Genomic DNA, 55,529 nt, shown 5'->3' on the forward strand with positions numbered 1-55,529 from the left:
ACGGGGAACAGGAACGGGGAGGGACCGGGCGGCGGGCGCCCGATCCCTCCCCGAGGCGGAGGCTAGGCCTCCTGGTCCTCGCGGCGACGGCTGCGGGCGATCAGGAGCGAGCCGAGGCCGAGGGCGACAGCACCTCCCGAGAGCAGCAGCCAGGAGCCGGTCTCCACTCCGGTGGAGGGGAGGCCGCCGGGGCCGGTCGGTGCGGTGATCGGCGCGGCCGTGGCGGTCGGTCCGGCCGTCGGCACGACGGTGGGCTCCGGGGTCGCCGTGGGCTCGGGGCTCGCGGTCGGCTCGGGCGTCACGGTCGGCTCAGGAGTCGCCGTCGGCTCGGGGGTCGCGGTCGGCTCCGGTGAGCCGGTCGGCTCAGGAGTCGCCGTGGGCTCGGGAGTCGCGGTCGGCTCCGGCGAGCCGGTCGGCTCCGGCGTCGGCGTGGGCTCCGGGGTCCCCGGCAGCTCGACGGCGGCGCCCTCCGGCGCCACGGCGAGCAGCGCCCGGGCGACGTCGCTGAACGCTCCGACCGGGTGGTTGCGGAACACCGGCGAGGTGCCGAAGAGGAAGCCCTCGGTGCCCGACTCCGTCGAGAACGAGACGGCCGAGGCCTGCCCGGCCGCGTCGCTCCGGGACTGCCCGTCGGAGTCGACCCAGTGCCCGGCGACGAACGTGCCGTCCTCCGAGTAGCTCTGCTCGACCGCGACCGACTCGTCGAAGCCGGCGAACCACAGTGCCGGCGAGACGAACGCGGTGTCCTGCGGGTAGTCGCCGAGGACTCCGCCGCCGGGCGTCTCGACCGAGACGATGCCGTTGGAGCCGCTCGTGCCGGTCTGCGCAGTCAGCTCGGCCAGGCCGAAGTCGGACACGAAGGCCGCTCCTGCGCCGCCGCGGCCGACGACGTCGCCGCCCGCCGCGAGGAACTCCTCGACCACGGTGCGGCCCACGGCCTGCTCCGCGGTGAAGGAGAGGGCGCGTCCCACGTAGAGCACGTCGGCGCCCTCGAGGGTCGCGGTGCCCGCGGTGAGCGCGGCGGCGTCGACGGCGACCGCGTCGGCGAAGCCGAGCTTGGCCAGCGCGTCGCGGTCCTCGTTCGTGCCGGAGTAGGCGACGCGGAGGGCGTCGAGCGCCTTCCCGTCCTCGGCGCGCACGCGGTCGGCGGTGGTCGCCGTGAAGTCGACGCCGAAGGCGGCGGCGGCTCCCTCGGCGGCCGCGAGCCCGGCGGCGTCTGCACGGAGGGCGATCGTGCCGTCCTCGAACTGCTCGAGGGCGACGCCGTCGGCCAGCAGCGCGTTGACGGCCTGGTACTCCAGGACGCCGCGCGGCTCGAAGGCGAGGTAGTCGGCGCCTGCCGGGACGGAGCCGACCGGAGCCACGGCGGTCACCGGCTCCAGGCCGACGGCCGGGAGGGCGTCGGTGGTGGAGCCGATCGCCTGCACGTCGGCGCCCCAGAGGAGCGAGAGGCTCCAGGCCGAGACGTCGTACATCTCGGGCACGCGGCTCGAGATGTCGCTGCCGTCGGCGAGGAGGACGTTGGCGAGGCCGCGGACCGACTGGTGCATATCGACCAGGTAGGTGCCCGCGGGGTAGGAGACTCCTCCGACGCTCGTGGCGGCCGTGGTCCGCGACACCTCGACGCCGTGGGCGAGCAGCTGCGCGACGAGGGTCTCGGCGTCCGAGACGGAGCGCTGCGTGCCCTCGACGGGGATGACGTAGGCGCGCGGGTACTCGGTCGTGTAGACGTCGGTCTCGTCCCAGATCTCGGTCCACTCGGTCGGCACGCCCGCGGGCAGGTCGGCCGCGGAGACGTCGGCGGGGATCTCGACGGCGGGGGCGCCGGTGACGCCGCGCTCGAAGATGGCGACCTGGTTACTCAGGAGCGCGTCGCGGTTGGCCTCGATGTAGTCGACGGAGGCGTCCATGACGATCCCGGCGACCTCGACGTCGATGTCCGCGTTGGCCTGGCCCTGGGCGATCTCCTCCGGAGTGCTGTTGGCCGTGCGGCCGAGCGGAAGCTCCACCGTGTTGGTGATCGCGCCCTGGAAGGCGACGTACTGCGGGGCGAAGATGGGGGGCCAGTCGTCCCAGCCCGCGCGGATGTCGCGGTAGGGGATGAGGATCTTCCCGGTGTTGTCCGTGGTGGCGCTGCCGTCCTCGGCGAGGTAGGTGTTGCCGGGCACGTCGGCCTCGACGACGCGGCGCTCGATCTCGAGCGCGGTCGCGTAGGCGTGCGGGAGGAAGAGGTCGTACTCGTAGTTCTCGCCGTGCGGCGGGCCGCAGGGCTCGACCTGGAGGATCCCGGTGTAGCCGTGGATGTCGATGAAGTACGTGGGCTGGAGCACGCTCGAGAGGTCGCGGATCACGGCCGCCTCGCTGGTGGCTCCGGTGATCATGTCGCGGTTCGGGTCGTAGCCCGCGGCGACGGCGCGCTGGCCGAGGGCGCGGCCGTCGGGGTTGTTGGTGACGGTGAAGTAGAGGCGGTTGCCCTCGAGCAGCGCCTCGGTCTCCGCGTCCTCGGCGGTGGCGACGCCCTCGATGTACTCGAGGATCGCGTCGCTGCCCTCCCACTCGTTGCCGTGGATGTTGCCGTTGAACCAGACCGGCACCTTGTAGCCGTCCATCAGCTCGGCGTCGGCGGCCGCGGCGGCGGGCTCATACTTGAGCCGGTCGCGCCACTCGGCCTGCTGCGCCGTCTCGGCCTCGGTCTCGGGGGCGGTGACGGTGACCAGGTAGATGTCGCGGCCGAGGCCGGACTTCCCGACCACCTGGGTCGAGACCCGGTCGGAGCGGGCGGCGAGCGCGTTCAGCTGCGGCGCGATGGCGTCGTAGGGGGTGACTCCGCGCAGGAGCGAGGCGTCGGTCGGGTCGACGGGCACCTCGGTCAGCGGGGTCTGCTGCGGGTAGCTGGTCGGCACCGCGATCGGAGCGGACGGCGGACGCACGATGTCCACGCGGGTGTAGTCGGCGGGTGCTGCGGTCGTGGCGGTCGCCGGCGGGGCGACCAGGAGGCCGCCGGCGGCGAGCGCGAGCGCGGCGCATCCGGAGGCGAGGGCGGTTCGAGATCTCAAGCGGAGTTCTTCCCTTGTCGAGGCGTGACGGAACGGATCGGGCCCCCGTCGGCGTCTGGATCTCCGAATCGGATGTGAACCCTCTCAGGAAGATAGAGGCTCCATGTTTCCGTCACGTGTCGGCCGGGTCAGCTGCGCGAGATGCCTCTTCGGTACGCCTCGCCCGGCGACTCGAGTGTCCGAGTGGCATCCGGCGAGAGGAGGAAGGAGGGCCCGGTCAGAGGAAGAGGGAGAGGACGAGCGTGGCGCCGAGCGCGAGGACGGAGGCGAGGGAGACGCCGACGGTCACGGACTTGAGGGCGCCGCGGACCGACTGGCCGAGGAAGCTCTGCAGCAGCCAGAAGGTGTTCGAGGTGACGTGGATGCAGAACAGCGCGCCGGAGCCCGCGGCGAGTGCGATCAGCAGCGGGTCGAGGCCGAGTGTCGCGGCGACCGGCGCGACGACTCCGGCCGCCGTGATCGCCGAGAGGGTGACCGAGCCGACCGCGATGTGCAGCACGGCCGCCATCACCCAGACGAGCAGCAGCGGCGCGGTCGCCGAGGTCGAGAAGTAGCCCTTCAGGATCTCGCCGAGGTCGCCCTGCGCGATCACCGCGGCGAGCGCCCCGCCGACGCCGGTGAGCAGGAAGATCTGCCCGCCGTCCTGGAAGCCCTTGGCGACCGCCTTCTCCATCCGCGCGGTTCCCACGGTGGACCGGCCGACCACTCCGGTGCCGATCACGGCGAGGAGGAGCGCGATGACGGGGTTCCCGAGGAACTGCAGCACCGGCAGCTCGATCCCGGAGACGGTGAGCACCGCCTGCGCGGCGATGAGCAGGAGGGCGAGGAGCATGGGCGCGAAGAGGAGCAGGAGCGGGCGCTCGCGGGCGGCGTGGGCGTCCTGCGCCTCAGCGGGACCCGCCGCGTCCTCGACGGACGAGCCGGACGAGCCGCCCGACACCGCTCCGGCTCCGCCCGAGGACGCCCCGCCGCGCCCCCGCGCGCCGAACGACGGCAGCCGTCCGCCGTCCGCATCGGGCGACGCTCCCACCTTCGCGAGCCCGGTCGTGTCGTCGCGCACGACCAGCTGCTCGTCGCGCGCCGGGTCCCAGAAGCCGAGGCGGAACGCGAGCGACATCAGCAGGATCGTGACCACGACCGTCGGCGCCACCACCGCGAATCCGCCGAGCATCATCACGCCCAGCGGCACTCCGAGCAGCCCCGCGAGCGCGACCGCGGCGAAGCCGGGCACCATCATCACGATGCCCGTCTCGAGCCCGACGGCGAAGGTCACGGCGACGATGCCGGTGCCCGCGCGCCCCAGCCGCGGCGCGATCCGGCGCGCGAGCGGGGCCGCGATCACGATCAGCGCGTCGACGAAGATCGTCTGCAGGTAGGTGGCGAAGGAGAGGCCCAGCGCGTAGGGGATCCCGCGGCGGCCGAAGACGCGCAGCAGGCCCTCGACGAGCCGGACGACGGCGCCCATCTCGTTGAGCATCGCGCCGATGAGCACGCCCCAGCCGATCAGGAGGCCCGCCTCCATCATCACCTCGCCGAAGCCGGTGGTCATCGTGGAGACGGTGTCGACGGGGCCGAGCCCGGTGAGCAGGCCGATCGCGGCGGCTCCGACGGCCAGCGCCAGCACCGGGTTGAATCGGAAGCGCACGATCGCGACGACCACCACGACGATCACGAGGGCGACGACGCCCAGGGTGTACCACTCGGGCATGACGTCCTCCTCCGCCCGCGACTGCGCGTGCCGTCACACCCTAGGGGACCGCCGCGCACCCCCTCGCCCCCGCCGGGCACGGGGCCCTAGCGTGGACGCATGGCACTGACGCTCCCCGAGCCCCGACTCCCCTCCCTCCTCGACTCCCCCGTCCTGCGCTGGGGGGTGATCGCGCCCGGCTCGATCGCCGGCTCGTTCGTCGAGGCGCTGCAGAAGCACACGCGGCAGCGCGTGGTCTCGGTGGGCTCCCGCTCGCTGGAGCGCGCGGAGCGGTTCGCGAGCCGGTTCGGGATCGAGCGGGCCTCGGCCGGCTACGAGGCCGTGGTCGAGGATCCGGAGGTCGACGTGGTCTACATCGCCTCCCCGCACTCGGAGCACGCCCGCCAGGCACTGCTCGCCATCGCCGCGGGCAAGCACATCCTGGTCGAGAAGCCGTTCGCGCCGACCCCGGGCGAGGCCGAGATGATGGTGCACGCCGCGCGCGACGCCGGAGTCTTCGCGATGGAGGCGATGTGGATGCGCTACCTGCCCCACATGGACGTCGTGCGGCAGCTGCTCGCCGACGGGGCGGTCGGCGCTCCCGCCGTCGTCTCGGCCGACTTCGGCGCCGCCTTCGACTTCGACCCCTCCAGCCGGATCTTCGACCCGGCGCTCGCGGGCGGCGGCCTGCTGGACGTCGGCGTCTACGCCTCCTCCTTCGTCTCGATGGTGGCGGGCACCCCGCAGAGCACCGTCGTCGCCGGCAGCATGACCTCGACGGGCGTCGACGCGACCGCGACGATCGTCGGCAGCCATGCGCACGGGGTGCAGTCGGTGGCCACCTCGACCGTGCTGGCCGACACCCGCCACGCGGCGAGCGTAGCGGGGCGGGCGGGGCGGATCGACGTGCACCCGTCGTTCTGGACGCCGGGCGGCGTGACGCTCACCCGCGGCTCCGAGAGCGGATCGTGGATCGACGAGACGCCGCTCCAGGGCGGCGAGGGCCTCGCCTGGGAGGCGCTGCACGTCGCGCAGTACGTGACGGAGGGGCGCACCGAGTCGCCGCTGCACCCGCTCGACGAGGTGGTCGCCGTGGTGCGGACCCTCGACGACGCGCGCCGCCGGCTGGGCGTCTCGGTGTAGGGCGGGCGGCGGGAGACCGCCGTCCCGGCCCTCAGCCCGCCGGCAGCTCGACGCGGAAGCTCGTCCGCCCCGGCTGGGACGCGACGAGGACGCGCCCGCCGTGGGCGTCGACGACCGCCGTCACGATCGCCAGGCCCAGCCCCGTCGATCCGGTCGTGCGCGCTCGGGAGGAGTCGCCGCGGGCGAAGCGCTCGAACAGCACCGGCACCAGCTCCGGCGCGATGCCCGGGCCGGAGTCGGTGACCGTGACGACCGCGATCGGCCGCCCCTCCGACACCTCCTCGGCGAGCGCCGCCACGACCCGGGTGCCGGGGGGCGTGTGCACGGTCGCGTTCCGCAGCAGATTGGCGACCACCTGGTGCAGCCGGAAGCCGTCGCCACGGATCTCGATCGGCTCCTCGGGGAGCTCGAGGTCCCACTCGTGGTCGGGGCCCGCGGCGTGCGCGTCCGAGAGCGCCTCGATCACGAGCAGCGTCAGGTCGACGGGCTCCTTCTCGAGGTCGCGGCCCTCGTCGAGGCGGGCGAGCAGGAGGAGGTCCTCGACCAGCGAGGTCATCCGGGTGGCGGCGGACTCGATCCGGTCGAGGGAGTAGGCCGCCGACTCCGGCAGCTCGGTCCCGCCGCGCCGGGGCAGCTCCGCGTAGCCGCGGATCGCCGCGAGGGGAGTGCGCAGCTCGTGCGAGGCGTCGGCGACGAACTGCCGCACCTTGTCCTCGCTCGCCTGCCGCGACTCCAGAGCACCGGTGACGTGGTCGAGCATGCGGTTGAAGGCGGCGCCGACGCGGCCGACCTCGGTGCGGGTGTCGGTGTCCTCCTCCGGGACCCGCTCGACCAGCTCGACGGCGCCGCGGTCCAGCGGCAGCTCGGCCACGCGGGTCGCCGTCGCCTCCACCCGCTCCAGGGGCCGCAGTGCCACGCGGATCATCGCGGTGGCGACGAGGGCGACCAGCAGCATCGCCAGCAGCACCACCACGACGACCACCCAGGTGAGGGAGGCGAGCGTCTCGGCGACCTCGCCCAGGGGGACGCCGACGACGACGACGGAACCCTCGACCGCCGCCGCGCGCACGCGGTAGGTCCCGAGGCTCCCGGGCAGCTCGATGGTCGCCTCCTCGCCCCCCGCGGCGACGGCCGCCGCGAGCACCGAGTCGGCCGGGTCCGAGAACTGCCGGCAGACCCCGTCGGCGTCGACGTAGGCGCCGATGAAGGAGCCGTCCGAGCCCTGGACGGCGGTGATGGTGCTGAGGTTCTGGCTCGGGCCGCCGCCGAAGGATCCGCTCGGGCAGGTCGTGGCCTGCTCGATCGCGCTCGACCCGCCGAAGCGGCTCGGCCCGTCGAAGTCCTGGAGGCGCGTGACCGACTGGCTGAGCGACGCGTCCGTGCTGCCGTAGAGGATCGAGCGGGCGGAGAGCACGCTGACCGCTCCCACGACGCCCGCCGTCACCGCGACGAGCGCGACCACGGCGACGACCATCCGCCGCCGCAGAGTCCACGGCGCGCGCCGGCCGCGGCGGGAGCTGCGGAGGGCGGAGCGGGTCGCGAAGTCGCCGAGCGACGGGCGGCCGGTGCGGCTCACTGGTCGGCGGGCTTCAGGAGGTAGCCGGCGCCGCGCACGGTGTGGATCATCGGCGAGCGGCCGGCGTCGATCTTCTTGCGCAGGTACGAGATGTAGATCTCGACCACGCTCGACTTGCCGCCGAAGTCGTACGACCAGACCCGGTCGAGGATCTGGGCCTTGCTGAGCACGCGGCGCGGATTGCGCATCAGGAAGCGCAGCAGCTCGAACTCGGTGGCGGTCAGCTCGATCTCGTCGCCGCCACGGCGGACCTCGTGGCTGTCCTCGTTCAGCACCAGGTCCCCCACGACGACCTCGGGGTCGTCCGCGTCGTTGGCGAGCAGGGTGCTGCGGCGGATGAGGCCGCGCATCCGGGCGACCAGCTCCTCGAGGGAGAAGGGCTTGGTGACGTAGTCGTCGCCGCCGGCGGTGAGCCCGGCGATCCGGTCGTCGAGCGCGTCCTTCGCGGTGAGGAAGAGGACCGGGGTCTCGCTGCCGTCCGCGCGGACCCGCTGCAGGACCTGGAGGCCGTCGATGTCGGGGAGCATCACGTCGAGCACGATCACGTCGGGCCGGAACTCGCGGGTGATCGTGATCGCGGCGCGGCCCTCGGCGGCGGTGCGCACCTCCCAGCCCTCGTAGCGCAGCGCCATCTGAAGCAGGTCGGTGAGGGTGCTCTCGTCGTCGACGACGAGGACGCGGATCGGCGTACCGTCGGCCCGCTTCAGGCGGGTGCGCTGCGCGGGGGCGAGGTGCTTCGAGGGGGCCGGGGTGCTCATGACTCCAGTATCGGGAGTTCCCTATGGATCGGCTATGAGCGGCCGATGCCTTCGCTGTGCGCTCCCGATGCGTCCTCCGCGGGATCGGCGTCGAGCTCCTCCGGAGCGATCGCCGCGGTGCGCGCATAGCCGCGGACCCGCCGGTCGATGAAAGTCGCCACCCAGAGCAGGACGCCGATCACGAGCAGCACCCCCGCGATGCCGTACTGGGCGGTGTCGCGTCCCGAGGTGATCGGCAGCACCAGGTAGACGCAGGCGATCGTGCCCAGCACCGGCAGCACGGTGGGGGTCCGGAAGTGACGGTGCTCGACCGGCTGCCGCCGCAGCACCAGCACGGAGACGTTGACGACGGCGAAGACCGCCAGCAGGAGGAGCGACGTGGTCCCGCCCAGGAGCACCGCGATGGGGTCGGAGGGGTCGCGCGACACGTAGGCGGTGAGGAGCAGGGCGATCACAGTCGTGAAGAGGATCGCGGCCCACGGCGTGCGCCGTCCGCGCAGCACGTTCTGCAGGAACGGCGGCAGCACGCCCTGGCGGCTCATCCCGTAGAGCAGGCGGCTGGCCATCATCATGTTGATCAGCGCGCTGTTGGCCACGGCGAAGAGCGAGATGAAGGGCAGGAGCGTCGAGATCGGGAAGTCGGGCGCCGCGGCCTCGACGACCGTGACGAGCGGAGTGTCGTTGCCGGCCAGCTCCCCCACGGGGACGATCGCGACGGCGAGCGTGGACACGAGCACGTAGACCACGGCGGTGATGCCGAGACCCGTGAGCATCACGCGCGGGAAGATGCGGCTGGGCTCCTTCGTCTCCTCCGCCATGTTCACGGAGTCCTCGAAGCCGACCATCGCGAAGAACGCCAGCGAGGTCGCGGTGCTCACCGCGAGCAGCAGCGACTTGTCCTCCGGCGCCTCGAACGCGACCACCCGCGAGAAGTCGGCCTGCCCGCCGAACACGGCGAAGAAGCACACGAAGATCACCAGCAGCAGGCCCGAGAGCTCGATCAGGGTGAGCACCACGTTCAGCCCGACGCTCTCGGCGACGCCCCGCAGGTTCACCAGGGCGATGCAGACCATGAACACCAGCGCGATGCTCAACCGCGTCCCCGCGCCGTCCCCGAGCCCGAAGCCGATCGCGAAGTTGCTCGCGAAGGCGCCCGAGGCGGCGGAGGCCGAGGTGATCCCGCTCGCCATCACGGTGAAGCAGACGAGGAACGTGACGAAGTGGATCCCGAACGCCTTGTGCGCGTAGAGCGCGGCGCCCGCCGCCTGCGGGTACTTCGTCACCAGCTCCAGGTACGAGCAGGCGGTGAGCGTGGCGACGACGAACGCGATCACGAAGGGGAGCCACGCGGCCCCGCCCACCTCGGCCGCGACCTGCCCGGTGAGCGCGTAGATCCCGGTGCCGAGGATGTCGCCGACCACGAACAGCAGCAGCAGCTTGGGGCCGAGCACGCGCTTGAGCTCGGGCGGGGCGGACGTCTCTCTCGTGGCGGTCATCGTCGGCCCCTCCCGTTGCGGATGAGCGCGAGCCTACGACCGCGGGCACCGCCCCGGGAAGAGCGGGCGCCCGGAGAGCAGGAGCCGACGACACCCACCACTCTGCCGTCGCGCCGTGCGCAGCGCAGCCTCCACCTCGCCGGCGGGAGGCTGCGCGAGGCCGGCTGACCGGATGCTGCCACGGCCGGAGCCTGCCCGGACGTCCCGTGGGCCCCCGACCCTCCGCCCCGCGCGGAGCCGGGGGTCCGCCGCATGTCCGGATGCTGCCGTGCCCGGATGCTGATCTGGTGCCGCCGACGGGCCTCCGCGAGGCTCGGAGGACCACGACGAGAGGACGCACCATGACCGCCACTGCACCCGCCGCCACCCCGCACCTCGGCCCCGTCGCCGCCGGAGGCGCCCTCGCCTGGGCCGCGCTGGCCGCGCTCCTCCTGCTCGGGGAGCCGCACCCCGCGGCGGTCCTCCTGCTCGTGCTCGCCGCCGCCGCCGCGACCTCGCTGAGCGTCGTCGCCGTCGCCCGCCGGCAGCCCCCCGCCCGCCGTACCGGAGTCGTGATCGGTCTCCTCGCCCCCCTCCTCGCGAACGCCGGTCTCACTCCGCTCGCCGCGCTGGTCGGCCCGGCCGTGTTCGGAGCGGTAGCGCTGGTCCTCGCCGGTGAGCTCGCCGTCGTCGCGGTTCTCGCGCGGCGGCGCTGAGTGCGCGCCTCCTACACTCGGGAGGGTCGGGAGAACGGGGGGCCGCCGGTGCTGAGCGAGAACGCGATCGCGCTGTACCTGCACGCGTCCGTGCGCGGAGACTGGTCGCTCGAGAGCGCGTCGGACGAGCTCGGCGTCACCGTCGACGGCCTCCGCGAGGCGCGCGACGAGCTGATCGGGCTCCGGCTGCTCGCTCCGCTGCACGCGGGCGCGGAGTCGCTCGCCACGGCCGCGCCGGACATCGCCCTGGCCGAGCTGATCGCCGACGACGAGCGGCGCCTCCTCGAGCTGCAGACCGGGATCACCCGCCGCCGCAGCGAGCTGATGGCCCTCGTCCCCGCCTACCGGAGCGCCCGCAGCGCCCTCGCCGCCGCGGAGCAGGTGGAGGTGATCGAGGACCCGGCGACCGTCCTCCGGCTGCTCCTCGACCTGCAGCGCGGAGCCTCGGAGGAGGTGCTGATCGCCGCTCCCGGCACCAGCAGCGTGGAGCGGCACGAGGCGAGCGACGCCGTCGACCGCGAGCTGCTCGGGCGCGGTATCGCGAGACGGACGCTGTACCACGACCGCCGCCGCGACAACGCGGCCCTCCGGCGCTCGGTCGCGGAGCTCGAGCCGCTGGGCGCGCGGTTCCGGACCCTCCCGGTGCTGCCCTTCCGGCTGGTGGTCTTCGACCGCTCCCTCGCGATCGTCGCCCGCTCCCGGGACGAGGACGACCGCGCCGCCCTGGTCGTCCGCTCCTCCGAGCTCGCGGCGACCCTGGCGCGCGTCTTCGACGCGGCGTGGGAGTTCGCAGCGCCCCTGCACGCGGCAGGTGCCGAGGAGGAGCCCTCCCTCTCCGCGGTACAGCGGTCGATCCTGCAGGGCCTCGCCGCCGGGCTCACCGACGAGGCGCTCGCGGCACGGCTGGACCTCAGCGTGCGCACCTGCCGTCGGCACATCGCCGGTCTCTTCGAGCTGCTCGGCGCCGAGAGCCGCTTCCAGGCGGGCGTGCTCGCGTCTCGGCGGGGCTGGCTGCCGGTCCGACCGCGCTGACGCCGGCCGTCGGCGAGCTCAGCGCCGCGGAGCCGCGGTGTTGGAACGGGGTGTCCGCTAGCGGACACGTCCTCTTCCGGCTCTTGTCCCGGCACTCTCCCAGGTCGAACATGGGGACCGCCGCCGACATCCCCGATGACGGGCGGCCTCCGCACCGCGACACCGTACCCGACGGGACCGCGGCCCCGACGCCCGCGCCGTACCCGACGGACCGCGGCGCATCAGCGACCTGAGCCGAACGCGCGCACAGGCGCTCCTCCGGCGCGCCGTCCGGCACCCCCGACCGACGACGCTCCGGGCCCCCGCTTCCACCTACCCGAAGAGCTCACCCGTGAACCCCAGCACCCCCGCCCGCCCTGTTCCTCCCTCTCCACCCGAGATCCGCCCGCTCCTGACGCGCCAGCAGCGCGTCGCCAGCCCCCGTGCCGTCACCAGCCGCGCCAAGCAGCAGTCGCCCTCGCTCATCATGATCGTGCTGCTCTCCGGCGCCGGCGCGCTGCTCTACGGCGCCTTCCTGCTCAACCCGCGCAACATCGGCGACCCCCTCCCGTTCGCCATCGTCATCATCTGCGAGCTCTACCTGATCGGCCAGGCCGCGCTCACGATGTGGACCGCCCTGTCGAGCACCTACGACCCGCGCGACTCCGCCTTCCACTCCGCTCGAGCGACGCTCTACGGGAGCCCGGTCGACGGCATCCCGATCGGCGAGGACCTCTACCTCGGCCGCCGCCGCATCACCGTCGACGTCTTCATCACGACCTACAGGGAGGACCCCGCGATCATCGAGGAGACGGCCCGTGCGGCCCGCGACATGCGCGGCACCCACGTGACGTGGCTCCTCGACGACGGGGACGACCCGCAGGTCGCCGCGATCGCCGAGCGCCTGGGCGTCCGCTACGTGGTGCGCGAGGACCGCGCGGGTGCCAAGGCCGGCAACGTGAACCACGCGCTCCGTCTGACCGACTCGGACTTCGCCGTGATGATCGACGCCGACTTCGTGACCGTGCCGGAGTTCCTGGAGGAGACTCTCCCCTTCTTCGCCCACGACGACGTCGCCTTCGTGCAGGCCCCGCAGGTCTACGGGAACGCGCACAACTTCATCTCGCGCGGCTCCGCCTACATGCAGATCGTCTTCTACGCCCTCACCCAGCCGGGCAAGAACAAGTACAACTCCGCCTTCTGCGTGGGCACCAACGCCGTCTTCCGCCGCAAGGCCCTCGACGACATCGGCGGGATGTACGAGGGCTCGCAGTCCGAGGACATCTGGACGTCGATCTTCGTGCACGAGCGCGGCTGGCGCTCGATCTTCGTGCCGATGACCCTCGCGGTCGGGCGCACGCCCGAGACGATCGAGGCCTTCGTCCGCCAGCAGGTCCGCTGGGCCGTCGGCGGGTTCGAGATCCTGCTCAAGCACAACCCGTTCTCGCCGAAGCGCCGGCTCACGACCGACCAGCGCGTGCAGTACTTCATGACCGTCACGTTCTACTTCACCGGGATCGTGCCGCTGGGCCTGATCGTGCTGCCCCCGCTGCAGATCTACCTGAACATCACGCCGGTCAGCCTCGAGGTGCCGCTCGTCGAGTGGATCCTCTTCTACTGCGGGTTCTACGTGCTGCAGATCGGGCTCGCGCTGTTCATCATCGGCTCGTTCCGGTGGGAGACGCTGCTGCTGTCGACCGTCACCTTCCCGATGTACACGAAGGCGTTCTTCCTCGCTCTCGCGGGCCGGAAGCCGGCCTGGACCTCGACGGGCGCGACCGGGCAGGCCGCCTCGCCCTTCAACTTCATCAAGGTGCAGATGGTCTTCCTGGTGTTCCTGGCCGCGACCTCCGTCATCGGCTTCCTCAAGGCGGAGTGGACCGCGGAGTACTCGGTGGCGCTCGCCTGGAACGTCCTGAACACCCTCACGCTCGGAGCGTTCGCGGTGATCGCGGCGCGCGAGCACGTCCTCCTGAAGCGCGCCGCCCGGGCCGAGGTGGTCGCTCCGAGCGGCCCCGCCGCCGCGGGACGCCACGGACTCGCCGTGGGTGCGGCATGACCGCGCTGCGCTGGCTCGGCTTCCTCGCCTCGTGCGCCCTCGCGCTCGGCGTCGCCGCCGCCGGCCTGGTCTACGCGAACAACTCCTCGCTCACCGTGCGGGCGGCGAGCGCTCAGCTCGTCACCGACGAGTACTCGCTGGGGACGCCCTACGCGGGCACGATCCAGGACCTCACGATCTCCCGCGGCGACGCGGTGGAGAAGGGCGACGTGCTCTTCAGCCTGCAGAGCACCGTCCTCGAGTCCGACATGCAGACGAAGACGTTCACCAGCGCCGATGTCGGCTACCGGATCGAGGAGGGCGGCCTGATGGTCTTCACGGCGGCGCTGGACGGCGTGGTCACGTCGGTCGACGCCGAGATCGGCTCCTTCGTCGAGGAGGACCAGATGATCGCGGTCGTCGCGATCTCGGACTCGATCCACCTCGAGAGCGAGTTCGTGCTCGGCGCCCGGGACTACTCGCGGGTCCCGATCGGCGGCACCGTCGCCGTGGCGATGCCGGACGGGACGACCGTCGACGCCGAGATCTACGACGTCGAGGTGGAGCGGTTCCACGAGGGGCGGGCGACGACCGTCATCCGCGCGCGCACCGACGAGATCACGACGCAGGACTACACCGTGGTCGGAGCTCCCGTCGCGGCGGAGGTGCGGCTCCGCGACGACGGCGACGGCTTCGGCGGCTGGCTGGTCGCCCAGCTCGGCAGGCTCTTCACGCCCGGCGGGTTCGCGCGGTGAGGCGCGGGGCGGGGGCGGCCCTCGCTCTCGCTCTCGCCCTCGCCCTCGCGCTCGCGGGCCTCACCGGATGCACGTCCGACCGCTCCGTGTCCGACTGGGCCGTGGCAGCGTCCGTGCACGCGCGGGAGCTGCCGCAGGTCCCCGGCCCCTACGCGGGGACGCCGCGGCTCGCCGAAGGGGTGCGGCCGCCGACGAACTCGTGGGTGTCCGGACCGGTGTTCGGGGAGGATCTCCCGCTCTACACGGGGATCCTCACCGTCACGCCGCGCGCCGACGGCTTCACCGTCGGCCTCCCGATCGTGGAGGCGGCTCCGCGGACCGTCTACGCCCTCGCCCGGGACGATCTCACCGTGACGGTCCCCTCGAGCGCGGTGGCGCTCTCCGCGTTCGACGACCTCGTCGCGCACTGGAGCCTCGCGGGTGCCGGTGAGCTCGTCGCAGCCGAGGGCTGGCCCTACGCCTCCTACCGGACCGAGAGCGCCCAGACGGTGCTGATCGGAGGCGCCACCGCTCCCGAGCGCGCGGCCGGCGGCCTGCTCCTGGTCACCGCGGGCGGACAGCGGTACGGGCTGGTGGCGCCCGCCGCCGCCCTCGATACGTTCCCCCGGATGACGCTGGACGGCACGCTGCTCCTCTTCGCGGTGCCTCCGGGAGCGAGCAGGGCGCGGATCGACGAGCTTCGGCGTCGCGCAGTGCCCCTCGAGGGCGCGAGCGTCTCCCACGACGTCACGGCGAGCACCACCACCACGACCTACGCGCTGCGGACCGAGGGCGGCGCCGAGACGTTCTTCGGCCTCGGGGCCGAGGGGGCGATCGGCTACGACACGCTCTACGGCCGGGTGGGGCTCCGTGCGGGAACGTCGTTCTCCCGCGCCGCCCCCACTATCGTCGAGTCGGGGGCGCTCGATCTCGGCTCCCTCACGGCCGAGGAGAAGACGACGCTCCGGACGCAGGTGCCGCTCGACGCCGCGGCCACCCGCTTCGCCGCGCCCGACACCTACGGAGCCGGCAAGGAGCTCTACCGCGCCGCTGCTCTGCACCGTCTCGCCGTCGACCTCGGCCTGGAGGAGGTGGCGGCCGACCTGCACGACCGGATCGCCGCAGAGCTCGACCAGTGGCTCGACCCGCGCGGCTGCGCACCGGGCGCCGTGAAGTGCGTCGTCTACGACCCGGTGCTCGGAGGCGTCGTCGGCTCCGCGCCGTCGTTCGGGTCCGACGCGTTCAACGACCACCATTTCCACTACGGCTACCTGCTCTCCGCCGTCGGGATGCTGGCCGCTGAGGACCCGTCCCTCCTCGAGCGGTACCGGACCGTCGCGGACCTGCTCGCCCTGGATCTCGCCTCTCCCGTCGACACCGCCGAGTTCCCGCGGCTGCGCGTGTTCGACGTATACCGCGGCCACTCCTGGGCCTCGGGGCTCGCTCCGGCCCGCGACGGCAACGACCAGGAGTCGGTGTCCGAGGCGGTCAACGCCTGGAACGGCCTCGCCCTCTGGGCCGCCGCCTCCGGGAACGCGCCGCTGCTCGAGGAGGCGCGCTGGCTGCTCTCCCTCGAGACGCAGGCGGCCGCAGACCTGTGGCTGAGCCCGGAGACGCCGGTCGGCTTCGAAGCGCCGTTCGTCGCGATCAACTGGGGCGGCAAGCGCGACTACGCCACCTTCTTCGACGCGACACCCTCGGCGCTGCTGGGGATCGAGCTGATCCCGATGCCGCCGTCGACCGCGTTCCTCCCCGACCCCTCGCGGGTCGACGAGCTCGTGGCCGGAGCCTCAGGCGCGCCGCTCGCCGACTACGTGCTGATGCTCCAGGCGACGAGCGACCCGGCCGCGGCTCTCGCGCGGGCGGAGCGCCTGCCGGACTCCTCGATCGACAGCGCCGACTCGCGCAGCTACCTGGTGGCGTGGATCCTCACCCGCTGATCCCGCACAGCCCGCTCAGCCCGCGTGCGCTCCGAGGAACGCGAGCGCCCGCGGCCAGGCGTCGGTCGCCGCCTCGGCCTGGTAGGTCTGCTCGTTCGCGTCGTTGAAGAAGGCGTGGCCCGCTCCCGGGTAGACGACGACCTCGACGTCCTTGCCCTCGGTCGCCTCGCGGAGGCGCGGCACCTGCTCGACGAGGGGAGCGTCCTGATCGCCCAGGAACGCCAGCACCGGCACCTGCAGCGCGCCGAGCTCCTCCGCGGACGCGGTGACGTGCCCGTAGAACGGCACGGCCGCCGCCAGCCGCGGCTCGGCCAGCGCGAGCGCCCACGAGAAGGTGCCGCCGTAGCAGAACCCGGTGACGGAGACGCTGGTCGCGCCCTCCTGGCGCAGGAGCCGCTCGACGAGGGCGCGGAGGATCGCGACGGTGCGCGTCGCGTGCTCCGGAGTGAAGACGGGGGCGAAGAAGGTGCGCAGCTCGACCTGGCGCGGCAGGCGCCGCACCGGGTGGTCGTAGTCGGCGCGCTGCTCCTCGTCGAGCTGCTCGAGCAGGCCGCTGTCAGCCAGGAGCTCGGGGGCGACGACGCTGTAGCCCTCGGCCGCGTAGCGGTCGGCGACCGAGCGGATGTGCCCGTCGACCCCCCAGACCTCGTGGATCAGGATCAGCGCGCGGCCGCCCTCACCGCTGCGGTACACCGGTACGTCGTGCTCGGCCAGGGTCCAGGTCTCATCGCTCGTGGGCATGCTCGCACCCTAGCCCCGGACCCCGGGAGCACGCGTCGTCAGAAGTCGTACTCGCAGTTGCGGAGGTTCGCCACGTCCTCGGTGAGCGTCGGCTCCCCGCCGAGCAGGAACGCGTAGTTCTTCGAGTTGGAGGCCAGGAAGCGCAGCGTCGAGTCGTGCACGCAGTCGCGCTCGGTCAGCAGCACGGACGAGCCCAGGGCCGCCGCCGTCGTCGCTCCCGAGAGGGCGTCGGCGAAGGAGGACCCCGCGGCGAGGAAGACGCTGTCCTGCAGCAGCGACTGGGGGTAGGCGCTGTTCAGCTCGACGCTGGTCTCGTAGCGGTCGCGGCCGGCGATCCTCGAGACCGAGGGGGCGAGGCCGCGACGCTCGAAGTCCGCCACGTACGCGTCCCGGATCGAGGGGTCGCCGCCGAGGAACTCCACGTGCTCCGGCGCCAGGGCGCGCACCGCGGTCGCGGTCGCGGAGTCGGCGCCCGAGGTCGCACCGTCGACCAGCAGCACGGGCTGCGCACGCCAGCCGGCGATCGGCGCGGCCGACAGGGCGTCAGGGAAGTTCGTGCCGGTCGCGACGAACATGTTCGAGTAGGGGCCGGTGCCGAAGGCGTCCGCGACGATCCGGCGGGAGGTGTCGTAGCGGTCCGTCCCGCCGATGCGCTCGGTGCCGCCGACGATCGAGCGGATCGCGGACAGGACCCCGGGGCTCACGCTCAGCTCGCTGCCGACGACCACGACCCGCTCCGGGCGGAGGCGGCGGATCTCGTCGGAGACGACCCGCGGCAGGCGGTCGGGATCGGTGAGCAGGAGCGCGCCTCCGAGTGCGGCGGCGGCCGGGCCCGCGCTCAGCGCGTCCGGCCAGTTCGCCCCGCTCGCCACGTAGAGCACCGGGATGCCCGGGGAGAAGTAGCCCGTCGCCTCCACCGAGGTCGCGTAGCGGTCCGATCCGGCGAGGCGGCCGGTGTACTGCTGGTAGTCGCTGCTCAGCGAGAGGTCGATCCCGGCGGCCGATCCGCCCACCGGGACGCGCACGTCGCCCGCGTCGCCCGAGCGGAGGACGTGGTCCCAGTAGCTGTCGTCGATCACGTCGTCGCGGCTCGACGCCCGGACGAGGTAGTCGCCGGGGACGACCTGCTGGAACGAGTACGGGTTGTCGCCGCCCGTGATCAGGTCGAGCTCGCCGGTGCGGAAGTAGCCGTCGGTTCCCGGGTCGCGGTACCAGATGTCGACGCGCTGGTCGCCCGCGACGCCGCTCAGGCGTCCCTCGAGCGACCCCAGCCGTGCGGTGCGCAGCTGCACGCCGGCCGCCGGGGCCTGAAGCGGCTCGGCGCTGCGGGCGACGGCGCTGCCGCCGGACCAGAGGTCGGCGTACAGGTCGGCGTTGTCCTTGATCAGCAGGTAGTAGGTCTGCCCGGCGGTGAGCCCGTCGATGCTGAAGGTGAGGTCGCCGGCGACGGAGTGGTTCCCGAGGAGCCCCGCCTCGCTCGACCAGACCTCGACGTTCAGGAGGGCGCCGCGGGGAGTGGTAGTCGCGATCGAGCCGTCGGCCTCCTCGACCACGACACGGCCGCTGATCGACGCCGCAGCGCTCGCACGGGCGGCGCTCGGCGCCTCGTCCGGCACGGCGGGCAGGGGGGACTCGGCGCTGGGCTGCCAGAGCGGCTGCCCCTCGGGGAGCACGATCGAGCGGGGCACGTCGGAGGCGTCTACGGGGGCGGCCGACGGCGCGGCCGCCGATGCGGCGGAGGCGAGCGGGCTGGAGGTGATCGCCAGGGCGGCGACGAGGACCGCGGAGGCGGCGGACCTCAGAACGAGCGGGGACACGGCGGAGTGCCTGCTTCCAGGAGGAGGTCGCCCTGCGGCCGACCCGGCGGAGGGGATCGCGCTCATGCTAGCGGCGGCCCGCGCCCCGTCGTCCTCCCCGATCAGGGGTCAGGAGACAGGCGGCGCGACCAGGATGTCGTCCCACTCCAGAGCGCGCTCGAACCGGAAGCCGTGCCGCTCGTAGAGGCGGCGGGCGTCGCTGCGCTTCAGCACGTCGAGCCGGAAGGGCAGACCCGGCCGCGCCTCCTCCGCCATCACCCGGCGCAGGACGGCGCCGCCGACTCCGCGTCCCTGTGCGTGCGGCGCCAGGTAGAAGTGCTCGATCCAGACCGCGTCCGGCTCGACCCGCGCGGCGATGCTCCCGGCGAAGGCGCCGTCGAGCTCGATCACCCGGGTGAGCTCGGGCCGGTAGCCGTCGAGGAAGCGGTGCCGCACGCGGTGCTCGTCGTAGCGGTCGAGCGTCTCGAGCGACGGGCGCATGACGACCGCGCGCAGCTCGGCGATCGCCGCGGCGTCCTCCGAGGTCGCGGGGCGGAGCGACCAGCCGGCGTCGTCGGCCACGGTCAGCGGCCGCGGGGCTTGCGGGTGCGCCGCACCGCCGGCGCGGACGCCTTGGCGCGGGCCGGCTTCTTCTTGCCGCCGCCGGCCCTCTCCGCCTTCTCGCGCGCCTCCCGCGCCTTCGCCTTGGCGGCCTTCGCCCGCGACTCGACCTTCGGCGTCGCGGCGGTTCCGCGCGTGGTGTTCGCGCTGCGGCCGCGGACGACTCCGATGAAGTCCTCGACGTCGTCGCCCTTGTCGTCCGTCACCCAGGCGAGGCGGACGGAGGAGGGAGAGACGCCGGTCACCGGCACCGCGGTGACGTCCTTGCGGCTGTGCACGCGCGCCACCGACTGCGGCACGATCAGCACGCCCACTCCGGCCGCGACCTGCTCGACCGCGTCGTCGAGGCCGGCCATGCGCGGCAGCGGGCGCCGCGAGCCGTCCGCGAGCTCCTCGGCGACCGCGGCCCACTCCGGCACGTCCTCCGGATCCTGGAGGAGGTGCTCGCCGGCCAGCTCGGCGACGTCGAGCTCGTCCGCGGCGGCCAGGGCGTGCTCGCGGCCGACGACGGCGACGGGCTGCTCGTCGTAGAGATGGATGGAGCTGAGGGCGGAGGAGGAGACGTCGCCGCGGACGAACGACAGCTGCGCGCGGCCGTCGAGCAGCGCCTGCTCCTGATCGCGCTCGGCGACGACGGTGATGCGCAGCGGGAGATCGGAGCGGCGCTGGCCCCAGACGCGGGTCCACTTGGTGGGGGTGACGCCGGGCACGAGGGCGACGGCGAGCACGGGGCCGGCGGGGACGGCGTCCCCGGCGTCGGAGTCGGCGGCGTCGGAGTCGCTGTCCTCGGCGTCGAGATCGTCGGAGTCGAGATCGTCGGAGTCGAGGTCGCCGGAGTCCGCGTCCTCGGAGTCGCCGTCGGTGTCGTCCGACTCGGTTCCGGCTCCGGCGCCGACCGCGCCCGATCCGGCCGACGCGTCGACAGCCGTCGCGTCCGCCCCGCCCTCCGGACGCCCCTCCGCCTCGGGAGCGGCCTGCGGGTCGACGGTCTCGGGCTGCTCGCTCATCCCCTCAGGGTAGGTGGTCCGCGCCGCGCCGGTAGGGTTGCCGCATGGCCAAGGCGACACAGACGATGAAGGCTGCGACCGCGGCGAAGAAGCTGCAGGTCTACCTGCCCGCGACCCCGGAGGAGTTCCAGGAGTCGGCGGTCACGCGCGAGCAGTACGACGAGCTCGCCGCGAACCCGCCCGCCTGGCTCGTGCAGCTGCGCGAGGAGGGGCCGCACCCCCGCTCCGTCATCGCCTCCCGGCTGAACGTCTCCATCTCGGGGCTCGCCCGCGGCGGCGTCACCGAGGCGCTGACCACTCCCGAGATCCAGGCCCTGCTCGACGAGGTCCCCGAGTGGCTGCGCGTCGAGCAGAACCGCTACGCGGAGGTCCGCCGCGAGCAGGCCCGCATCAAGTCCGAGCGCGCCGCCAAGGCCGCCGACTGACGCCACCCCCGCCTCCGGGACCCCGATCCGGCGCGCGCGACGTGCGCTGCGGGCCGGAGCGGGATCCCGCCGAGGGGAGCCGCGCGGCTACTGGTTCGAGAACGCGGCGTCGAACGACGCGGTCGGGGTCCTCCAGAGCAGCGAGCGGATGAAGCCGACGGCCTCCTTCGCGCCGTGGAGGCGGTCCATCCCGGCGTCCTCCCACTCGATGGAGATCGGGCCGGAGTAGCCGATCGACTCCAGCGCCCGGAACGCGTCCTCCCACGGGACGTCGCCGTGCCCCGTCGAGACGAAGTCCCAGCCGCGGCGCGGGTCGCCCCAGGGCAGGTGCGAGCCGAGCACGCCGGCGCGGCCGTTCTTCGGGCGCAGGCGGGTGTCCTTGCAGTCGACGTGGTAGATCCGGTCCTTGAAGTCGACGATGAAGCCGACCGGGTCGATGTCCTGCCACATCATGTGCGACGGATCCCAGTTGAAGCCGAAGGCCGGGCGGTGCCCGATCGCCTCGAGGGTGCGCACGCTCGACCAGTAGTCGTAGGCGATCTCGGACGGGTGCACCTCGTGCGCGTAGACCACGCCGTTCGCGTCGAACTCGTCGAGGATCGGGTTCCAGCGCGTCGCGAAGTCCTCGTACCCCTCGTCGATGACGGAGGCCGGCACCGGCGGGAACTGCGCCACGTAGGGCCAGATCTTCGAGCCGGTGAAGCCGACGACCACGTCCACGCCGAGCTTGCGGGCGACCCGCGCCGAGCGCTTCATGTCCTCGGCGGCGCGCTGCCGCACCCCCTCCGCGTCGCCGTCGCCCCAGGTGTAGTCGCGCACGAGTGCCTTGTGGCGGAAGTCGATCGGGTCGTCGCAGACGGCCTGGCCGGTGAGGTGGTTCGAGATGGCGAAGACCTCGAGGCCGTAGCGGTTGAGGATCTCCAGACGCGAGGCGGCGTAGGCGTCGTCCTCGTCCGCGCGCTTGAGGTCGAGGTGGTCGCCCGAGGCCGCGATCTCGAGTCCGTCGTAGCCCCACTCGGCGGCGAGTCGGGCGACCTCCTCGAAGGGCAGATCGGCCCACTGCCCGGTGAACAGCGTCACGGGGCGGGTGGCGGGGTAGGTCTTCTCGTCGCTCATGCGGCGATCTCCGTCCGGTCGTCGGCGGCGGGCACGGTCACCCAGGCGCCTGTCTCGGCCGCGTCGAGCACGGCCTCGGTGATGCGCGCCGCGCGGAGGCCGTCGGCGAAGGTCGGCAGACCCTCCACGTCGGCGCCCGCCACGGCGGCGTAGGTGTCGCGGGCGAACGCCGTGAAGGCGTCCTGGTAGCCCATCGGATGACCGCTCGGCACGATCGAGAGCCGGGCCGCATCGGGCGCGAGGATCGAGGCGTCGCGCGGCACCAGGAGGGCGCTGTCGCGCCGGCCGACCCACAGCGTCTCGGGGAGCTCCTGCTCGAAGCGCAGCGACTCCTCCAGCCCGGACACCTCGAGCACCAGCTCGTTGCGGTGGCCCGCGGTGACCTGCGAGACGAGGAGCGTGCCGACGGCGCCGCCCTCGAGCCGGACGATCAGGCCGGCCACGTCCTCGGTGGTCACCGGGCGGCCGCCGCGCTCGGCGTGGACGGTGCTCGTGATCGCGGCGAGCGAGTCGATCCGGTCGCCGGTGACGAACTCCAGCAGGTCGACCAGGTGCGAGCCGATGTCGCCGAAGGCGCGCGAGCGGCCGCCGGCGGCCGGGTCGACGCGCCAGTTGTCGTCGGAGGCGCCCAGCAGCCAGTCCTGGAGGTAGCTCCCGCGGACGGTGACCAGGCGGCCGGTCTCGCCGGAGGCGACGCGGGCACGGGCCTCGCGCACCATCGGGTGGAAGCGGTAGGCGAACGGGACGGTCGCCACCACGCCGGCGGAGGACGCGGCCGCAGCGAGCGACTCCGCCTCCCGCAGCGTCGCGGCGAGCGGCTTCTCGCACACCACGTGCTTGCCCGCCTCGATCGCCGCGAGCGCGAGTGCGGCGTGCGTGGCGTTCGGGGTGCAGACGTGCACGAGGTCGATGCTCTCGTCCTCGATCAGGGCCCGGGCGTCCGGGTAGGCGCGCTCGACGCCGAGCTCGGCCGCCGCCCGCTCGCCCTTCTCCGGGGTGGAGGAGGCGACTCCGGCGAGCACCGCTCCGGCGCTGCGGGCCGCGCGGCTGTGCACGGCCGCCATGAAGCCGCCGCCGAGCACGCCGACGCGCAGGGGCGCGGGCATCAGGAGAGGGTCGCTTCGGTCGGGTCCCAGCTCTCGGGCAGTGCGGGGCGGGGCGTCACGGAGCTCGTGACGAGGACCTTCTCGCCGGTCTCGGCGGCCTCGAGGAGCGAGAGCATCACGTCGGTGACGTGGTACGCGAGGTCTCCGGAGGCGGCCTCGGGGCGGTCGGCCCGGATCGCACGGGCGAGCTCGAGCACGCCGGTGCCGCGGGAGGCGGTCGAGCCGGTCGCCGCGATGACCTCCGGCTCGGCGGACCCGCGGCGGTGCAGGGTGATCTCTCCGTCGTGCTGGTTCGGGTCGGGGAGGACGAGGGTGCCCTCGGAGCCGTTGATCTCGACGAAGCCGGTGCGCGGCAGGCTCGACTCGAAGCTCCACACGCCCTGGGCCGAGGCCCCGGACTCGAAGCGGAGCAGCCCGCCGATGTGCGTCGGGATGGTCACCGGGAACTCGGTGCCCTCCTTCGGGCCGGAGCCCACGACGCGGGTGGCGCGGGCCTGGGACGAGACGGCGGTGACGCTCTCGACGGGGCCGAGGTTCTGCACGAGCGTGGTGATGTAGTACGGGCCCATGTCCAGCAGCGGTCCGCCGCCCTCGGCGAAGAAGAACTCCGGGTTCGGGTGCCACGACTCGGGGCCGGGGCCCTGGAAGAGGGTGAGGGCGGAGAGCGGCGTGCCGATGGCTCCGCTCTCGATCACGCGCTGCGCCGTCTGGAGGCCCGCGCCCAGGAAGGTGTCGGGAGCGGTCGCGACGCGCAGCCCCTTGTCCTTCGCCAGCGCGAGCAGCTCGATCCCGCTGTCGCGGTCGAGCGAGAAGGGCTTCTCGGTCCACACGTGCTTGCCCGCCTCGACCGCGCGGCGCGCGACCTCGACGTGCGCGGCCGGGATCGTGAGGTTCACGACGATCTCGATGCCCTCGTGCGCGAGGAGCTCCTCGACGGTGCCGGAGGCGGGGACGCCGAAGGCCTCGGCCTGGGTCCTCGCCCGCTCGAGGTCGATGTCGGCGACGAAGAGCACCTCGAGGTCGGGGAAGACGGTGAGGTTGGTCAGGTACTGGGTGCTGATGTTGCCGGCGCCGATGACGCCGACGCCCACGCGGCCGGTGCCGCTCATGCGCCGAGCCCCGAGACGTAGCGGTGGGCCGACTCCAGGCCCTCGAAGATGTCGCCGGCGTAGGCGTCGAACTCCAGCACGGGCAGGGCCTGCGGAGCGGCGGCGAGGATCGCCGGGACGTCCATCGCGCCCTCGCCCGCGGGCAGCTGCTCCTGGGTGTCGGCCGAGATCGGGCCGTCCTTCACGTGCAGGAAGCGCACCTGGTCGCCGAGGCGTCCGAGCACCTCGACCGGGTCGTCGCCGCCGACGGCCGCCCAGTAGGTGTCGAGCTCGAGGACCATGCGCGGGTCGAGCAGGCCCGCGAGGTGCTCGAAGGCGCTGCGGCCGTCGACGCGGTTCTCGAACTCGAAGGCGTGGTTGTGGTAGCCGAGCACCAGGCCGCGGGCGGCGGCGGAGTCGACCAGCGCGTTCAGATCGTCGGCGATGCGGGCGACGTCGTCCGCGGTGGTCCAGCGGGTCGGGTCGACGAAGGGGTCGATCACGGTCTCGACGCCGAGCGAGGCGGCCGTGTCGAGGATCTCGTCGACGGTGGCGTCGCCCTGCGGGCCGAGGAGGCGGGCGTGGGCGCTGGGAGCGCGCAGTCCGCTGGCCGGGAGCGCCGCGCGGTAGGCGTCGGCCAGGTCGACGAACCCGAAGAGCTCGACCGTGGTGAAGCCGATCGCCGCGAGGCGGTCGAGGGTGGCGGGCAGATCGGCCGCGAGCGGCTCGCGCACCGAGTACAGCTGGACAGAGAGGTCTGGGGGTGTGGCCACCGGTGGGGCTCCTGATCGCATCGGAAGGTGTGCCTCGAACCCTACGCGGACTTTTGCTCACGGACAAGCAAAACTAGCCCTGCGCGCCCGCCAAGTCGGGCACCCGCCGCACAGAAGCACGGGCGCTGTGGTTGACTCTGGCCATGTCCCCGCGCCGCCGCATCACCGTCAGCGCGGTCGGCGAGCTGCTGCTCCTGCTGGCCGACGGGGCGCCCCGGACGCGGGCCGACGTGGTCGCCGAGACGGGCCTGCCGCGTGCGGCCGTCTCCGCCCAGCTCGACGTCCTCACCGCCTCCGGCCTGGTCGCCCGGCAGGACGACGCCCCCTCCTCCGGCGGCCGTCCCGCCGCCCGCGTGGCCTTCGACCCCCGGGCGCGCAGCCTCCTCGCCGTCGACCTGGGCGCCGCGCACGCCGTCGTCGCCCTGACCGACCTCGACGGCACGGTCCTCGCCCGCCGCCGCGAGAGCATCGCCATCGCCGACGGCCCCCTCGCCGTCCTCGGCCACGCCCTCGACGTCGCCGCGGCCCTGCTCGGCCGGACTCCGGCGGCCGGCCCGCTCGCGGGAGTCGGCGTCGGCGTCCCCGGACCCGTCGAGCACGCGACGGGCCGCCCGGTGAAGCCGCCGATCATGCCCGGCTGGGACCGCTTCGACATCCCGGAGTTCGTCGGCCGCCGCCTCCCCGTGCCCGTCCTCGTCGACAACGACGTGAACCTGCTGGCGCTCGGCGAGCACGCCGACCACTACGCCGACGTCGACGACCTCCTCTACGTGAAGGTCTCCACCGGCATCGGAGCCGGGATCGTCAGCGGCGGGGCCCTGCAGCGCGGAGCCCTCGGAGCGGCGGGAGACCTGGGCCACGTGCAGGTCCCCGGCGACCGCGGCGAGGCCGACCTCGAGGCGATCGCGAGCGGCTCGGCGATCGCCCGCCGCCTGACCGAGTCCGGGATCGACGCCGCCAGCACCTCCGACGTCGTCACCCTGCTGACCGGCGGGGACCCCACCACCGTCGAGCTCACGCGCGCCGCGGGCCGCGACATCGGCGAGGTGCTCGCCACCTGCGTGAACCTCCTGAACCCGTCCGTCATCGTCGTCGGCGGCAGCATCGCCCAGGCCAGCCACGAGGTCCTCGCCGGGGTCCGCGAGGTCGTCTACCGCCGCTCCCTCCCCCTGGCGACCCGCGCGCTCGACATCGTGCAGGCCGCGGCCCAGGGCGGAGGCGTCCGCGGCGCCGCCCTGATGGTCCGGCGCCACCTCCTCTCCCCCGCGCACGTCGACGCCTTCCTCGACGCCTGAGCCGCCGGCGCGAGCCGTCACGCCCCGGTGAGACGCCGCGGGTCGGCGTGCCGATTCGACCGGGCGCCGCAGGGGGCAGAGAATGAATCGGTGCCCGACCTGCAGCTCTCCTTCCCCTGGGAGACGCAGCCCGTCTTCACGGACGCCGAGCCCCCGCACCTCCGGAGGGTCGTCGCCGACTCCTCGGACCGCGTCGCCTGGCTCCGCGCCCGCTCGCGCGGCATCACGGCGACCGACGTCGCCCGCCTCTCCTCCCCCGCCGCGATCGGCAAGGCAGCGCTCGACAAGCTCTACGGCACCGGCTTCGGCGGCAACGCCTTCACCGACCACGGCCGCGCCCGCGAGCCCGAGATCGCCGCCTGGGTGCGGAGCGAGCACGCGATCGAGCCCAGCAGCACCCTCTTCCACGCGAGCCAGGAGCGGCGCCACCTCGCCACGCCCGACGGCATCGGCCTCCGCGAGGACGGCCGGCTCGAGCTCTGCGAGATCAAGACCACGACGAAGCCGTGGCGGAGCATCCCGCGCCACTACCTGCGGCAGGTCTTCTGGCAGCAGTACGTCCTCGGCGCCGAGCGCACGCTCGTCGTCTGGGAGCAGCACCGCGACTTCGTGCCGATCGAGGGCGAGCCGAACTCCCGCTGGGTCGACCGCGACGAGGACGAGATCCACATCCTCGTGCGGCTGGCGGGGATGCTGATGGCCGAGCTGCACGAGCGGACGCGCGCCCGGTGACGGTCCTCCTCCTGCACGGCCTGGGCGGCGACCGCTCCCAGCCGCTGGGGCTGCTGCGCTCCGCCCTCCCCGCCGGCAGCGAGGTCATCGCTCCGGACGTCCGCGCCCACGGCGCCTCCGAGCTGCTCGGCGCGCCCGGCGACTTCGCCCTCGAGGCGCTGGCCGACGAGGTGACGGAGGAGGTCGTGCGGGCCGGAGCCGCGCACAAGCCGCTCACGGTGCTCGGCATCTCGATGGGCGCGGCGATCGCCCTGCGCCTCGCGGTCCGACGCGTGCTGCCGATCGACCGCGCCGTCTTCGTGCGCCCCGCCTTCACCGCCGAGCCGCTGCCCGAGAACCTCACCGTGTTCCCCGTCATCGCGCAGCTGCTGCACGACCACGGAGCGAAGCGCGGCGAGCGGATGTTCCGCGCCTCGGGCCTGTTCGCGCGCGCCGCCGAGGTGTCCCCCGCGTCGGCGGAGGCGCTGACGCTGCAGTTCCGCTCCCCGCGGGCGGCCGAGCGCGCCGTCCGGCTCGCCCAGATCCCGCGGAACGCCGCCTACCGAGACTCCGGAGAGCTGGGCGAGGTCATCGCGCGCACCCTGGTGATCGCGGCCGAGCGCGACCCTGTGCACCCGGTCGAGGTCGCGGAGGCGTGGGCTAGGGCTCTTCCGGATGCGGACTGCGAGCGGGTGCCGTCGCGGGACGAGGGCTTCGCCGCTCAGCAGGACCGGATCCGCGGGCACGTCCGCGGCTGGCTCGCTCGGCGCTGAGGTCCTCGAGCGCGAGCACCAGGCCGACGAACGCGAGCCAGAGCACCGCGATCGCCGTCGCCACGAACTCGAGCGTCCCGCCGAGCCGCAGCCACACGCGCAGGAGCGACAGGATCCCGCCCGTCCCGGCGACGACCGCCACCGAGATCCCGGCGGCGAGCGAGAGCCGCGCGACCGCAGGGCGCCCCCGCACGGTCGCCAGCTGGAGCATCGCGGCGCAGGCGGCCCCGAAGCCGAGCACGGCGGCCGAGGTGTGGATGAGGTCCTGCCAGCGGAAGGCCGGCCCGACCGGCAGCGGGCAGCCCGCCGTGCAGGTCACCTGCGAGGCGAGCGCGAAGCAGGCGGCCGCCAGGAGGATCGCGCCCGCCGGGCGGAGGGCGGGCAGCAGGCGGGCGCGCACCGGCCAGGCGCCCACGGCGATCAGCGCGCCGCCGGCCGCCACGAGCAGAAGGGCGGCCTCGAAGGCGCCCGCCGTCGGCAGGTCCGGCGCGCCCATCTCGCTGACGTAGACCCAGCGGCTGGTGCCGATGCTGATCCGGGCGGCCAGGAGGATCACGAGCCCGGCCAGGACCAGGAGGGCACCGCCGACCAGCAGGGTACGTCGGCGTCGCATCCCCTCATCGTGCCAGACCGGGCGCCCGCGGCTCCGCGCGCCAATCTTCTCCCGAGGGTGACACCCCCGTAACAGCGCCGACTCATTGCCTCGCTTGACTGGTCGCGGCGTCGGATGCGGGGATCGGGGGCGACGTCCTCGGCACGCTCCACCCGCACGCCTCAGCGACAGGAAAGGCGACGATGCACACCAGCGCGCTCGGGCACGGCCTCGCGATCGGCGAGATCCCGGAGGAGGTCGTCCTCCCCGACACGATGACGGCGGCGGTGATCGACGCGCCGGGCGACGCCTCCGCCCTGCACCTGGCGACCGTGCCGACCCCCTCCGCCATCAACGCCGAGTTCACGGTGAAGGTGGTCGCGGCCGGCGTGAATCCGCTCGACGCGAAGACGCGGGCGGGCCAGGGGGTCGCCTCGCAGATCGCCTCCTACCCGGCGGTCCTCGGCCACGACTTCTCGGGCGTCGTCGTCTCGAGCCCCTACCCGGCGCATCCGCTGCGGCCGGGCGACGAGGTCTACGGCTTCGTCATGGTGCCGCGCTACTCGGGCTCCTACGCGGAGTACGTCAGCGTGCCGAGCGTCTCCATCGCGCGGAAGCCGTCGACGCTCTCCCATGTCGAAGCGGCCGGCGTCCCGCTCGCGGCGCTCACCGCCTGGGGCATGGTCGTCGAGCTCGCCAAGGCGCACGAGGGCCAGCGGATCCTCATCCACGCCGGGTCGGGCGGAGTCGGCCACTTCGCGGTGCAGTTCGCCGCCTACTTCGGCGCCTCGGTGATCGCGACCGGCTCGACCCGCAACCTGCAGTGGCTGCACGAGCTCGGCGCCGCGCAGGTGATCGACCACACCGCCGAGCGCTTCGACGAGCTGCTGTCCGGCGTCGACGTGGTCATCGATCTGGTCGGCAACGTCCACGACGACACGGGCTCGCGCTCGCTGAGGGTCCTCCGCCCCGGGGGCCTGATCGTGAACGCGCCCACCGGGAGCTGGCCCGGGTTCTTCGAGGAGGCGGCCGCTGCGGGCGTGCGCGCCTCCACCTACCGCGTCGCTCCCGACGGGGCGACCCTCGGCGTGGTCTCGCGCCTTCTCGAGTCGGGCGACGTCCGCGTCTTCATCGACGGCATCTTCCCCCTGGCCCGCGCCTGCGAGGCGCACGAGCAGCTCGAGACGGGCCACACCCGCGGCAAGATCGTCCTCACCGTCTCCGAGGGCTGACCTCGGCGAGATGCCGCTCCGGTACGCCACGCGGAACATGTCGCGTACTCGGGTGGCGTCTCGCGGGGAGGCTCAGGCGAGAGAGCGCTCGAGGACGAAGTCGTCCTCCCAGCGGTCGCCGACGAGGAAGCGCTTGCGGCCGACGACCGCGAAGCCGTGCTTGGAGTAGAACCGCTGAGCACGCGCGTTCTCCTCGTTGACGCCGAGCCAGACGCCCGCGGCACCGTGTGCCCGCGCCTCCTCGAGGGTCGCGGCCATCAGCGCGGCCGCCGCTCCGGAGCCGTGCCGGCCGGGCAGGAGGTAGAACTTGCTGAGCTCGACGGTCGGACGCAGCCGGATCGCCGCGACGACGTCGGCGTCGGCGGGCTCCCCGCGCACGAGCATCGCGTAGCCGGTCAGCGCGCCGGAGTCGTCGTCGACCAGGAGCGAGCGGAGCGGATCGGCGAGGTGGTCGCGGAAGCGCTCGACCGAGAGCACGGTGCGCACGAACTCGGCCTTCGCCTCCGCGGTGGTGTGCGACGGGCAGGCCAGCGGGAACGTCGCGGCGGCCAGCTCGGCCAGGGCGGCGGCGTCGGCGGGGGACGCCCGGCGGACGGTCACGGGAGGCGCGGCGGAGCGGAGCGGCGGATCACCGGTCCAGTATGCCGGGACGACGAAGGAGGGGGCCCGCCGAAACGGACCCCCTCCTCACGTCAGTGCGTGCTCGGCTCAGGCCAGGACGTTGACGTCCAGCGGGATGCCGGGGCCGAAGGTCGTCGAGACGGCGGCCTTCTGGATGTAGCGGCCCTTCGAGGAGGACGGCTTGAGGCGGAGGATCTCGTCGAGCGCGGTCTTGAAGTTCTCCTGGAGCTGCTCCTCGGTGAACGCGGCCTTGCCCACGACGAGGTGCACGTTGGCGTGCTTGTCGACGCGGAACTCGATCTTTCCGCCCTTGATCTCGGTCACGGCCTTCGCCACGTCCGGGGTCACGGTGCCGGTCTTCGGGTTGGGCATGAGGCCGCGGGGGCCGAGCACCTTTCCGAGACGGCCGACCTGGCCCATGAGCTCCGGGGTCGAGACGGCGGAGTCGAACGAGGTGTACCCGCCCGCGACCTTCTCGATGAGCTCGGCGCCGCCGACCTCGTCGGCACCGGCGGCCAGCGCGGCCTCGGCGGCCGGACCGGTCGCGAACACGATGACGCGGGCGGTCTTGCCCGTGCCGTGGGGCAGGATGACCGTGCCGCGGACCATCTGGTCGGCCTTGCGGGGGTCGACACCGAGCTTGAGGGCGACCTCGACGGTGCTGTTGAACTTGGCGGAACCGGTCTCGCGGGCGAGCGCGACGGCCTCGTCAGCCGTGTAGAACTTGCCCTCTTCGAGCTTGGCCGCGGCGGCCCGGTAGGCCTTCGACTTCTGTGCCATGTTGTTTCTCCTTGAAACGAGAATGTGGTTCTAGAGCCTGGCGGGCTCTCCCACGGGGGTGATGGAGTTCTGGTGGTGCCGCGATCGCGGCCGTGACTGCTGCTCGCGGGAGGCGGGGAGGTCCTGCGGAGGCGTATCCGGACCGGGCGTGCGACCCCGCTGAGGGGCCGCCGTCGGGTTCATGAGGCTTCCGCGGTGGGTCCGCGCCGGTGGGCGCGTCGCTCCCGCCGTCGAGCAGCGCGTCGCGCTACTCGACCGTGATGCCCATCGAGCGGGCGGTGCCGGCGATGATCTTCGCGGCGGCGTCGATGTCGTTGGCGTTCAGGTCGACCTGCTTCGCCTCGGCGATCTCGCGGACCTGCGCCTGGGTGAGCTTCGCGACCTTCACGGTGTGCGGGGTCGAGGAGCCCTTGGCGACGCCGGCGGCCTTCTTGATGAGCTCCGCCGCGGGCGGGGTCTTCAGCACGAAGGTGAACGAGCGGTCCTCGTAGACGGTGATCTCGACGGGGATGACGTTGCCGCGCTGCGACTCGGTCTGCGCGTTGTACGCCTTGCAGAACTCCATGATGTTGACGCCGTGCTGACCGAGCGCCGGACCGATCGGGGGCGCGGGGTTGGCCGCGCCGGCCTTGATCTGGAGCTTGATCAGGCCGGTGACCTTCTTCTTGGGGGCCATTCTGATTCCTTTTCTCAGGGTTCGAGCGGTCGGGGGCTCCCGGCCGCTCTCCCGCGCATCCGACGGTGCCGGATCGCGGTGGAGGAGGGTCGTCCGGCGCGCGCAGAGGCGGGCGCCGACACGAAAACCCGTACGAGCTTACACGAGCGGGGCCACCCCCGACAGGGCGGAGGAGGGGCCGGCGCCCGGGTGCGCGCTGGCGGTGCCGGAGGAGGCGCCGCCCGGAACGGCGAACGCCCCCTCCGACCTGCGGAGGGGGCGTTCACGCGGCGCGGAGGCGACGCGTCAGAGCTTGGTGACCTGGTCGAACGACAGCTCGACCGGGGTCTCGCGCTCGAAGAGCGAGACGAGCACGGTGAGCTTGCCGCTCTCGGGCTTGATCTCGCTGATCGAGCCGGGAAGACCCGCGAACGAGCCCTCCTTGATGGTGATGGTCTCGCCGATCTCGAAGTCGACCTCGGCGGGCAGCACGCGCTGGGCCTGCTTCTGGCCCTTGGCACCGGAGGTCTTCGAGGGGGCGACGTCCTTGATCTCGACGAGGCTCTTCAGCATCGTGAAGGCCTCCTCGAAGCGCAGCGGGGTCGGGTTGTGGGCGTTGCCCACGAAGCCGGTGACGCCCGGGGTGTGGCGGACGACCGACCACGAGTCCTCGTTGAGGTCCATGCGCACCAGCACGTAGCCGGGGATGCGCACGCGGGTGACCATCTTGCGCTGGCCGTTCTTGATCTCGACCACGTCCTCCATCGGGACCTGGACCTCGAAGATGTAGTCCTCGGCCTCGAGCGAGACCTTGCGGTTCTCGATGTTCGACTTCACGCGCTTCTCGAAGCCGGCGTAGGAGTGGATGACGTACCACTTGCCCGGCTTGCCGCGCAGCTCGGTGCGGAAGGCCTCGTACGGGTCGATGTCGGCGACGTCCTCACCGGCGGACTCGGCGTCCTCGGCGGCGACCTCGGCCTCGTCCTCGACGGCCTCGAGGGCCGCTTCGGCCTCCTCGACGGTGTCGATGTGCGCGGCCTCGTCGACCGCGGAGTCGGCCTCGGGGTCGTCGACGGAGCCGATGGCGTCCAGCGCTGCCTCGAGGTCGGAGGCGAGGTCGTCCTCGGACTCGTTCTCGTCGATGATGCTCAGCGCACCCTGCTCGGCGGGCTCGACGGCGTCCTCAGCCTGCGACTGGACGTCGCCCTCCTGCTCCTCCTCGACCTCCGACGACTGCTCGGCAGCCGTCGCCCAGTCGACGTCGTCGCGGTTTCTGTCAGACACTCGTCACAACTCTCTCTCGATCGATCGGTCGCGCCCCTCGGGGCGCGTCCCGCTGTCGCCGGCACCCTCCGCTCGCGCGGCCCGGATGCTCTCGGGTCAGGCGGCGGGTGTGCCGAACACGTACGTCACGGCCAGGGCGAAGACCCAGTCGAGGAAGGACACCAGCGCCATCATGATGACGACGAAGATCAGCACGACCACGACGTAGTTGCCCAGCTCCTTGCGGGTGGGCGTCACGACCTTCTTCAGCTCGGCGATGACCTGCCGGATGAAGAGGGCGATGCGCGCGAACGGGTTGCGCCGCGCGGCTCGCTGCTGATTGGCGATCGCGACGACGTCCTCGCTCGGCTCGTCGACTGCTTTCCCGGCCACCTGCACGCACCTTTCCCGCACCGGAACCTCCGGTGTGGCCGACCGCCCGTCATGGGCGGCCCTGGACCGATGACCGCAGCGTCGCGGGGACCGCGTGCGACGGGCATCGATGTGCAGGGCGGACAGGGCTCGAACCTGCAACCTGCGGTTTTGGAGACCGCTGCTCTACCAATTGAGCCACCGCCCTATGGATGCCGTTGCGAGCATCCGAGGAGGAGACCGACCCGCCGCCCCACCGCCGCGACCCTCGCGGGCGCTGTGGATGAGGGCAGAGATCGACTACCTCGGACGAGTGTACGTGGACCCGCAGGGCGTGTCCAGCCGAGCGGCGGGGGGCCTCGGAGCCCCGTGCGCGCGCAGGATACGCTGGCCGTCGTGTCCTCCACCACGCGCATCTCCGCCCGCATCGCCGCCATCGCCGAGTCCGCCACTCTTAAGGTCGACGCCAAGGCGAAGGCCCTCCAGGCCCAGGGCCGACCGGTCGTGTCCTACGCCGCCGGCGAGCCCGACTTCCTCACTCCCGAGCACATCGTCGAGGCCGCCTCGGCCGCCGTGCTCGACCCGAGGAACTACCGCTACACCCCCGCGGCGGGCCTCCCCGACCTCCGCGCTGCCATAGCTGAGAAGACGGCGCGCGACTCCGGATGGGCCGTCGACCCCTCGCAGGTCGTGGTCACCAACGGCGGCAAGCAGGCCGTCTACCAGGCCTTCCAGACCCTCCTCGACGACGGCGACGAGGTGCTGGTGCCGACCCCGTACTGGACCACCTACCCCGAGGCGATCAAGCTCGCCGGCGGCGTTCAGGTGGACGTGTTCGCGGGCGCCGACCAGGGCTACCTGGTCACCGTCGAGCAGCTGGAGGCCGCGCGCACCGAGCGCACCAAGGTGCTCCTGTTCGTCTCCCCCTCCAATCCCACCGGCGCCGTCTACTCGGCCGAGCAGACCCGCGAGATCGGCGAGTGGGCCGAGGAGCACGGCCTCTGGATCATCGCCGATGAGATCTACCAGAACCTCGTCTACTCCACCGGCGACCAGGACGACGCGAGCCCGCTCGAGCACGCGACCTCGATCGTCGAGGCGGTGCCGGCCCTGCGCGACCGGACGATCCTCGTCAACGGCGTCGCGAAGACCTACGCGATGACCGGCTGGCGCGTCGGATGGATGGTCGGCCCGGCCGACGCGATCAAGGGCGCCTCGAACCTCCAGTCGCACCTCTCGAGCAACGTCTCGAACATCTCGCAGCGCGCCGCGATCGCCGCCCTCACCGGCCCGCAGGAGCCGGCCGAGGAGATGCGCCTGGCCTTCGACCGCCGCCGCCGCACCATCGTCGCCGAGCTGAACGCGATCGACGGGATCGAGTGCCCCACCCCCGGCGGCGCGTTCTACGTCTACCCCGACGTGAACGGGCTGCTGAACCGCGAGTGGAACGGCACCACCCCGACGACCTCCCTCGAGCTCGCCGACCTCATCCTCGAGCAGGCCGAGGTCGCCACCGTCCCCGGGGAGGCCTTCGGACCGAGCGGCTACCTCCGCCTGTCCTACGCCCTCGGCGACGACGCGCTCCTCGAGGGCGTGCGCCGCTTGCAGCGGCTCTTCGGCACCGTCTAGCCCCTCTCCTCCTGCGTCGTCGATAGGCCGCGGCCGGCTCGACGACGAGGTGCGTCGCAGAGAGCGGGATGCGCAGCGCGGACGACGATCCGCCGACACGCGGATCGCCGGTCGCCGCTCGACCGTGCCTCACGGTGACCGGCGGGTACTGCGACGCGCCTGTCCGACAGGTGAGGGGTGCCTGGCATCTCGGGGCGGGGAGGGCAAGAGGGAGGCGGAAATCGGGGATCACTGTCGCCGGAGGGGTGCGACAGGGCACGCTGTGACGATGAGCGAAGACCACGCCGTCCGAGTCCGCGACCTGCGGAAGGACTACGGGGGCGCTCCGGCGGTCGCGGGAGTCTCCTTCGACATCCACCGGGGCGAGACCTTCGCGCTCCTCGGCCCGAACGGCGCCGGGAAGTCGACGACCATCGAGATCCTCGAGGGCTACCGCGACCGCTCCGGCGGCGAGGTGTCGGTGCTCGGGGTCGACCCGCGCCACGGCGACCTGGCGTGGAAGGCGCGTCTGGGGATCGTCCTGCAGTCCAGCGGCGAGTCCGGCAACGCGACGGTCCGCGAGCAGATCGCGCACTTCGCCAGCCTCTACCCGCGACCGCGCGACGTCGACGAGACCATCGAGGCCGTCGGGCTGACGTCCAAGGCCCGCTCGCGCATCGGGCGCCTCTCGGGCGGCCAGCGCCGCCGCGTCGACGTCGCCCTCGGCATCATCGGCCGTCCCGAGCTGGTGTTCCTCGACGAGCCCACCACGGGATTCGACCCCGAGGCCCGCCACTCCTTCTGGGACCTGATCGCCCTGCTCAAGAGCGAGGGCACGACCATCCTCCTCACCACCCACTACCTCGACGAGGCCGCCCGCCTCGGCGACCGCGCCGCCGTGATCTCCGGCGGGCGGCTCCTGGCCATCGGCCCGATGAGCGCGATCGGAGGAGACGAGGCGCGCGTCCCGATCGTGCAGTGGCGCGAGGACGGCGTGCTGCACCGGCTGCGCACCACCGAGCCCGCCCGGACCGTCGCCGAGCTGCACGCCCGGATCGGGGAGCCGACGGCGCTCGAGGTCGTCCGCCCCAGCCTCGAGGACATCTACCTCGACCTCATCCGCGAGGACCGCGACGCGGTCGACCTGATCGGAGAGCCCGCGTGACCGCCGTCGCCACCCGCCCCCGCACCCTCTCCACCGGCCCGGGACGCACCGTCCGCCTCGGACTCGCCCGCGCCCGCTACGAGATCCGCTCGTACTTCCGCGCTCCGGACCAGGTGTTCTTCACCTTCCTCTTCCCGGTGCTGCTCCTGACGATCTTCTCGGTCGCGTTCGGCGACACCGCGGTGATGCAGGCGAACCCGCAGGACCCGGGCATCCCGATGGCCGAGTACTACGTGCCGGGCCTCGCCGCGGCCGGGATCCTGCTCTCGGGCGTCCAGAACCTGGGCGTCGACATCGCGGTCGAGCGCGGCGACGGCACGCTCAAGCGCCTCGCGGGGGCACCGCTGCCGGTCTTCAGCTACTTCATCGGCAAGTTCGGCCAGGTGCTCGTGACGAGCCTCGCGCAGACGGCCCTGCTGCTCCTCGTCGCGGCGACGGTGTTCTCGGTCGAGCTGCCCACCGACAGCGGGCGCTGGGCGACCTTCGCCTGGGTCTACCTGGCAGGAGTCGCGACGTCGGCCATCCTCGGCATCGCCGTCTCCGCGCTGCCCCGCTCGGGCAAGAGCGCGACCGCCGTGATCGTGCCGCCGCTGCTCGTGCTGCAGTTCATCTCGGGGTCGTACCTGTCGTTCACGACGCTGCCGGACTGGCTGCAGAACACGGCGAGCGTCTTCCCGCTCAAGTGGATCGCGCAGGGCATGCGCGCCGTGTTCCTGCCGAGCGGGTTCGAAGAGGCGGAGGTGAACGGGTCGTGGGACCTCGGCGGCGTCGCGCTGGTGCTCGGTATCTGGCTCGTCGTGGGGCTCGTCGCCTGCCGCTTCGGCTTCCGCTGGATCCGCCGCGACAGCTGAGCCGGAGGAGGCCGCGGCCGGAGGGCGCGCGTCCCCGCGAGCGCGGGGCCTGCGCGCGCAGACCGCGCGGACTCAGACCGCGGTGCCGACCACGACGGGCTCGGGGTGCAGCAGCACGCCGAACTCCGCCAGGACGCGGCCCTGGACGTACCGGGCGAGCTCGGCGACCTGTTCGGCCGTCGCTCCTCCGCGGTTGGTCAGGGCGAGGGTGTGCTTGCTCGACACGGCGGCCCGCGAGCCGGGCAGGGCGAAACCGCGCGAGACGCCGGCGTGCTCGATCAGCCACGCGGCGCTGAGCTTCACCAGGCCGTCGGCGCGGGGAGGCACGGGCAGCCCGACGGGCGCTCCTGCCTCGACCGCGGCGAGCGGGGTGATGACGGGCGCCTCCGCCGTCGGCTCGACCGGCCAGCGCGGCGCCTCGGGCGGCAGGGAGTCGGCGAACGCGCTCGTGACGAGGGGGTTGGTGAAGAAGGAGCCGGCGCTCGCGGTGTCCGGGTCCTCCGGATCGAGGACCATGCCCTTGCCCGCACGCAGCGCCAGCACGGTCTCGCGCACCCGCGCGAGCGGCACGCGGTCGCCGAGCGCGACTCCGAGCGCCGACGCCAGCTGACCGTAGGCGACGGGAGTGCCGTCGCCCTCGGCGCCGACCTCCTCGAGCGCGAACTCGACGGCCAGCACCGCGCCCCGGCGGCCCTGCTTGATCACGGAGGTGCGGTAGGCGAACTGCAGCTCCTCCGCCGTCAGCCGGACGGGCTCGCGGGCGCCCTCGTCGAGGAAGTCGACCGCGACCAGCGTGTCCGAGAGCTCCTGGCCGTAGGCGCCGATGTTCTGCACGGGCGACGCACCGACCGTGCCGGGGATGCCGCTGAGGGCCTCGAGGCCCGCCCAGCCGCGCCCCACGGTCGTCGCGACGAGGCCGTCCCACGACTCGCCCGCCTGGACCCGCAGGAGCACGCGCCCCGGCTCGTCGGAGGGGAGCCGCTCGACGCCGGTGGTGCGCACGCGCACGACCGTGCCCTCGACCCCGTCGTCGCCCACGAGGAGGTTGGAGCCGCCGCCGAGCAGCAGCCACGGCTCGTCGTCCGACCACAGGCCGACGAGCGTCTCGACCAGCTCCGCCTCGGTGGAGGGCTCGACGAGGCGCTCGGCGGGTCCGCCGACGCGGAGGGTGGTCAGGGCGGAGAGCAGCGGCGCGGAGGTCACGCGAGTCGGACCCGTGCCTGGGCCTTGCCGAGGACGGACTGGCCCTCGACCGAGACGGCGAGGTCGACGCGGACCCAGCCCTCCTCGGCGTTCACAGCACCGATCCTGGCGACCACGTCGATGGCGGCGCCGTCGCGCGGGTCCACCACGACGGGGCGGGTGAAGCGCACCTGGTAGTCGACCACGCGTCCGGGGTCGCCGACCCAGTCGACGACGACCTGCACCGCGGTGCCCATCGTGAGCATGCCGTGCGCGAGCACGCCGGGCAGGCCGACCTCGGCGGCGACGTCGTCGCGATAGTGGATGGGGTTGAAGTCGCCCGAGGCGCCCGCGTAGCGCACCAGGGTGCCGCGGTCGATCGGGAAGCGGCTCTCGGCGACGACCTGGCCGACGCTCAGCTCGGCGAGAGCGGGCAGTGCGGTGCTCATTCGTCTCCCCTGACCACGAGGGTCGAGATCGCGGTGACGACGTGCTCGCCGCTCGCGTCGACCATGCGGGACTCGGTGGTGACCATGGAGTGGGCGCCGAGCTTCTTGATGGTGGCGACCAAGAGGGTCGCGGTCAGCTCGTCGCCGGCCACGACCGGACGGGACAGCACGAAGCGCTGGTCTCCGTGCACGACGCGGCTGAAGTCGATCCCGCCGTCGGGCTCGGCGAGCAGCTGCTGGAGCGTGAACTCCTGCACGACGACGGCGAAGGTGGGCGGAGCGACGAGGTCGGGGTGCCCGGCGGCGCGGGCGGCCTCGACGTCGTGGTGCAGGGGGGAGGTCGCGGAGACGGCGCGGGCGAACTCGCGCACCTTCTCGCGCCCCACCTGATAGGGCTCCGTGGGCGCGAAGACGCGCCCGACGAGTTCGGGGTTCACTGGCACCCGGCCATACTAGGCGCTGCCGTCGCGGGGCCCTCGGGGCTCCGGAGGCGCCGCCGGTGGTCACCCGGGTATGACCACCGGGAATTTCCCATCCGTGTATGGCTGACCCGCGGCCGAACTTCTCCGAAGCTGGCGGGCATGTCGACACCCACTCCCGAGCGCGACTGGGCGACCTACGCCCGCGAGCTCGGCACCAACATGCACCGGGCCCGCATCGCCAAGGGCGCCAGCCAGGAGCGGATCGCCCACGCGGCCGGGCTCGCGGGCTACACCTACCAGAAGTTCGAGAAGGGCGAGTCGAAGCCCGGCTCGCCCGCGAACCCCACGCTGCACACCCTCCTCGCGCTCTGCGAGGCGCTCGAGATCGAGCTGACGGACCTCCTGCCGCCCGATCCGCCGCGCACCTCACGAGGCGCCGAGTAGCCGGAGCACCGCGCCGGCCAGCCGCGACCCCGAGCTGAGATCGAGGTCGACCTCGCCGAGCCCGTCGGCCTCCAGGCGGAGCCTGTCCTCCCCCGACTCCCCCGGGCGGCACAGGGAGACGTGCACCGTCGCGCCCGCGGCCCCGTCTCGGCCCGCCCAGAGCACCACCGGGAGCGAGCTCGCCGCGGAGCGGTGCAGCCGCTCCCCCGCCGCGACCAGCTCGTCGTGCTCGCCCGCGCACCAGCGCGGGCACCCCTCGTCGTTCCTGCCGTCCATCCGCTCCTCCACGTTCCGCACCCCTCGGTCGAGGAGACCAGCCCACCAGGCGGTACCGACACCGAGGGCCCGCCGCGCCCCGATCCCGACCGGGGTGTGGACAGGAGACGGTCGTCCGCCCGTTGTGGAGGAGCGAGGACCAGGGTCCCATACGCAGGTGGTGCCGCCAGAGGTCCGGCACGAAGCACCGGCGCGGTGTCAGCGGTGGACGATCAGCCAGGTCGCGATCACCGTGGTCGAGCCCGTGTTGACCATGCGGTGCGGCCGCTCGCACGGGAACGTGATGGCGTCGCCCGGCCCGAGGACGACCGTCTCGTCCTCGAACTCGACCGTCAGCTCCCCGAGCGTCACCGTCCCCATCTCGAACCCGTCGTGGCGGAGCAGCTGCCGGTGCGCCGTCGAGGTCGAGCCCGGCGGGTAGGTCGACTCGAAGAAGTCGACGGCGTCCAGCGGACGCGGCGCCAGACGGCGGAACAGCACTCCGCCCTCGAGCGCCACGGGCGCCGACTCGCGCGCCCGGACGACCGCGGTCTCGACCGGCGCCGACGCGCCCTGGTCGAACACGGCGGACAGCGGGACCCCCAGCGCGTCCACGAGGGCGATCAGCCGGCCGACCGAGGGCTGCATCGCTCCGCGCTCGATCTGCGAGACGGCGCTCACGGAGATGCCGAGTCGCCCGGCGAGGGCCTTCAGCGACAGGCCCGCCGAGAGCCGCAGCTCCCGCAGTCTCGCGCCGAGTCCGGCCCCGTCCGCGATCGCCCGGGCGGCCGCCTCGTCGGGCGCGGTGTCGTCGGAGGGCATGGCCCGTCCCCTCTCGCGGATCGTCACACAGCCGTAACGGAGCCGAAACGAGCGGCGGCCTCCCGACTCGTAGCGTGGCCCGTGTGAAGTGATCACTTCACTCGGAACGCTCTCCGCGACGCCCCGCCTCCTCGGCCGGACGTCCCGACCACCCTGACACATCCGCTCCGTGCCGCTCTGCGCACGACCGCCCGAGAGGTGGATCCACCCATGTCCGACCGCGTCACCGCACCCCGAGTCACCGCTCCCCCCGTCGATCCGGATCCCGCCGCCGCGGCGAGCGCCGGCTACGACGACCGCCTCTCCAACGAGGACCTCGCGCCGCTCCGGAAGCAGCGCTGGTCGAGCTACAACATCTTCGCGTTCTGGATGTCGGACGTGCACAGCGTCGGCGGGTACGTGACCGCGGGCTCGCTCTTCGCGCTGGGCCTGGCCGGCTGGCAGGTCCTCGTCGCCCTGGTGGTGGGCATCGTGATCGTGCAGGTCTTCTGCAACCTCGTCGCCAAGCCCAGCCAGGTCACCGGCGTGCCCTACCCCGTCATCAACCGCGCGATCTTCGGCATCCGCGGCGCGAACATCCCGGCGATCATCCGCGGACTGATCGCGATCGCCTGGTACGGCGTGCAGACCTACCTGGCGGCGCAGTCGCTGAACATCGTCTTCCTCAAGTTCTTCCCGGGCATGGCCGCCCTGAACACGCCCGAGGCGTCGTTCCTCGGCCTCTCGGCTCTGGGCTACCTCTCCTACGCGATCCTCTGGGTCGCGCAGGCCGCGCTGTTCTGGCGGGGCATGGAGTCGATCCGCCGCTTCATCGACTGGGCGGGACCGGCGGTCTACGTGGTGATGCTCGTGCTGGCCGTCTACCTGGTGTCGCAGGCGGGCTGGGAGAACATCTCGCTCACCCTCGGCTCCGGCGAGCCGCTCGACCTCGCCGCCGCGGTGCCGGTGATGATCTCGGCCGTCGCCCTGGTCGTCTCCTACTTCTCGGGCCCGATGCTCAACTTCGGCGACTTCTCCCGGTACGCCCGCAGCTACGGCGCCGTGAAGCGCGGCAACCTGCTCGGCCTCCCGATCAACTTCCTCTTCTTCTCCCTCCTCACCGTGATCACCGCCTCGGCGACCGTGCCGGTCTTCGGCGAGCTGATCACCGACCCGATCGAGACCGTCGAGCGGATCGACACCTGGTTCGCCGTGCTCTTGGGCGGGCTCACGTTCGTCATCGCGACGATCGGCATCAACATCGTCGCCAACTTCATCTCCCCCGCGTTCGACTTCTCGAACGTCAACCCGAAGAAGATCAGCTGGCGGATGGGCGGCATGATCGCGGCCGTCGGCTCGGTGGTGCTCACCCCGTGGAACTGGTACTCGAACGACACCGCCATCCACTACACGCTCGGCATCCTCGGCGCGCTGATCGGGCCACTGTTCGGCGTCCTCATCGCGGGCTACTACCTGATCAGCCGCCAGCGCGTCTGGGTGGACGACCTCTACACGATGAGCGAGAAGGGCCGCTACTGGTTCTCGCGCGGCTTCAACCCCAACGCCGTCTGGGCGACCGTGATCGGCGGAGTCCCCTCCGTCGCCTCGGTGCTCGTGCCGCGCTGGATCGCGGAGGCGGGAGGCCCGGAGTTCATCTGGCTCGGCGACTACAGCTGGTTCCTCGGCTGCGGGCTCGGGTTCGTCGCGATGGCCGTGCTCGAGCGGCGCGCGCCGCGGATCGGGCGCCTCGACGAGGACCTCGAGCACGTCAGCGACGGCTCGACCGTCTGATCCGGCCGGCACGGAGGAGGGATCCGCTCCGGCCGCTCCGCATCCCGCGGACCGGCGGCCGGGCGGGTCCCTCCCCCTCCCGGCACCCGAACCGAGGAACCACCATGCGCATCACCGTCGTCAACCCGAACACCAGCACTGCGATGACCGCGGCGATCGGCCGGGCCGCCCGCTCCGTCGCCTCGCTCGGCACCGAGATCACGGCCGTCACCCCGAGGATGGGTCCGGCGTCGATCGAGAGCCACTACGACGAGGCGCTCGCCGTGCCCGGCGTCCTGCACGAGATCGCCCGGGCGGAGGCGGCCGGCTGCGATGGCGCGGTCATCGCGTGCTTCGGCGACCCGGGCGTCGACGCCGCGCGCGAGATCGCAAGCGGCCCGGTCGTGGGGATCGCCGAGGCCGCCATGCACATGGCCGCGCTCGTCGGCCGGGGCTTCAGCGTGGTCACCACGCTCTCGCGCACGAGCGGCCGCGCCTGGGACATCGCCCGCCGCGCCGGGTTCAGCGACGCCTGCCGTCAGGTGCGCGCCTGCGACATCCCCGTGCTCGAACTCGACGACCCCCGCTCCGACGCCCGCCGCGCGATCCTGGCGGAGTGCGCCGCAGCGCTGGCCGTCGACGGGTCCGACTCGATCGTGCTGGGCTGCGCGGGCATGGCCGACCTGTGCCGCGACCTCTCACGGGAGCTGGGCGTGCCCGTGATCGACGGCGTCGCCTCGGCGGTGCGCCTGGTGGAGGGGCTCGTCGCGATGGGCGTCAGCACCTCGCGGCGCGACGAGTACGCCGCGCCGCGGACGAAGGCGATGGCGGGGCTGCTCGCTCCGTTCGAGCGGGTCTGAGGTTCCACGTCCCGTGCAGTCGGGCGTTCTGCCGGACCCCCGACCCGGACCCACCTGCGAGGATCGGGGGATGAGCGTCCTCCGCGATCTCGGCCTCGGTGCCCGGCTCTTCCTCCGCGGCTTCCGCACCTGGGTCCGCTCGCCGCGGGCGATGCTCCTCGGCGCGATCCCGCCCCTGATCGTCGGTCTGGTCTTCGTCGGCGTGCTGGTCCTGGTGCTCACGCGGGTGCAGGACGCGGTGACCGCGCTCACCCCGTTCGCAGGCGGCTGGGACGAGGGCACGGCCGCCACCGTCCGCCTGGTGCTCTCGATCGCGGTGGTCGGCGCCTCGCTCGCCCTCGGCGTGGTCCTCTTCGCCGCGGTGACCCTGCTGGTCGGCGACCCCTTCTACGAGCGGATCTGGCGGCGGGTCGAGGACGACCTCGGCGGCGTGCCCGACGAGCGCGAGAGCACCTTCTGGCAGGGGGTCGGCCGCGGCCTCCGCGACTCCGCCGTGCTGGTCGCCACCTCCCTCGGGATCGGCGTGGTCCTGGTGCTGCTGGGCCTGGTGCCGCTGGTCGGCTCGATCGTCGGCCTCGTCGCCGGCGCCCTGGTCGGCGGGAGGGCCCTCGCGCTCGAGCTGACCGGGTTCGCGGGCGACGCCCGGGGGCTCTCCCTCCGCGACCGCCGCCGCCTCCTCGGCGAGCACCGCGCGGTCTCGCTCGGCTTCGGCATCGCCGTCTACCTGGCGTTCCTCGTCCCCGGGGGCGCGGTCGTCGCCACCCCCGCCGCGACGGCCGGCGCGACCCTCCTGCTCCGGACCCTGCGGGGCGAGCCGACCGAGCGGCCGGCCGCCTGACACCGCTTGGCCGCCGCCCGGCTCTCCCCTAGACTCGCCGCGTGCGCACGTCGATCCGAAGCCCCTGGTGGCCCGCCTCCTAGGCGGACCGACGCGCAGACCCCTCGCACGCGACCGCCTCCTCCGGGCGGTCGTTCTGCATGTCAGGGCCCGGGTGGGGCACGACCCGATTCAAGGACCACGATGACCTCGCTCCTCTCCCGCATCCTCGCCTCCGACGGGACGCTGCCGTTCGCGGTGGTCCTCCGCCAGGGCCGCGACGCCGTCGACGTGTTCACGGGCGACGTGCTCGACGTCGAGGGCCTGGCCGACATCCCGCTCGACGGCGACGACGTGCTGACCCTCGTGCCCTACCGGCAGGTGCGCGAGCGCGGCTTCGCGGCGAAGGACGACGGAGCCCCGCTGCGCAACCTCGTGGTGCGCGAGCGCGAGAGCGTCCCCCTGGCGGAGGTGCTGCGGCTCCTGCCCGAGCGGGAGATCCCGGTCGAGGAGCGCGGCTTCGACGTGCCGGACGACGAGTACGCCGACATCGTCCGCCGGGTGATCGAGGACGAGATCGGCCGCGGCGAGGGCGCCAACTTCGTCATCAACCGCGCCTTCGTCGCGCAGACCGACGCGCCGCCCGTCGAGGCGGTCCTGGCCTGGTTCCGCCGCCTGCTCACCGACGAGTCCGGCGCGTACTGGACCTTCGCGATCCACACCCCCGGCGTCGACGGCGCGCAGACGGTCACCGCCGTCGGCGCAACCCCCGAGCGCCACGTCTCGGTGCGCGACGGCGTCGCGATGATGAACCCGATCAGCGGCACCTTCCGCCACCCCGCGGCCGGACCCACCGGGGAGGAGGTGCTCGCGTTCCTCGCCGACGTCAAGGAGAGCGAGGAGCTCTTCATGGTCGTGGACGAGGAGATGAAGATGATGAGCGCGGTCTGCCCGGACGGCGGCCGCATCCTCGGGCCGTTCCTCAAGCAGATGTCGCGGCTCAGCCACACCGAGTACCTGCTCGAGGGCCGCACCGGACTCGACGTGCGCGAGGTCCTGCGGCTGACGATGTTCGCGCCCACGGTCACCGGCTCGCCGATGGAGAACGCGTGCGCCGTGATCGCCGAGTACGAGAAGGAGCCGCGCGGCTACTACTCCGGCGTGCTCGCCCTCTTCGAGCCGGAGGAGCACGGCTACACGGTCGACGCCCCCATCCTCATCCGCACCGCCTACCTCCGCGCGGACGGCCGCCTCACCGTGCCGGCCGGCGCGACGCTCGTGCGCCACTCCACCCCCGAGGGCGAGGTCGCCGAGACGCGGGCGAAGGCGTCGGGCGTCCTCTCCGCCCTCGGCCTGCTGCCGCACCGCGAGGTGCCGCCGGCCCTCGACCTGAACGCGCAGCCGGGCGTGCAGGAGGCGCTCGAGGCGCGCAACGAGCGGCTCGCCTCGTTCTGGCTCCGGCCCCAGGCGCCCGAGCACATCGCCGGCCTCGCCGGGCACACCGCGCTGATCGTCGACAACGAGGACCAGTTCACGACGATGCTCGCCCACCAACTGCGCCACCTCGGGATGGACGCCCGGGTCGAGCGCTGGTCGGAGGTCGCCGACGTGCTGAGCGACGACCTCGTCGTCTTCGGCCCCGGCCCGGGCGACCCCCGCGACGACTCCGACCCGCGGATCGCGCACCTGCGCTCGCTGATGACCACGCGCCTCGAGGCGGAGCGGCCGATGCTCGCCGTCTGCCTCAGCCACCAGATGCTGTCGCTGCTGGCTGGCCTCCCGGTCGAGCCGCTGCCCGCGCCCCGCCAGGGCGTGCGCCTGGCGGTGGACGTGTTCGGCGAGGACGCCGCGATCGGCTTCTACAACACCTTCTCCTCCGTTGCCCCCGGCGTCGCGCGCACGCCCCGGCTGGGGCTCGAGGTGTCGGTCGATCCGGAGACGGGAGTGGTCAACGCCCTGCGCGGCGAGCACGTCGCGTCGGTGCAGGGGCACCTGGAGTCGGTGCTCTCCTCCGACGGCCTGCGCACCCTGGAGCGGCTGGTCCGCACCGCGACCGCTCAGCCCGCGCGCGCATGAGCGGCCTGCGGCTGATCGCGTCGCCCGCCTACCCGGCCGAGCTGCAGGAGGCAGTGGCCGCAGCCGTGCGCGCGGCGGCCGAGGCGGCGCGCGGCTGGTACGGGCGCGGCGACAAGGTCGCGGCGGACGAGGCGTCGGTCGCGGCGATGCGCGCCGTGCTGGCCGACGCTCCGTTCGACGGCGTCGTCGTGATCGGCGAGGGCGAGAAGGACGAGGCCCCGATGCTCGCGAACGGCGAGCGCCTCGGCCGCGCCTCCGCTCCCTCCTGCGACGTGGCGGTCGATCCGCTCGACGGGACCCGGCTCACGGCGGAGGGGCTCCCCGGCTCGGTGAGCGTGATCGCGCTGGCCCCGCGAGGCACGCTGTTCGACCCGCGTGACGTCTTCTACATGGACAAGCTGGTCTGCTCCGGAGCGGGCCGGGGCGCCGTCTCGCTCGACCTCCCTCCCGCCGAGAACGCCGCACGGCTGGCGGCGGCGCTCGGGAAGCCCGTCGCGGAGCTGGTCGTCGTCGTGCTCGACAAGCCGCGTCACTCCGGGCTCATCAAGGCTCTGCGCGCGGCCGGGGTCGCGCTCGAGCTGCGCGGCGAGGGCGACGTGTCGGTCGCGATCGAGGCGGCCGATCCCGCGGGCCGCGTCGACCTCGTCCTCGGCATCGGCGGCACCCCGGAGGGAGTGGTCGCCGCCTGCGCCGTCCGCGCCCTCGGCGGGGTCATGGAGGGGCGCCTCGCCCCCCAGACCGCACCGGAGCGCGCCAACGCCCTGGCCGCCGGCCACGACCTCGACCGCCTGCTGACCCTGGAGGACCTGGTCTCCTCGGACGACGTGCTCTTCGCGGGCTGCGCGGTCTGAGACCTCTCCCACGGGCAGGACCTCGCCCGGGAAAGCCGAAGGCCCCGGCTCGACGCGCGAACCGGGGCCTTCTCGCTGTAGCGGGAGCGGGACTTGAACCCGCGACACCACGATTATGAGCCGTGTGCTCTAACCACCTGAGCTACCCCGCCGCGCGTTCTTCGCAGGCCTGGCCTGCGGGGAACGGAGCCCCCTGTGGGAATCGGACCCACTACCTCTTCCTTACCAAGGAAGTGCTCTACCAATGAGCTAAGGGGGCGCACCTGCGGGTCTGACAGCCCCTCTCGGGGCGTGCCCGCGATTTGGCACCGTTAGACGATAGCACCTCCACGGAGCGTCGATGACCGCGGGGGACGCGCCCCCGCGGCCGCCCGTCTGCGGCTACGCCCGGCTCGCCTCGTCGAGCGCGGCGAGCTCCTCGGCGCTCAGCTCGAGGGAGGCCGAGGCGATCAGCGCCGGCAGCTGCTCCATCACGCGGGCGCTGGCGATCGGCGCGACCACTCCGGGCTGCGAGCGGAGCCAAGCGAGGGCCACCGTCGCCACCTCGGCGCCGTGCGCCTCCGCCGCCGCATCGAGCGCCGCCAGCACCCGGCGGCCGCGGCCGTCGAGGTAGCGGGAGGCGCCGTCGGCGCGCGGACCCTCGGGCGTCGATCCGTCGCGGTACTTGCCGGTCAGGAATCCCGACGCCAGGGCGGAGTAGGGGACGACGGCCAGCCCCGCCTCGCGGGCGAGGGGCAGCAGGTCGGCCTCGATCCCGCGCTCCACGAGGTTGTAGTGCGGCTGCAGCGCGACGGGCGCGTGCAGGCCCTCCTCGCCCGCGATGCGCAGCCACTCCGCGACGCGATCGGCGCTGAAGTTCGACACTCCGATCGCGCGGACCAGGCCCTGGTCCACGAGCTCCGAGAACACGGCGGCGATGTCGGCCATCGGCACGGCCTCGTCGTCGAAGTGGGCGTAGTAGAGGTCGATCCGGTCGGTCGCGAGGCGCTCGAGGGAGGCGCGGGCGGCCGCGCGCACGGTGTCGGGCGCGAGGCCGGTGAACTGCGGGTGGCGGCCCGCCTTCGTCGCGATCACCACGTCGTCCCGGTCCCCCGAGCGCTGCGCGAGCCACTCGCCGATGATCGTCTCGGACTCGCCGCCCGTGTTGCCCGGGACCCAGGCGGAGTAGGCGTCGGCGGTGTCGATGAAGTCACCGCCCGCGGCCGTGTAGCCGTCGAGGACGTCGAAGGAGGTCTGCCGGCCCGCGGTCCAGCCGAAGACGTTGCCGCCGAGCGAGAGCGGGAAGACGTCGATGCCGGAGTCGCCGAGCGGCGAGCGGGTGACGGAGGAGGATGCTGCGCTGTCGATGCTCATCCCCCGATTCAAGACCCGCTCCCCGCCGTGATCGATCCCCCTCCCGCGCATGCGCGGCAAGGACTCAGGCTCTCAGCGCCGCGGGTAGTCGGCGTAGGCGAAGCGCGTCGCGTCCGGCGCCCAGCCGGAGACGTTGATCGTCCCCTGCCCGCCGTGGAGGCGCTCCAGCACGCGGCCGGGCTCGAGCGTCGAGCGCCCGGGGAGGTCGAGCAGCCGCAGCTCGACGTCGACGTTCTCGGGGTGCCCGGCCGTCCCCTCCGGATAGGCGAGGTAGAGCAGGTGCGCGCCGTCGGGCGACTCGTGCGGGAACCAGTCGACCGTGTCCGACTCGACCAGGCGGGAGAGCGCGGAGCCGTCGAGGCCGATGCGGAACAGCTGCGCCCCGCCCCCGGCCCGCTCGGAGTTGAAGACGAGGGTGCGGCCGTCGGCCGAGACGTCGACGCCGTCGTCCGCCGGCTCGTCGTCGGTCAGGGCGGTGAGCGCGCCTCCCCCGGCCGGCATCGTGTAGACGTCGGTCCGCCACCGCCCGGAGGCGTCGCCGCCGCCGATCAGCGCGAGGGTCGCGCCGTCGGGCGAGACGCCGTGCAGGTAGTGCTTGAAGCGCGCGCCCTCGCGCTCGGCGGTCAGGCGGCGGGCGGGGGCGGAGCCGTCGAGCTCGACCGCGTACAGGTGCCCGTCGCGCGCCGAGACGTAGGCGAGCCCGCCGGACGGGGCGAGCACGTGGTCGTTGTTGAGCTCGGCCGGCACCCCGTCGAGCGGGATCGGCTCGAGCACGGGCGCCCCCTCGAGCGGCAGTCGGAAGAGGCCGCCGTCGCCGTTCACGATCAGGGCGGAGCCGTCCGGAGTCCAGTTCGGCGCCTCCACGAGGACGGAGTCGGACTCGAAGACGGTCGTCGACTCCCCCGTCGCGAGGTCGTGGACGCGGAGTCGGCAGAGCTGGTCGGGGAGGAGCGAGCGGGCCATGCTCCCCACGGTAGGGCCCTGACGGATCACGACGGGGCCGTCAAGCCTCCGCGCACTCAGGTTCCGCGGGAGGGCGCTCCGATATTCTTGACCGACTTATGCGCTGGGTACACCTTGGGAGGAACATGTGATGCTCCTCATCCTCGTGATCTCGTTCGCGATCGCCGTGGTGACCCCCTGGCTGGTGGACCGGTTCGGGCCGAAGACGTTCTACGCGCTGGCGCTGATCCCGGCCGCGAGCTTCGTCGCCACCGCGACCGCCCTGCCGACGATCCTCGACGGCGGCGAGATCCGCGAGTCCGTGCCGTGGATCCCCGCGCTCGACATCGCCCTCTCCTTCCGCCTGGACGCGCTCTCGATCGTCCTCGCCCTCGTGGTCAGCGGAGTCGGCGCCCTGGTCCTCGCCTACTGCGCGACGTACTTCAGCCGCGACGAGCCCTCGCTGGGCCGGTTCGCAGCGCTCCTGTCCGCGTTCGCCGGAGTGATGTACGGGCTGGTCACGGCCGACGACGTGATCATCCTCTTCGTCTTCTGGGAGGCGACGAGCGTCCTCTCCTACCTCCTCATCGGCCACTACAGCGGGCGCAAGGAGAGCCGGGGTGCCGGGCTCCAGGCGCTCCTGGTCACGACTCTCGGCGGGCTGGCGATGCTGGTCGGGATCATCGTCCTGATCGTGCAGGCCGGTACCACCAGCCTCTCCGGGATCGTCGCCGCCGCCCCCTCCGGCCCGATCGTGTCGACGGCGCTGGTGCTGGTGCTGCTCGGCGCGTTCTCGAAGTCCGCCCTGGTGCCGTTCCACTTCTGGCTGCCGGCCGCGATGGCCGCTCCCACGCCGGTCAGCGCCTACCTGCACGCCGCCGCGATGGTGAAGGCGGGCATCTACCTCGTCGCGCGCCTCGCGCCGGGCTTCGCCGACGACTCCGTCTGGCTGCCCGTGGTGGTGAGCGTCGGAGTCTGGACCATGCTCGTCGGCGGCTGGCGCTCGCTCCGGCAGTACGACCTCAAGCTCGTGCTGGCCTACGGCACCGTCAGCCAGCTCGGCTTCCTGACCGTCGCCGTCGGCTTCGGCTCGCGCGACGCCGCGCTGGCCGGACTGACCCTGCTCGTCGCCCACGCCCTCTTCAAGGCGCTGCTCTTCCTCACCGTCGGCATCGTCGACCACCGCGCCGGCACGCGCGACCTCCGCAAGCTCAGCGGCCTGGGACGGCAGGCGCCGGTGCTCGCGGGCGCCGCCCTCGTCGGCGTGCTGTCGATGGCGGGCATCCCGCCGCTGCTGGGCTTCGTCGCCAAGGAGGCCGTGTTCACGAGCCTGATCTCGGCGATCGAGCAGGGCTCGTTCTGGGCCTGGGTCGCGCTGGTCGGCCTCGTCCTCGGCTCGATCCTCACCGTGGCCTACTCCGCGCGCTTCTTCTGGGGCGCCTTCGCCCGGAAGAAGGGGCTCGAGGACACGCACCTGCACGCCGAGCCGTGGACCTTCACCGCCGCCCCGGTGCTGCTGGCCGCCGCCAGCATGATCGGCGGGATCGCCGCCTCCGTGCTCGACCCGCTCGTCGCCGTCTACGCGGACACCCTCCCCTACGCCGCCCCGGACGCCGACCCGGAGCTCGCCGCCGCCGCGGAGGCCTCCGACCACGGCGGCTACCACCTCGCGCTCTGGCACGGCTTCGAGCCCGCGCTGGCACTCAGCGCCCTCGTGATCGCCGTCGGACTCCTGCTCTTCGCCAAGCGCGTCGCCGTCGCGCGCGCGCAGTCGATGCTGCCCAACCGGATCGACTCGGCCGAGGGCTACTGGGCCACCGTCCGCTGGCTCGACAGTGTCGCCAGCACGGTCACCGAGTCCGTCCAGCGCGGCTCGCTCCCCCGCTACCTGACGGTGATCTTCGCGGTCTTCGTCCTCGGCGTCGGCGGTGCGGCCGCCCTCAACCGCACCTGGCCGGGCGATCTCGTCTTCTGGGACAGCCCGGGCCAGCTCGCGGTCGCGGCCGTGATGATCCTCGCGGCGGTGCTGTGCGCGATCGCCCGCAACCGCGTCGCCGCCGTGCTGCTGGCCGGCGCCACCGGCTACGGGATGGTGGCCCTCTTCGCCCTGCAGGGCGCACCGGACCTCGCCCTCACCCAGGCGCTCATCGAGACGGTGACCCTCGTGGTCTTCGTCCTGGTGCTGCGCCGCCTCCCGACCCGCATCGCCGCGAAGCACCAGCCGATGCGCAAGCGCCTGCGCGCCGTCATCGGCATCGCGGTCGGAGCAGTCATGGCCCTCGCCGCCACCATCGCCCTCGGCGCCCGGACCGCGACGCCGATCTCGGCCGAGCTGCCCCGCCTCGCCTACGAGGAGGGCAAGGGCCGCAACATCGTCAACGTCCTGCTCGTCGACATCCGCGCCTGGGACACGATGGGCGAGATCTCGGTCCTCGTCGTGGTCGCCACCGGCGTCGCGAGCCTGATCTTCCTCTCCAGCCGGGCCGGAGGCGCTCCCCGCCTCGAGTCGCAGAGCGCCGACGACCGCCGCGAGCGCGCGATGGACCTGACCGCCTCCTCCGTCGACGCCGAGCGCGACGGCGACCGGGGCTCCTGGCTCGTCGCCGGGCGCACGCTCCGGCCGGAGAACCGCTCGATCGTGCTCGAGGTGCTGGTGCGCCTGCTCTTCCACCCCGCGATGATCGTGTCGGTCTACCTGCTCTTCACCGGACACAACACCCCGGGCGGAGGCTTCGCGGGCGGCCTGCTCGCCGGTCTCGCCCTCGTCGCGCGCTACCTCGCCGGCGGCCGCTTCGAGCTCGGCGAGGCCGCGCCGATCGACGCGGGCAAGGTCCTCGGACTCGGCCTCTTCGTCGCCGTCGGCACCGCCGTCTCCTCCCTCGCCTTCGGCCTCGAGGTCCTCGAATCGAGCTGGCTCGACCTCGAGGTGCCGGTGCTGGGCGAGCTCCACCTGGGCACGTCCACCCTCTTCGACATCGGGGTGTACCTGATCGTGATCGGCCTCGCCCTCGACATCCTCCGCAGCCTCGGCGGCGAGGTCGACCGCCACGGCGAGGAGGCCGAGCAGGGCTCCCCCTCGGGCGACGGCGTCACGCACTCGACCGACAGCACCCCCGGCCCCGGCCAGGGCACGGTCGACGGGCTCGAGACCTCGCTCCCCACCGGCTCCACGGTCGTCGGCGGACCGGGCAGGGGGGACGGCGCATGAGCATCACCCTCGTCCTCATCGTCGTGATGGCGGTGATGTACGCGGCGGGCGTCTACCAGATGCTCGAGCGCAGCCTCACCCGCATCCTGATCGGGTTCCTGCTCGTCGGGAACGCGACCAACATCCTCATCCTGCTGATGGCCGGCCGCTCGGGCATCGCGCCGTTCGTCACCGACGACGGGCGCTCCTACGAGCAGATCGCCGCCGAGATGGCCGACCCGCTGCCGCAGGCGCTGATCCTCACCGCGATCGTGATCACCTTCGGGGTGTCCGCCTTCCTCCTCGCGATGATCTACCGGCGCTGGCGCCTCGCCAACGCCGACCAGGTGGAGGACGACGAGACCGACGCCTCCGTCCGCGAGGACGCGGCGGGCATCTCGGCCCAGACCACCGCCGACGACCGGGCGCTCGACGTCCTGCTCGAGTCCAGCGACGAGGGCACCGCCGCCAAGCACGGGGAGAGCGCCATGACCGACGACAGGAAGGAGGACCGATGAACGCCCTGATCCCGCTCGTCGTCACCCTCCCCCTCCTGGGAGCGGCCGTCGCGCTGATCCTCGGACGCCACCGGCGCGCGCAGATCACCGTGAACATCGTGACGCTCTCGAGCGTTCTGGTGATCTCCTCGGTGATGCTCGTGCTGGTCCTCACCGGCGACGGAGGCGGCAGCGCCGTCTACGTGGGCGGCTGGGAGCCGCCGTGGGGCATCGTGCTGGTCGTCGATCCGCTCGCCGCGCTGATGCTCGTGATCACCTCGATCACCCTGCTGGGCGTCCTGCTGTTCTCGGTCGGCCAGGGCCTCGTCGACGGCAACCGCGAGACGCCGGTCACGATCTTCCACCCGACCTACCTGATCCTCTCGGCGGGCATCCTCAACGCCTTCGTCGCGGGCGACCTCTTCAACCTCTACGTCGGCTTCGAGATCCTGCTGGCCGCGAGCTACGTGCTGATCACCCTGGGCGGCACCGCGCCGCGGATCCGCGCCGGCACGACCTACGTGGTCGTCAGCCTGGTCTCGAGCGTGTTCTTCCTCTCGGCCATCGGCCTGCTCTACGGCGCCACCGGCACGGTCAACATGGCGCAGCTCTCGATCCGCATCGCCGAGCTCCCCGCCGACGTGCAGCTGGTGCTCCACGTGGTGCTGCTGCTCGGCTTCGGGATCAAGGCGGCCGTGTTCCCCCTGTCGTTCTGGCTCCCGGACTCGTACCCCACGGCTCCGGCGCCGGTCACCGCCGTCTTCGCCGGACTCCTCACCAAGGTCGGCGTGTACGCGCTGATCCGCACCGAGACCCTGCTCTTCCCCGGCGGGAGGCTGAGCGAGGTGCTGCTGGTGGTGGCGCTGCTGACGCTGATCGTCGGCATCCTCGGCGCCGTCGCGCAGGCAGACATCAAGCGGATGCTGTCCTTCACGCTGGTCTCGCACATCGGCTACATGGTCTTCGGGATCGCCGTGGGCACCCCGGCCGGCTATGCGGCGACGATCTTCTACGTCATCCACCACATCACGGTGCAGACGACGCTCTTCCTCGCGACCGGCCTGATCGAGCGCGTCGGCGGTACCACCTCGATCCTGCGCCTCGGCGGGCTGCTCAAGGCCTCGCCGCTGCTGGCGCTGCTCTACTTCATCCCCGCGATGAACCTCGGCGGGATCCCGCCGTTCACCGGCTTCCTCGGCAAGGTGGGGCTCTTCGTCGCCGGCACGGAGTCGGCCGTCGACCAGCCGTCGTGGCTGATCTGGGCCGTCATCGCCGCCGGGGCCGTGACCTCGCTCCTGACCCTCTACGCCGTCGCGCGCGTCTGGAACATGGTGTTCTGGCGCCGCCAGGAGGAGGTGCCCGGCTACGAGTCGCCCCTGATCGACCAGCTGCAGGAGGACCCCCACGACACGGGCAGCATCCGCACCCGCCACTCGCCGCCGATGATGGTGCTCGCCACCGCGGGGATGGTCGTGGTCGGCGTCGTTCTGACCGTCGGCGCCGGTCCCCTCTACGACGCGAGCGAGCGAGCGGCGAGCGCCGTCGCCGACCCCGCGACCTACATCGCGACCGTCTACCGCGACTCGTCCTTCGGAGAGGAGGGGCCGCGATGAGCCCCCGCCGCCGCGTCGACATCTGGAACCGCGTCGCGATGTTCGTGACCCTCGTCGGGATCTGGGTGCTGCTCTGGGACGACGTCTCGGTGCTGTCGATCGTCACCGGCTTCCTGGTCGCCCTGCTGATCACCCGGGTGTTCTACCTGCCGCCGGTCGAGTTCTCGAACCGCATCAACCCGTGGTTCGTGCTCCTCTTCCTCCTGCGCCTGCTGGCCGACATCGCGGTGGCCTCGGTGCGGGTGTCCTGGCAGATCCTGACCCTGCCCGTCCCGGTGCACAACGCCATCGTCGCCGTGCACCTGCGCAGCCGCTCCGAGGGGATGCTCGTCTGGACGACTGAGGCCGTCTCGCTCGTCCCCGGCTCCCTGGTGATCGACGTGGACCCGCAGCTGAACGTCCTCTACCTGCACGTGCTCGGCGTGACCCACGACGAGGGCGAGCGGATCGACGAGGTGCGCCGGACGGTCCTCCGGACGGAAGCGCGCATCGTCCGGGCCATCGGCTCCCGCGAGGACGTGCAGCGCGTGAATCGGCCGATCGAGGCCGGATCGGGGGTGGTCCGGTGATCGACTGGCTGATCTGGATCCTGGTGCCGGTCTTCGGCGCCGCCTGCCTGCTCGCGCTCGTGCGGATCCTCCGCGGTCCGTCCGTGCTCGACCGGGTCGTCGCGGCCGACGTGCTCGTCGCGACGATCATCTGCGGGATCGGCGCCGAGATGGCGGTCAACCACCACGCGCGGACCCTGCCCGTCGCGCTCGGGCTCGCGCTGTTCGCCGTCTTCGGATCGATCAGCGTCGCCAAGTTCATGGCCAACCGCGAGGAGGACTGACATGGACCTGTTCTTCGATGTGCTCACCGCTGTGCTGCTGCTGGTCGGCGCCCTGCTCTCGCTGCTGGCCGCGATCGGCCTGATGCGGTTCGACGACCTGCTCTCCCGGATGCACGCGGGCACGAAGCCGCAGGTGCTCGGACTGATCTGCGTGATGCTCGCGGTCGCCATCCGGAACCCCGGCTTCGCCGCCGCGGGGACCATCGTGCTGGTGATCGGCTTCCAGCTGCTGACCGTGCCCGTCTCGGCGCACATGGTCGGCCGGGCGGCCTACCGGGCCGAGGCCGTCTCTCCCGGGTACCTCGTCGCCGACGAGCTCGCGGAGGCGGTCACCCGCGCCGACGAGCAGGCCCGCGCGACCGGGCCCGAGACCGCGCACGCGTCCGAGGAGCGGGCGCGCACCTCCTCCGAGCCCCCGCCCGAGGACGAGGACGGCCCGGCCGCCACCGCCTA

Annotated in this window: 53 protein-coding genes and 3 tRNA genes (2 of these 56 only partly in view); 26 read left to right on the forward strand and 30 right to left on the reverse strand. The window is 72.9% G+C overall.

Annotation, left to right across the window (positions count from 1 at the left end):
• Positions 1–62 precede the first annotated feature (62 nt).
• Positions 63–3,056, reverse strand: a complete 2,994-nt coding sequence (locus C5C95_RS12040) for a M14 family zinc carboxypeptidase (RefSeq protein ID WP_104324514.1) — start codon at positions 3,054–3,056, stop codon at positions 63–65.
• 217 nt (positions 3,057–3,273) lie between these two features.
• Positions 3,274–4,764, reverse strand: a complete 1,491-nt coding sequence (locus tag C5C95_RS12045; protein WP_104324515.1) for a GntP family permease — start codon at positions 4,762–4,764, stop codon at positions 3,274–3,276.
• 99 nt (positions 4,765–4,863) lie between these two features.
• Here C5C95_RS12045 and C5C95_RS12050 point away from each other — a divergent pair, with 99 nt between their 5' ends.
• Entirely contained in the window at positions 4,864–5,886 is a 1,023-nt protein-coding gene (locus C5C95_RS12050) for a Gfo/Idh/MocA family protein (protein ID WP_104234222.1), read from the forward strand.
• 31 nt (positions 5,887–5,917) lie between these two features.
• On the opposite strand, the gene C5C95_RS12055 is transcribed toward C5C95_RS12050, so the two are convergent.
• From C5C95_RS12055 to C5C95_RS12065, 3 genes are read right to left on the reverse strand one after another with little or no spacing between them, the layout of a single operon-like run.
• Positions 5,918–7,462: a cell wall metabolism sensor histidine kinase WalK gene (locus C5C95_RS12055; RefSeq protein WP_219814758.1), complete on the reverse strand. Its 1,545-nt coding sequence runs from the start codon at positions 7,460–7,462 to the stop codon at positions 5,918–5,920.
• Positions 7,459–8,220 carry a response regulator transcription factor gene (locus C5C95_RS12060; RefSeq protein WP_104223650.1) on the reverse strand — a complete coding sequence of 254 codons (762 nt, stop codon included), beginning with the start codon at positions 8,218–8,220 and terminating at the stop codon, positions 7,459–7,461. Before C5C95_RS12060 ends, C5C95_RS12055 begins: the two co-directional genes overlap by 4 nt.
• Before the next feature lie 32 nt (positions 8,221–8,252).
• Positions 8,253–9,716, reverse strand: a complete 1,464-nt coding sequence (locus C5C95_RS12065) for an APC family permease (protein ID WP_104324516.1) — start codon at positions 9,714–9,716, stop codon at positions 8,253–8,255.
• A gap of 341 nt (positions 9,717–10,057) precedes the next feature.
• On the opposite strand from C5C95_RS12065, the gene C5C95_RS12070 reads away from it, so the two are divergent.
• The 5 genes from C5C95_RS12070 (at position 10,058) to C5C95_RS12090 (ending at position 16,134) form a co-directional block, all read left to right on the forward strand.
• Entirely contained in the window at positions 10,058–10,411 is a 354-nt protein-coding gene (locus C5C95_RS12070) for a hypothetical protein (protein WP_104324517.1), read from the forward strand.
• A gap of 48 nt (positions 10,412–10,459) precedes the next feature.
• Positions 10,460–11,443: a helix-turn-helix transcriptional regulator gene (locus C5C95_RS12075; protein ID WP_104324518.1), complete on the forward strand. Its 984-nt coding sequence runs from the start codon at positions 10,460–10,462 to the stop codon at positions 11,441–11,443.
• 331 nt (positions 11,444–11,774) lie between these two features.
• A complete protein-coding gene (locus tag C5C95_RS12080) occupies positions 11,775–13,481 on the forward strand; it encodes a glycosyltransferase family 2 protein (protein WP_104324519.1) in 1,707 nt (568 codons plus the stop codon).
• Positions 13,478–14,215 (forward strand): biotin/lipoyl-binding protein, encoded by a 738-nt coding sequence (locus tag C5C95_RS17495; protein ID WP_104247768.1) that lies wholly within the window; start codon positions 13,478–13,480, stop codon positions 14,213–14,215. The genes C5C95_RS12080 and C5C95_RS17495 overlap by 4 nt, the downstream gene beginning before the upstream one ends.
• Positions 14,212–16,134, forward strand: coding sequence for a glycosyl hydrolase (locus tag C5C95_RS12090; protein ID WP_104324520.1), 1,923 nt, complete (start codon positions 14,212–14,214; stop codon positions 16,132–16,134). Before C5C95_RS17495 ends, C5C95_RS12090 begins: the two co-directional genes overlap by 4 nt.
• Before the next feature lie 15 nt (positions 16,135–16,149).
• Here C5C95_RS12090 and C5C95_RS12095 read toward each other — a convergent pair whose 3' ends face one another.
• The 4 genes from C5C95_RS12095 to C5C95_RS12110 form a co-directional block, all read right to left on the reverse strand.
• Complete coding sequence (locus C5C95_RS12095) at positions 16,150–16,875, reverse strand: dienelactone hydrolase family protein (RefSeq protein WP_104282054.1); 726 nt, start codon at positions 16,873–16,875, stop codon at positions 16,150–16,152.
• 38 nt (positions 16,876–16,913) lie between these two features.
• Positions 16,914–18,692, reverse strand: a complete 1,779-nt coding sequence (locus C5C95_RS12100) for a cell wall-binding repeat-containing protein (RefSeq protein WP_104324521.1) — start codon at positions 18,690–18,692, stop codon at positions 16,914–16,916.
• Between the two features lie 108 nt (positions 18,693–18,800).
• Positions 18,801–19,253, reverse strand: a complete 453-nt coding sequence (locus C5C95_RS12105) for a GNAT family N-acetyltransferase (RefSeq protein WP_244230509.1) — start codon at positions 19,251–19,253, stop codon at positions 18,801–18,803.
• A gap of 2 nt (positions 19,254–19,255) precedes the next feature.
• Complete coding sequence (locus tag C5C95_RS12110) at positions 19,256–20,299, reverse strand: LysR substrate-binding domain-containing protein (protein ID WP_104324522.1); 1,044 nt, start codon at positions 20,297–20,299, stop codon at positions 19,256–19,258.
• A 44-nt stretch (positions 20,300–20,343) separates the two neighbouring features.
• Here C5C95_RS12110 and C5C95_RS12115 point away from each other — a divergent pair, with 44 nt between their 5' ends.
• Complete coding sequence (locus tag C5C95_RS12115; protein ID WP_104324523.1) at positions 20,344–20,724, forward strand: DUF5997 family protein; 381 nt, start codon at positions 20,344–20,346, stop codon at positions 20,722–20,724.
• 87 nt (positions 20,725–20,811) lie between these two features.
• Here the strand turns inward: C5C95_RS12115 and C5C95_RS12120 are convergent, their stop codons facing one another.
• The 4 genes from C5C95_RS12120 to C5C95_RS12135 are packed head-to-tail and all read right to left on the reverse strand — an operon-like array spanning position 20,812 to position 24,807.
• The gene (locus tag C5C95_RS12120; protein ID WP_181125663.1) at positions 20,812–21,840 is read right to left on the reverse strand and encodes a sugar phosphate isomerase/epimerase; all 1,029 of its coding nucleotides are present in this window, start codon (positions 21,838–21,840) and stop codon (positions 20,812–20,814) included.
• Complete coding sequence (locus C5C95_RS12125; RefSeq protein ID WP_104282410.1) at positions 21,837–22,946, reverse strand: Gfo/Idh/MocA family protein; 1,110 nt, start codon at positions 22,944–22,946, stop codon at positions 21,837–21,839. Before C5C95_RS12125 ends, C5C95_RS12120 begins: the two co-directional genes overlap by 4 nt.
• Positions 22,946–24,055, reverse strand: coding sequence for a Gfo/Idh/MocA family protein (locus C5C95_RS12130; RefSeq protein WP_104223639.1), 1,110 nt, complete (start codon positions 24,053–24,055; stop codon positions 22,946–22,948). Before C5C95_RS12130 ends, C5C95_RS12125 begins: the two co-directional genes overlap by 1 nt.
• Positions 24,052–24,807: a sugar phosphate isomerase/epimerase gene (locus C5C95_RS12135; RefSeq protein WP_258064080.1), complete on the reverse strand. Its 756-nt coding sequence runs from the start codon at positions 24,805–24,807 to the stop codon at positions 24,052–24,054. Before C5C95_RS12135 ends, C5C95_RS12130 begins: the two co-directional genes overlap by 4 nt.
• 143 nt (positions 24,808–24,950) lie before the next feature.
• Between C5C95_RS12135 and C5C95_RS12140 the strand changes: the two genes are divergently transcribed.
• The 3 genes from C5C95_RS12140 to C5C95_RS12150 all read left to right on the forward strand — a co-directional run bounded on the left by C5C95_RS12140 (position 24,951) and on the right by C5C95_RS12150 (position 27,586).
• The gene (locus tag C5C95_RS12140; RefSeq protein WP_104223637.1) at positions 24,951–26,102 is read left to right on the forward strand and encodes an ROK family transcriptional regulator; all 1,152 of its coding nucleotides are present in this window, start codon (positions 24,951–24,953) and stop codon (positions 26,100–26,102) included.
• 99 nt (positions 26,103–26,201) lie between these two features.
• Entirely contained in the window at positions 26,202–26,834 is a 633-nt protein-coding gene (locus C5C95_RS12145) for a YqaJ viral recombinase family protein (protein ID WP_104223661.1), read from the forward strand.
• Entirely contained in the window at positions 26,831–27,586 is a 756-nt protein-coding gene (locus C5C95_RS12150) for an alpha/beta fold hydrolase (RefSeq protein ID WP_181125664.1), read from the forward strand. The genes C5C95_RS12145 and C5C95_RS12150 overlap by 4 nt, the downstream gene beginning before the upstream one ends.
• On the opposite strand, the gene C5C95_RS12155 is transcribed toward C5C95_RS12150, so the two are convergent.
• A complete protein-coding gene (locus tag C5C95_RS12155) occupies positions 27,474–28,199 on the reverse strand; it encodes a DUF998 domain-containing protein (protein ID WP_104324525.1) in 726 nt (241 codons plus the stop codon). The genes C5C95_RS12150 and C5C95_RS12155 overlap by 113 nt on opposite strands.
• Before the next feature lie 182 nt (positions 28,200–28,381).
• Between C5C95_RS12155 and C5C95_RS12160 the strand changes: the two genes are divergently transcribed.
• On the forward strand, positions 28,382–29,410 hold the full coding sequence (locus tag C5C95_RS12160) for an NADP-dependent oxidoreductase (protein ID WP_374952914.1): 1,029 nt from the start codon (positions 28,382–28,384) through the stop codon (positions 29,408–29,410).
• Positions 29,411–29,482: 72 nt separating this feature from the next.
• On the opposite strand, the gene C5C95_RS12165 is transcribed toward C5C95_RS12160, so the two are convergent.
• From C5C95_RS12165 to C5C95_RS12190, 6 genes are all read right to left on the reverse strand, one after another.
• Positions 29,483–30,010, reverse strand: coding sequence for a GNAT family N-acetyltransferase (locus C5C95_RS12165; protein WP_104247774.1), 528 nt, complete (start codon positions 30,008–30,010; stop codon positions 29,483–29,485).
• A gap of 108 nt (positions 30,011–30,118) precedes the next feature.
• Entirely contained in the window at positions 30,119–30,811 is a 693-nt protein-coding gene (gene rplA / locus C5C95_RS12170) for a 50S ribosomal protein L1 (RefSeq protein ID WP_104223633.1), read from the reverse strand.
• Between the two features lie 247 nt (positions 30,812–31,058).
• Entirely contained in the window at positions 31,059–31,487 is a 429-nt protein-coding gene (gene rplK / locus C5C95_RS12175) for a 50S ribosomal protein L11 (RefSeq protein ID WP_104223632.1), read from the reverse strand.
• Between the two features lie 285 nt (positions 31,488–31,772).
• The gene (nusG, locus tag C5C95_RS12180) at positions 31,773–32,750 is read right to left on the reverse strand and encodes a transcription termination/antitermination protein NusG (RefSeq protein WP_104324526.1); all 978 of its coding nucleotides are present in this window, start codon (positions 32,748–32,750) and stop codon (positions 31,773–31,775) included.
• Positions 32,751–32,846: 96 nt separating this feature from the next.
• Positions 32,847–33,122, reverse strand: coding sequence for a preprotein translocase subunit SecE (gene secE / locus C5C95_RS12185; RefSeq protein ID WP_068208793.1), 276 nt, complete (start codon positions 33,120–33,122; stop codon positions 32,847–32,849).
• A 114-nt stretch (positions 33,123–33,236) separates the two neighbouring features.
• Positions 33,237–33,309, reverse strand: a tRNA-Trp gene (locus C5C95_RS12190).
• A 179-nt stretch (positions 33,310–33,488) separates the two neighbouring features.
• On the opposite strand from C5C95_RS12190, the gene C5C95_RS12195 reads away from it, so the two are divergent.
• The 3 genes from C5C95_RS12195 to C5C95_RS12205 all read left to right on the forward strand — a co-directional run bounded on the left by C5C95_RS12195 (position 33,489) and on the right by C5C95_RS12205 (position 36,725).
• On the forward strand, positions 33,489–34,730 hold the full coding sequence (locus C5C95_RS12195; protein ID WP_374953278.1) for a pyridoxal phosphate-dependent aminotransferase: 1,242 nt from the start codon (positions 33,489–33,491) through the stop codon (positions 34,728–34,730).
• Positions 34,731–34,998: 268 nt separating this feature from the next.
• Positions 34,999–35,874 carry an ABC transporter ATP-binding protein gene (locus C5C95_RS12200; RefSeq protein WP_104223630.1) on the forward strand — a complete coding sequence of 292 codons (876 nt, stop codon included), beginning with the start codon at positions 34,999–35,001 and terminating at the stop codon, positions 35,872–35,874.
• On the forward strand, positions 35,871–36,725 hold the full coding sequence (locus C5C95_RS12205; RefSeq protein ID WP_104223629.1) for an ABC transporter permease: 855 nt from the start codon (positions 35,871–35,873) through the stop codon (positions 36,723–36,725). The genes C5C95_RS12200 and C5C95_RS12205 overlap by 4 nt, the downstream gene beginning before the upstream one ends.
• Before the next feature lie 72 nt (positions 36,726–36,797).
• Here C5C95_RS12205 and C5C95_RS12210 read toward each other — a convergent pair whose 3' ends face one another.
• From C5C95_RS12210 to C5C95_RS12220, 3 genes are read right to left on the reverse strand one after another with little or no spacing between them, the layout of a single operon-like run.
• Positions 36,798–37,928 (reverse strand): UDP-N-acetylmuramate dehydrogenase, encoded by a 1,131-nt coding sequence (locus tag C5C95_RS12210; RefSeq protein ID WP_104324527.1) that lies wholly within the window; start codon positions 37,926–37,928, stop codon positions 36,798–36,800.
• Positions 37,925–38,356, reverse strand: coding sequence for a MaoC/PaaZ C-terminal domain-containing protein (locus C5C95_RS12215; protein ID WP_104238284.1), 432 nt, complete (start codon positions 38,354–38,356; stop codon positions 37,925–37,927). The genes C5C95_RS12210 and C5C95_RS12215 overlap by 4 nt, the downstream gene beginning before the upstream one ends.
• Positions 38,353–38,799 carry a MaoC family dehydratase N-terminal domain-containing protein gene (locus C5C95_RS12220; RefSeq protein WP_104324528.1) on the reverse strand — a complete coding sequence of 149 codons (447 nt, stop codon included), beginning with the start codon at positions 38,797–38,799 and terminating at the stop codon, positions 38,353–38,355. The genes C5C95_RS12215 and C5C95_RS12220 overlap by 4 nt, the downstream gene beginning before the upstream one ends.
• Positions 38,800–38,937: 138 nt before the next feature.
• Between C5C95_RS12220 and C5C95_RS12225 the strand changes: the two genes are divergently transcribed.
• Positions 38,938–39,222 (forward strand): helix-turn-helix domain-containing protein, encoded by a 285-nt coding sequence (locus C5C95_RS12225; protein WP_104223625.1) that lies wholly within the window; start codon positions 38,938–38,940, stop codon positions 39,220–39,222.
• Here C5C95_RS12225 and C5C95_RS12230 read toward each other — a convergent pair.
• Positions 39,205–39,498 (reverse strand): DUF6907 domain-containing protein, encoded by a 294-nt coding sequence (locus tag C5C95_RS12230; protein ID WP_104227044.1) that lies wholly within the window; start codon positions 39,496–39,498, stop codon positions 39,205–39,207. The two genes, C5C95_RS12225 and C5C95_RS12230, sit on opposite strands and share 18 nt — an antisense overlap.
• 198 nt (positions 39,499–39,696) lie before the next feature.
• Complete coding sequence (locus C5C95_RS12235; protein ID WP_104324529.1) at positions 39,697–40,299, reverse strand: helix-turn-helix domain-containing protein; 603 nt, start codon at positions 40,297–40,299, stop codon at positions 39,697–39,699.
• A 210-nt stretch (positions 40,300–40,509) separates the two neighbouring features.
• On the opposite strand from C5C95_RS12235, the gene C5C95_RS12240 reads away from it, so the two are divergent.
• From C5C95_RS12240 to C5C95_RS12260, 5 genes are all read left to right on the forward strand, one after another.
• The gene (locus C5C95_RS12240) at positions 40,510–42,069 is read left to right on the forward strand and encodes an NCS1 family nucleobase:cation symporter-1 (protein ID WP_104324530.1); all 1,560 of its coding nucleotides are present in this window, start codon (positions 40,510–40,512) and stop codon (positions 42,067–42,069) included.
• 104 nt (positions 42,070–42,173) lie between these two features.
• Positions 42,174–42,908 carry an aspartate/glutamate racemase family protein gene (locus C5C95_RS12245; RefSeq protein ID WP_104324531.1) on the forward strand — a complete coding sequence of 245 codons (735 nt, stop codon included), beginning with the start codon at positions 42,174–42,176 and terminating at the stop codon, positions 42,906–42,908.
• Positions 42,909–42,978: 70 nt separating this feature from the next.
• The gene (locus C5C95_RS12250) at positions 42,979–43,746 is read left to right on the forward strand and encodes an EI24 domain-containing protein (protein ID WP_104324532.1); all 768 of its coding nucleotides are present in this window, start codon (positions 42,979–42,981) and stop codon (positions 43,744–43,746) included.
• Between the two features lie 183 nt (positions 43,747–43,929).
• Positions 43,930–45,801, forward strand: a complete 1,872-nt coding sequence (locus C5C95_RS12255; RefSeq protein ID WP_104227039.1) for an anthranilate synthase family protein — start codon at positions 43,930–43,932, stop codon at positions 45,799–45,801.
• Complete coding sequence (locus tag C5C95_RS12260; RefSeq protein ID WP_104324533.1) at positions 45,798–46,652, forward strand: fructose-bisphosphatase class II family protein; 855 nt, start codon at positions 45,798–45,800, stop codon at positions 46,650–46,652. Before C5C95_RS12255 ends, C5C95_RS12260 begins: the two co-directional genes overlap by 4 nt.
• A 78-nt stretch (positions 46,653–46,730) precedes the next feature.
• Here C5C95_RS12260 and C5C95_RS12265 read toward each other — a convergent pair.
• The 4 genes from C5C95_RS12265 to C5C95_RS12280 all read right to left on the reverse strand — a co-directional run bounded on the left by C5C95_RS12265 (position 46,731) and on the right by C5C95_RS12280 (position 48,968).
• Positions 46,731–46,804 (reverse strand) — tRNA-Met (locus C5C95_RS12265).
• A gap of 35 nt (positions 46,805–46,839) precedes the next feature.
• Positions 46,840–46,911: transfer RNA gene (locus C5C95_RS12270), tRNA-Thr, on the reverse strand.
• A gap of 122 nt (positions 46,912–47,033) precedes the next feature.
• Positions 47,034–48,005 (reverse strand): aldo/keto reductase, encoded by a 972-nt coding sequence (locus C5C95_RS12275; protein ID WP_104324534.1) that lies wholly within the window; start codon positions 48,003–48,005, stop codon positions 47,034–47,036.
• A 72-nt stretch (positions 48,006–48,077) separates the two neighbouring features.
• On the reverse strand, positions 48,078–48,968 hold the full coding sequence (locus tag C5C95_RS12280) for a PD40 domain-containing protein (protein ID WP_104324535.1): 891 nt from the start codon (positions 48,966–48,968) through the stop codon (positions 48,078–48,080).
• Between the two features lie 130 nt (positions 48,969–49,098).
• On the opposite strand from C5C95_RS12280, the gene C5C95_RS12285 reads away from it, so the two are divergent.
• The 6 genes in view from C5C95_RS12285 to mnhG are tightly spaced (at most 1 nt apart) and all read left to right on the forward strand, a layout consistent with a single transcriptional unit that may run on beyond the window.
• Positions 49,099–52,155, forward strand: a complete 3,057-nt coding sequence (locus C5C95_RS12285) for a Na+/H+ antiporter subunit A (protein ID WP_104324536.1) — start codon at positions 49,099–49,101, stop codon at positions 52,153–52,155.
• Complete coding sequence (locus C5C95_RS12290; RefSeq protein ID WP_104324537.1) at positions 52,152–52,652, forward strand: Na(+)/H(+) antiporter subunit C; 501 nt, start codon at positions 52,152–52,154, stop codon at positions 52,650–52,652. Before C5C95_RS12285 ends, C5C95_RS12290 begins: the two co-directional genes overlap by 4 nt.
• A complete protein-coding gene (locus tag C5C95_RS12295) occupies positions 52,649–54,244 on the forward strand; it encodes a Na+/H+ antiporter subunit D (RefSeq protein WP_104223613.1) in 1,596 nt (531 codons plus the stop codon). Before C5C95_RS12290 ends, C5C95_RS12295 begins: the two co-directional genes overlap by 4 nt.
• A complete protein-coding gene (locus tag C5C95_RS12300; protein WP_104234245.1) occupies positions 54,241–54,813 on the forward strand; it encodes a Na+/H+ antiporter subunit E in 573 nt (190 codons plus the stop codon). The genes C5C95_RS12295 and C5C95_RS12300 overlap by 4 nt, the downstream gene beginning before the upstream one ends.
• A complete protein-coding gene (locus C5C95_RS12305; protein ID WP_308470711.1) occupies positions 54,810–55,076 on the forward strand; it encodes a monovalent cation/H+ antiporter complex subunit F in 267 nt (88 codons plus the stop codon). The genes C5C95_RS12300 and C5C95_RS12305 overlap by 4 nt, the downstream gene beginning before the upstream one ends.
• Position 55,077: 1 nt before the next feature.
• Positions 55,078–55,529 carry the 5' portion of a monovalent cation/H(+) antiporter subunit G gene (mnhG, locus tag C5C95_RS12310; RefSeq protein WP_219814759.1) on the forward strand. Its footprint extends 1 nt past the window's final position, so only the first 452 of its 453 coding nucleotides appear in the window; it begins with the start codon at positions 55,078–55,080; its stop codon straddles the right edge of the window (only 2 of its three bases are visible, at positions 55,528–55,529).
• A protein-coding gene (locus C5C95_RS17500; RefSeq protein WP_159939698.1) for a hypothetical protein crosses the window boundary here: on the reverse strand, positions 55,527–55,529 show its 3' portion. Its footprint extends 174 nt past the window's final position; 3 of the gene's 177 nt are visible here — the last part of the coding sequence; its start codon lies off the right edge, out of view; the stop codon is at positions 55,527–55,529. The genes mnhG and C5C95_RS17500 overlap by 4 nt on opposite strands.

The organism is Rathayibacter sp. AY1B7, from assembly GCF_002932735.1.
In the GTDB taxonomy this organism is placed as follows: Bacteria; Actinomycetota; Actinomycetes; order Actinomycetales; family Microbacteriaceae; genus Rathayibacter.

Bases quoted from the DNA above. Each gene is read 5' to 3' on its own strand.
- C5C95_RS12300 (WP_104234245.1), top strand. From the start codon at position 54,241: ATGAGCCCCCGCCGCCGCGTCGACATCTGGAACCGCGTCGCGATGTTC.
- C5C95_RS12160 (WP_374952914.1), top strand. From the start codon at position 28,382: ATGCACACCAGCGCGCTCGGGCACGGCCTCGCGATCGGCGAGATCCCG.
- C5C95_RS12200 (WP_104223630.1), top strand. From the start codon at position 34,999: ATGAGCGAAGACCACGCCGTCCGAGTCCGCGACCTGCGGAAGGACTAC.
- C5C95_RS12115 (WP_104324523.1), top strand. From the start codon at position 20,344: ATGGCCAAGGCGACACAGACGATGAAGGCTGCGACCGCGGCGAAGAAG.
- C5C95_RS12125 (WP_104282410.1), bottom strand. From the start codon at position 22,946: ATGCCCGCGCCCCTGCGCGTCGGCGTGCTCGGCGGCGGCTTCATGGCG.
- rplK (WP_104223632.1), bottom strand. From the start codon at position 31,487: ATGGCCCCCAAGAAGAAGGTCACCGGCCTGATCAAGCTCCAGATCAAG.
- C5C95_RS12260 (WP_104324533.1), top strand. From the start codon at position 45,798: ATGAGCGGCCTGCGGCTGATCGCGTCGCCCGCCTACCCGGCCGAGCTG.
- C5C95_RS12275 (WP_104324534.1), bottom strand. From the start codon at position 48,005: ATGAGCATCGACAGCGCAGCATCCTCCTCCGTCACCCGCTCGCCGCTC.
- C5C95_RS12120 (WP_181125663.1), bottom strand. From the start codon at position 21,840: ATGAGCGACGAGAAGACCTACCCCGCCACCCGCCCCGTGACGCTGTTC.
- C5C95_RS12285 (WP_104324536.1), top strand. From the start codon at position 49,099: ATGCTCCTCATCCTCGTGATCTCGTTCGCGATCGCCGTGGTGACCCCC.
- C5C95_RS12140 (WP_104223637.1), top strand. From the start codon at position 24,951: ATGTCCCCGCGCCGCCGCATCACCGTCAGCGCGGTCGGCGAGCTGCTG.
- C5C95_RS17495 (WP_104247768.1), top strand. From the start codon at position 13,478: ATGACCGCGCTGCGCTGGCTCGGCTTCCTCGCCTCGTGCGCCCTCGCG.
- C5C95_RS12045 (WP_104324515.1), bottom strand. From the start codon at position 4,764: ATGCCCGAGTGGTACACCCTGGGCGTCGTCGCCCTCGTGATCGTCGTG.
- C5C95_RS12095 (WP_104282054.1), bottom strand. From the start codon at position 16,875: ATGCCCACGAGCGATGAGACCTGGACCCTGGCCGAGCACGACGTACCG.
- C5C95_RS12050 (WP_104234222.1), top strand. From the start codon at position 4,864: ATGGCACTGACGCTCCCCGAGCCCCGACTCCCCTCCCTCCTCGACTCC.
- C5C95_RS12215 (WP_104238284.1), bottom strand. From the start codon at position 38,356: ATGAGCACCGCACTGCCCGCTCTCGCCGAGCTGAGCGTCGGCCAGGTC.
- C5C95_RS12155 (WP_104324525.1), bottom strand. From the start codon at position 28,199: ATGCGACGCCGACGTACCCTGCTGGTCGGCGGTGCCCTCCTGGTCCTG.
- C5C95_RS12130 (WP_104223639.1), bottom strand. From the start codon at position 24,055: ATGAGCGGCACCGGCCGCGTGGGCGTCGGCGTCATCGGCGCCGGCAAC.
- C5C95_RS12295 (WP_104223613.1), top strand. From the start codon at position 52,649: ATGAACGCCCTGATCCCGCTCGTCGTCACCCTCCCCCTCCTGGGAGCG.
- C5C95_RS12250 (WP_104324532.1), top strand. From the start codon at position 42,979: ATGAGCGTCCTCCGCGATCTCGGCCTCGGTGCCCGGCTCTTCCTCCGC.
- C5C95_RS12280 (WP_104324535.1), bottom strand. From the start codon at position 48,968: ATGGCCCGCTCGCTCCTCCCCGACCAGCTCTGCCGACTCCGCGTCCAC.
- rplA (WP_104223633.1), bottom strand. From the start codon at position 30,811: ATGGCACAGAAGTCGAAGGCCTACCGGGCCGCCGCGGCCAAGCTCGAA.
- C5C95_RS12225 (WP_104223625.1), top strand. From the start codon at position 38,938: ATGTCGACACCCACTCCCGAGCGCGACTGGGCGACCTACGCCCGCGAG.
- C5C95_RS12230 (WP_104227044.1), bottom strand. From the start codon at position 39,498: ATGGACGGCAGGAACGACGAGGGGTGCCCGCGCTGGTGCGCGGGCGAG.
- C5C95_RS12065 (WP_104324516.1), bottom strand. From the start codon at position 9,716: ATGACCGCCACGAGAGAGACGTCCGCCCCGCCCGAGCTCAAGCGCGTG.
- C5C95_RS12245 (WP_104324531.1), top strand. From the start codon at position 42,174: ATGCGCATCACCGTCGTCAACCCGAACACCAGCACTGCGATGACCGCG.
- C5C95_RS12110 (WP_104324522.1), bottom strand. From the start codon at position 20,299: ATGAGCGAGCAGCCCGAGACCGTCGACCCGCAGGCCGCTCCCGAGGCG.
- C5C95_RS12235 (WP_104324529.1), bottom strand. From the start codon at position 40,299: ATGCCCTCCGACGACACCGCGCCCGACGAGGCGGCCGCCCGGGCGATC.
- C5C95_RS12290 (WP_104324537.1), top strand. From the start codon at position 52,152: ATGAGCATCACCCTCGTCCTCATCGTCGTGATGGCGGTGATGTACGCG.
- C5C95_RS12060 (WP_104223650.1), bottom strand. From the start codon at position 8,220: ATGAGCACCCCGGCCCCCTCGAAGCACCTCGCCCCCGCGCAGCGCACC.
- C5C95_RS12240 (WP_104324530.1), top strand. From the start codon at position 40,510: ATGTCCGACCGCGTCACCGCACCCCGAGTCACCGCTCCCCCCGTCGAT.
- C5C95_RS12070 (WP_104324517.1), top strand. From the start codon at position 10,058: ATGACCGCCACTGCACCCGCCGCCACCCCGCACCTCGGCCCCGTCGCC.
- C5C95_RS12255 (WP_104227039.1), top strand. From the start codon at position 43,930: ATGACCTCGCTCCTCTCCCGCATCCTCGCCTCCGACGGGACGCTGCCG.